Origin of the sequence: Nocardia flavorosea NBRC 108225 (assembly GCF_001613385.1) — a bacterium.
Taxonomy (GTDB): domain Bacteria; phylum Actinomycetota; class Actinomycetes; order Mycobacteriales; family Mycobacteriaceae; genus Nocardia; species Nocardia flavorosea.
In genome coordinates this window covers 402,325-458,003 of the sequence record NZ_BDCG01000004.1, presented here as the reverse complement: position 1 = coordinate 458,003, position 55,679 = coordinate 402,325, and the positions used below count along the sequence as shown (strand labels likewise).

Below are 55,679 nucleotides of genomic sequence, written 5' to 3'. Positions count from 1 at the left end.
AGGCGCCTCGGCATCCGTCCGTCAGACCTACGGGAGAAGAGATGATCAGCGAGGAACAGCGGGAGCTGGTGTCGGCGGTCCGGGGACTGCTGGCCAAACGCGATGCCCGGGCGGGGATTCGCCGGGCCATGGACACCGACCTCGGCTACGACCCGCAACTGTGGGCGCAGCTGTGCGAACAGGTCGGGGTGGCCGCACTGGCAATTCCCGAGGAGTATGGCGGCTTCGGCGCCGGACTCCCCGAATCCTTGCTGGTGGTGGGTGAACTCGGCCGGACCCTCGCCGATGTGCCGATGCTCGGTTCGGCGGTCCTGGGCGCGCAGGCCGTACTGCTGTCCGGCGACGGCGAAGCCTGTGAGCGGCTGCTTCCCGGTATTGCCGAAGGCAGCCGCACCCTCGCCGTCTGCTGGGCCGGCGCCGCGGGCTGGGACGAGTTCGGAGTGGCGGCCGACGGGGAAACCCTGCACGGCACCGCGCACTATGTCCTCGACGGCACCATCGCCGACACCCTGATCGTGATCACGGACAGCGGCCTGTTCGAAGTGGACCCGGCAACCGCCGGGGTCGAGCGCCGGAAGGTGGCGGCCATGGACCCGTCCCGGGCGCTGTCCGAGATCACCTTCACCGGCGCCGCGGCCCGCCGGCTCGGCACCGGTGACCCTGCTCCGATAATCGACCGGCTCCGGCAGATCGCCTGGGCGGCGCTGGCCGCCGAACAGGTCGGGGCGGCCGAATACTGCCTGGAGGCGACGGTGGAATACACCAAGTCGCGGGTGCAGTTCGGCCGGGTCATCGGCAGCTTCCAAGCCCTCAAGCACCGGATGGCCGATATGTACGTCCTGGCCGAATCCGCCAAATCGACCGCCCTGACCGCCGCCATCGCCCTGGCCGAGGACAGCCCATCGGCGGCCGAGGATGTCTGGGTCGCCCGCCGTCAGTGCAGCGAAGCGTTCTCCACGATCGCTGCCGAAACCATCCAGTTGCACGGCGGTATCGCCATTACCTGGGAACACGACGCGCACCTGTACTTCAAACGCGCCCACGGCGACGCCCAACTCTTCGGCACCCCGGAACGGCCGGTGATCCACAGCTGACGTGCCGCGGCCGTTCGCGCATCACCGGATCCGGGCTACGCCCCGGCCGGGTGGGGGCGAGGACCGCGCCGGTGACACCGGGTTCTCGGCAGTGTCCAGCAACTACCGTCAGACCCCCAGGATCGGAACCTCGTATTTGTGGCACCACGGATCCCGCGTGACCAGCGTCAGCCCCTCCGCGATCGCCTGAGCCACCAGCATCCGGTCGAACGGATCGCGGTGGATCAGCGGAAGCCGCCCGGCTGCGATGGCATGGCCGGAGCTGATCTCGAGCGTCACCAGACCGCTGTCGCGAATACGCTCGGGCATATCGAGCGGGCCGCCGAGTTTTCCGGCGGCCTGCTTTATCGAAACCTCCCATATGGAGACGACGCTGACGAATACGTCCGGATCGTGGTCGAGCCGATCTTTCAGTTCGCCCGATAAGCTCGCGTCATCGGTGAGCCACCACAGCACTACATGAGTGTCGAGCAGCAAGCTCATCGGGGCATGCCGAAATCGTCCGCAATCGCGGCGTTGGTCTCGTCGGAGTCCCAGTCCTGCCCGAGGTCGATTCCACGCAACGAACCCCGGGCAGTGCGGTTCACCCGCCGCACCAGGGGAACCACCTTGGCCACCGGATGACCGGCCCGGCTGATCACGATCTCCTCGCCCCGTTCGACGCGTTCCACGATGCGCGACAGGTTCGTCTTCGCCTCGTGGATATTGAACTGCTCTGCTGCGTTGGCGGCCATGCCCAAACCTCCTTAGCTAAGATGTTAGCCCACCTTCTCGGGTGCGGGCAGCGTCGCCGAACCGATCGGTCGGGCGATATTCCGTTGCGTGGGCGGTGGCGCCGTGGCAGTGTGTCGGAACAACAGCGAGTCGTGAGGGAGGTGGAGAGCGTGACGGTCGGTCGGATTGTCGTGCCGCGGCGGACCGTGCCGGTCCGTGCCGCAGCGTTCTCCACCCTGAACCTCCCTCGCTGAACCCGGTCGGGTTCGGCGCCCGACGAAGGATTTCTCCACAATGGTCGACTACGACCTGCTCATCCCCTACGGCTGGACCGAAAGCGTCGCTAAGGAATATCTGCCGTATCTCGATCCCGGTTTCACCCCCGCCCGCATCGTGCGGATGGACCGCGGCGAATGCGATGTGGTCACCCCGGACGGTCCCGCCCGTGCCACCTGCCCACGCGCCGATTCCGAGGTCAGTGGCCTGTGCACCGGCGACTGGGTGGTCCTCGATGCCCGGTCCCATGTCCGGACCCTGCTGCCGCGGCGTTCGGCGCTCGCCCGCTCGTCGGCCTCCGGGCGCTCCGAGCGCCAGGTCCTCGCCGCCAATGTCGACACCGTGCTGATCTGCACGGCCGCCGACGGCGACGTGGACCTGGCACGGATCGAACGCATGCTGGCCCTGGTCTGGGAGGGCGGCGCCCAGCCGGTCGTCGTGCTCACCAAGGCCGATGCGGCGGAAGACGTACCGCTCGACGAGGTCCGCGCGGTAGCGCCGGGCGCGGCGGTCCTGGCCGTCAGCGCGGACACCGGCGCCGGACTCGACGTGCTCACCGCAGTACTGGACGGCACCGTCGCACTGCTGGGGCCGTCCGGCGCCGGGAAGTCCACGCTGGCCAATGCCCTGCTGGGTGCGGAAGTGTTCGCCACGAATCAGGTACGCGGCACCGACAAGAAGGGCCGGCACACCACGGTGCACCGGGAACTGCGCCCGCTTCCGGGCGGCGGCACACTCATCGACACTCCAGGGCTCCGAGGCGTAGGTGTATGGGACGCCGCCGAAGGCATCGGCCGGACCTTCAGCGATATCGAAGAACTGGCCGGCGCATGCCGCTTCGACGACTGCGCACACGACCGCGAACCAGGTTGCGCAGTCCGCGAGGCGGTCGACTCCGGCATCCTCACCCCGCGCCGCCTGCACAGCTACCGCAAACTGGCCCGGGAAAACGCCTGGTTGCAGGCCCGCACCGATAAACGGCTACAGGCCGAACGCGACGAGGCCTGGCGCAGTATCACCAAACAGCAGCGCCGCATGTACCGGGAACGCGGCAAACCGCTGACCCCGGATAATCGGACACGACTACTTCGCGCGGCGGCCACAGAAACCCTCCCTGTGGCCGCCGGTCCAAGTCCGGCAGGAGCATGCAAGACCGGCTTCGAGAATTATGAAGACGCCGATCTGCGTCGATGACGACCCGGGATCGAGCCCACCCGGCCCGGTTCGTCACACCGCGAAACCTTCACCGGTAGCAAAGTTTGCGTGGTCTCAGGCAGTACCGTTTGTGGGCTGTTACCCCGCCCGGGATACTTCAGGTTCCCAACCCGAGCGGATCGGGTGGTCCGGGAGGAGAGGGTGCAGCAGTGAAATGGAAGGCGGTGTATTGCGAAGGATGGGACAGCAGCTCGCAACGCCTGGTGGGGCAACTACATCCTGACGAAGCGCAGCGCCGGGACCGCGTGGACGAGCAGTACTCGGTCGTTCTATCGGTTGGCGACACCCCGCGGATCGTGATCGATATCGCCTGGTCCCAGTACTACCTCGCGCTGTGGACACTCGACGATATGGCCCGGCGGGACACACTGACGGAGTTTCGCCGGCTTGAGCCGAACAGGCTGTTCACCATTGCCGAACATCGTTGGCTGTACCCCGCCGACCAGCGAGAAGGTGAACAAGGCGTCGAGCACAAGAGTTCAGAGTTCTCGGTCGACGGCTGGAGGACCGTTCATCAACGCTGGCCGGATGGCTCCGCCCAGCACAGCTCCGGGCAGGAGGATGTCTTCGGACAGTGGCGGGAGGCTCCAGTATTCGGCGATTGGTCGTGGGCCGTGCCCGAGCACGCCGACTCCTCACCCGTTGTGGTGATCGATGCACCGCAAGCCCACGATCCCACGACGGTACCAGCGCCATGGCGTCCGCCGACCCCGCTACAGCCACCGCCCTATCTCGATTCCCTGATGGCCGAAGGAACCGAATTCGTTCACGAAAACGACCTCTTGACCACAGAATATCGGCGACTGGGCTCGATTTCCCTGCCGTCGGGGCAGGTTGTGGCCTTTGAGCCAGCCTGGTCCGGCAATCGCGCACAACCCTTCACCGCCCAGGCGTTCCCTGGCCGATATCCCGTATTCGCGATCTCGATACTCGATGCTCGACAGACCGATGCCGAACGTAGGCAACAATATCTGGACTATCTGTCAGCTCTCGCCGATCGTTTCGGATCGTCCATCGAGAAGGTCGAAGCGGCGTTGCCCCCCAAGAGCGGGGAAGCATACATACTCCAGATATCGGAGGACGAAGTTACCGACTGGGAGCCGGCTCTCCGTCCGGGCGAGGATATTCGGGTGCTGGGCGACGGCCAGTACTACGGATTCTCTGTCGACGGTGGACAGGGTTGTTTCACCTCGCCCGAAGCCCTGCCGCTACTCGACGAAGCCGCCCAGGACTTCGGGACGTGGTCGACGCAGATGTTGGCCTGTATGTATGCGGAACCCAAGGTGGAGTTCCCGCTCGGGGAAGGGCTGGACCTGGTTCCCTATCACTGTCCGCTCGGTGACGGCAGCTACCCGACCTGGGTCGGACGTAACGAGGGGGGCGCGGTCGTCTGCTTTGTGACAGACATGCTCACCCTGGCCCTGCGGAACCGCTGAAACGACCGGACCTCGGCATCGACGTCGCGGTCTGTATGCGCTGATCACCGGCTGTCGAGGACCGGCCGTAATCCCTTCCATGCGAACAGCGCGGCGAGGAGGCCGAGAGCGCCGCAGATCGGCCAGATGCCGGCGCCGACCGTGGTCCAGGTCAGCACTCCGACCGTAGGCCCGAGTGCCTGCCCCAACCCGAATGTGGTCTGGTGGGCGGCTATGTACCGGGCCCGGACCGCGGGAGGGAATGTGGACGGGTAAGCGAACGTGGTGGGACCAAGGATCATCAGGCCGGCCACGATCACGACGGAAGCGACCACAATCGTGGCACCACCGTACCCGCCCAGCGCATATCCGGTCAGGCCGAGGCCGAGGCCGACGGCGCCGATGACGGCAGCCGTGCCCGGGTCCCAGTCTTTGACGTAGGTGGTGATCTTCAGTTCGAACAGGACCAGCACGGCCGAGCCGATCGTCAGGATCACGCTGTAGAAGGCGGTCGAGTAGCCCTGCGCGGCCATGCTCAGCGGCAGGGTGGAAAAGATCTGCACCCAGATCACCGCGGTGATCAACATCGATATCAGGAACAGCAGGAAATGGCGGTCGCGAAGTATCGCGCGAGCTCCGGAGTGCGGAACCGGCTCGGTCGCCTCCGTGCAGGCGGCCGCCGGCGTGGCGGGCAGCATCCGCGCCGCGATCACGGCGAACAATACGGCGGTGATCGCGTCGAACCAGAACAGCAGATTCCAGTCGACGAGAATGAGGACTCCCGCAATGAGCGGGCTGACCGCCGCCCCGATATTGAAAGCGATCCGCTGCATGGAAAACGCCATGACGCGATGCTCGGCCGGCATGAGCTCACTGAGCATCACCGCGGCCGCGGGTCGGTAGGACGGACCGGCGAACCCGGCCAGAGCGATCACTCCGAGCAGCGGTGGCAACCTGCCGGTGGTGCTTACTACGGGAATCACCGCCAGAATTCCCGCCGACGCGATCATGCCGGTGACAATCGTGGTTCGGGGGCCGAGCCGGTGGGTGAACTCACCCCAGGCCATGGTGCCGGCGACGGCACCCGCGCTGTATACGGTCAGCGCAATGCCGGCCTGACTCAGGGAGTAGCCGTGCTGCGCGAGATACAGCACGAGAAACCCCTGCACGAAGGCACCGAGCTGGTTGACCATCGAACCGGAGAGCAGATACCGAACCGGGGCGGGAGTGCTTCGGAGCGTGGCGAAAACACCGATGCGTTCGGGCGCCTTCGGAGGCGAGCTCATCGAGTTCACCTCGGGCATGTCACTCCTGTGGATGTTGCCACATCGTGGTTCAGCTCGTCGCTGCGGCGACCAATGCCGCGCAGGAGTCCAGGACTTCGCGACCGACAGCAGAGAGCTGCGCGTGGTCGAGAACCACCTGGTGGGTTTCGGCGAACTTCGCGTTCATGAGATCGAAAGTGGCCGTGAGGGTTGGCGGGTCGTAGTGTGCATGCATCCGGTCCAGAACGTGGACGACTCGGCTGAGCACGAATGCGGCATGGTAGATACCCGACATCGGGCGCGGATCGGGACGCAGCGGCGATGTGAAACGATCGGCCGGATCGTTCAGGACGAGCGGGTCGACGATCATCGCCGCATTCAGTGCGATATGGGACGCCTCGTGCACGATGCGTTCGACGAAACACGTCGTTGGATCGGCGATCTCGGTGGGGCTGATGGGTGGGGACAGATGCATGAGGCCGAAACTGCGCGGCGAAGATACGGCACGCAGGGCACCGCCCTCGAAGAGCCGGATTTCGGCAACAAGCTCATGGATCTCGCCATACATGTCCAGGTCCGATATACGGATCAAGTCCAGCGCCTGGTTCACCGTGTCGGCGTACTCGTCGAATCGGTCGGGCGGGAGCGGAAGCATCTCGCCGAACCGGTCACCCGCCTCGCGCGGACCCAGCGGGCTGTAGAGGTATCGCGCCGTTTCGAAATCGCATTCGTCCCATTGCAACGGCGATAATTCGAATCTATCCGCGTACAGCTCGTCGCGATCGCGGTGGATTCGCAGCCTGGACAGGCCGATGGCGACTTGCGTAACGTCCTGATCGCGTACTCCGGAGGAGATCTGCCGGTGCAGGCTGAATATCACCGGCGCGATACGTCGGTCGAAATCGAGCGCATCGGCGGCCGACCGGGCTGCCGCAGACTGCTTGGGAAGTACCGTGGCGGCGGCATCGGTAGCCGCTTGCAGGCTATCCCGCAGTTGCGTATTCACTGTGGTTCGCAGCAGTCGAGCCCGGGCGGGATCCGGCTGGGCGCCGAATATCCCGTACCCGGACTCTACTGCCGCAGCAGTACTGGTCACTACGCGGTGTGATCCTCTGCGACGCCCCAGACGCCGAACTGCGCAGCATTCTGGATCGAATCGAGCGGTGACGTAGGCAGATTGTTGAACGAAGCACCCATGACATCCTCCAAATGGTTGGCCTTTGAACGGAACTCGATCGTCCTACGCGAGGGCGGGAGACGCACGGGGTCCTCATCACGTTTTACCGTTTGTTGAGCAACGGAGTCGGTGGCGGGCGGGCCTCGAGTGCGCATTCACCACCAGGTGATCTCAAGTGTAAGTAAATTCGGTTCTTCGAGGTGTACGGACGAGCGAGAACAGGTCGCTACTCGAAATTCTCTGGTATTTCGAACCCGAAATCGCCACGGCACTATGCATTACGGGAAATACGGTGGCAGCAACCCAGCGGAAGTATTGCGAGGCATTCATGCGGCCGGTTCTCGGAGGTATTGCGGCTGCCGCAATGCGGTCGCGATCTGGCCGATCGGCGCATGCAACCGGACGACGGTGCCGCTCGACGATCCGGTTGCCGCGGTACAGCTTGCCGCGCCCACCTGGCAGCCGTACGGGGAGCATGGTGCCGAGTGCGGTTCGTTACAGGTACCACTGGACTGGGGCGCCACCGACGGCGACCGGATCGCCCTCGCCCACCGTCTGGCCGCGGATCCGGGCCAGCGGATCGGTGCCCTGTTCTTCAATCCGGGTGGACCGGGCAGCTCGGCCGTGTCGGTGGTCCGGAACGGAGCTCCCCGGACCTGTTCCCCGCTGAACTGCTGAGCCGGTTCGACATCATCGGCGCGGATCCGCGCGGCGTCGGCGAAAGCCGCCCGGCGATCAGCTGTCCGGCGCCGCCGCTGGATCCGGAGGTCACCGAATTTCCAAGCGGCAGGACGGGATTCGATGCGCTTGGCGCCCACAACCGAACCGTTGATGCGGCCTGTCGACGCGCTACCGGCCCGTTACTAAGCATGTCGACACCGTCAGTGCGGCACAGGCTCTGGAAGCGGTCCGGCGGGCACTCGATATCGGTGCAATGAATTGACCCGGTTTCTCCTACGGAACGATGCTCGGCGCCACGTATGCACACTTGTATCCCGAGAATCTCCGGGCGATGGTGCGCGATGGACTACTGGATCACGATCTGCCGGCGCGCCGGCTGGCAGCCGATCAGGTCCACAGCTCGGAGGAGGTATTCGGTGGCTTTGCCGAGTGGTGCCGGTACGACACCACCTGCGCACTCCACGATCGTGATGTCCGAGCCGTCTACGGAGGGCTGCTCGATCGAGTGGAACAGCATCCGATCCCGGCCACCGACGACGCCGATGGGTTCACGGCCACCGAGATCGGTATGGGCGCCTATCAATTGGTGGTTTTCCGGGAGAATTGGCCGGACCTGGCACAGGCGATCGAGGCTGCCGATAGGGGTGATGCCGTGGAGTTCGCGAAGTCGCCCTTCACCAGTCCTGCACAGGCGGCGTATCGGGCCATCACCTGTCTCGGCTATCCAACCGACGTCCGGGGTTACCCCGACCTGGACCCCCGGATCGACACCGCCGTGCGCGCCGCGCCGACCACGCGCGGCCATGTGGAGGCATGGGATGTGCAGATCGGCTGTTTCGGCTTGCCGATCCCGGGCACGAACCCACCCGGTCCGACTCCAGTGGAAGGCACGCCGCCCGTCTTGATAGTCGCGGGAGAACACGACCCGCAACCCGTACCGATGGGGTGAGAGCATGGCCCGGCAGATCCCGGAGCACAGTTGGTGAGCTGGGACGGATACTGCGATATCGGCTATACCCCTGATCCACGGATCCAGCGGCAGGAGATCGACTACCTGTCGAATCCACCCGCACCGCGGTAGTACGGCGTCCACGGGTGTGTTCGATATGTCCCCGTCGAACCGACCACCTGGCGAGGGCGCGTCACCGCACCACGTGGTCGAGTCTGCCCAGGGGCGACACAATCCACCGGCTGCGGCAGGGACGGGCTCACCGGATGCGCATGATGCCGGTGATGGTGCCCTGCCACAGTTCGCCGTCGGTCGTTGTCAGACCGGCCATCTGCAAGGTGTCGGCGATGATGGTGGCCGACATCGGTTGTTTCGCGGTCACCGCACCGGTGGCCGGATCGATGACGCCGTAGGCGTAGCCGTCCAGCGGGGTGGTCAGGCCTAGGCCGAGCCGGAGGACGGTGTAGATATTGCCGTCCGCGGCAGACAGTTTCGGCACCGCGGCGCTGCGGACATCGTTTTCCCAGACGGTGTGGCAGCCCTGGTCGTCGATATCGACACGCGTCATTCCCCCGGAGAACGGCGCGATGGCGGGTTCGGCGAGGCCCGCGTCGCCGGGGACCGTCGGGTACGGGTAGCCGTAGGTGCTCGCCACGAACACCGAGCGGCCGATACCGATGGGCGAATTCTCGCTGCCGGGGCCGCCTTCGGTGAGCACCGGCTGGTTGCAGACGAGTTCGCCGGTGCCGGCGCGGTAGATCAGCAGATGGACCTGGTCGTCGGCATTGTCGACGATCGTGAGGTATTCGGTGCCGTCACCGGGCCCGAAGTAGGTGGGTGTCGAGCCGGTGCCCCAGCTGAGCTGGCCCGGTTTCCGGGCCGGGCCGCGATCGTAGGAGGCGCGCCACTTCACTGTCGGCGCGCCGGATCCGCCCGCCGCGAATTCGTACAGGGCATGGGTGGTTGCGACGGCCACGCCGTCGGGTGACGCCGAGATACTGTTGGCCACTCGCTCACCGGCCGGCAACTGATGGGTGGTCACCGCACCGTTGCGCCCGACCTTGCCGACCAGTCCCGCGCCGGTGGCGAACCAGACGTTGCCCGACCAATCCGGGACGAGGCCGGTGACTGCGTCGCCCTCCGGTATCGCCGCGGTCAGGTCGGTGTTCTCGGCTACCGTCAGTCCCCATTTACCCGAGGCGTCGCGATTGTGCGCAATCCGCAGCAGCCGCCGCTCCCCGTCGACCACCACCAAACGGTTCTCGTTGTCGAGGTAGGCGTACACGCCGCCCAGCAGGCTGCCCTTGGTGAGACTCATTTTCGCGGCGGGTGGGCCGATAGGCCCTTTCGCGGGATCGAACAGGTAGACGGTCGGGGCTCGGTCGATGATCGCCGTGCACAGCGCGACGATCATCCCGTCCGACCCTTGCAGAATCGTGGGGCAGGCCGCCGCCATCGGGTCACCGGCGGGCGCCACCCGGTCCGTACCCGGTCCGGCGAGTGGGGTGACGTCCGAGGAGCCGGCGTCACCGTGCATGGTCGCGGTGCCGAGCGGGCCGAGATATGGATTCGCCGGACCCAGTGGACCCCAGCTCGGTGTGGCACTCGACGGCACCGCGGTCAGTGCGAGCGCGGCGGCGAGCACCGGCAGCGCTCGCACGATGGAACGAGCTGTACGCATGGCGGAATATTAATGAAACCCGTTCTAGTTCGGGCGGAATCGAGTCATCTCGTTCCCGCCCGGACAGAAGGGGGCCGACGCACCGGCGGACCGCTACTCGGGGACGTCGAGCACGCCCTCGTCGACGGCCCATTTGATGGTTTTCTGCAACCGTTCGCAGGTGTCCGGGCGCCCCGGACCGCGCCCTTTGGCGCTGATCTCGGCGAAGACCGGGCACTGGGACGCCGGATCGCCGGTCCACTGCACGGAGGTCTGCCGGGAACTGCTCTTCCGAACCAGTACCTCGGTATGGCAGGCCTGACACCGCAGCGGTGTCAGGCCTTCCTCCAGGTATCGTTCCCGGTCCACGACCGTCTGGGCCCGCACCGCGTCCCGCCGCGCGGGCTGGTCGGCGAAGTCGGGTGCTTTCGCCCAGCTGGGCATGTCAGACTCCCGCCTCCGCTTGGTCCGCGGCAGCCTCTTCTTCGCGCTTACGCCGCAGATTCTCCTCGACCTCGGCTTCCCAGGCCTCGTTCGCCTTGGTCGTATCGACCTCGAACTCGAAGCGCTGGGTCATCTTCTCGGTCACATCCGCGGCGTCGACGTAGAACTGCTCGTACCAGCGACGCAGCTGATAGACCGGCCCGTCCTCTTCGCAGAGCAGCGGGTTCTCGACCTTGGACTTGTGCTTCCAGATCTCCACGTCCTGCAGGAAGCCGTCGCCGAAGAAATCGGCCATGGTCATCGCCAGTTTCTGCGCGGTGTCGTCGTCGAGCCCCTTGGGCTTCTCGACGGTCAGACCCCACTGCAGCATGAACGAATCCTGCGAGACCGGGTAGTGGCAGTTGATCAGGTTGACCGTGATCTCGTAGCCACCGTAGCTGTTGACCAGCGGGTTGATCATGTAGGACGGCCCGAAGTACGAGGCCTCCGATTTCAGGAGCTGATCACCGGCGTATTTGGCGCCCATTCCGATGTCGGGACGCCCCTTGGTCTCCAGGAACTGAGTGGCGACATGCCCCTCGAAAACGTTCTTGAAGTAGGTGGGGAAGGCGTAGTGGATATAGAAGAAGTGGGCCATATCCACCACGTTGTCGATGATCTCGCGGCAGTTCGCGCCCTCGATCAGCAACGAGTTCCAGGTCCACTGCGTCCAGCCGCTGTCGAGTTCCTCCTTCGGGTTCCCGTCCGCATCGGTGTAGGGGCCCTCGATGTAGGGGATGGTGACCTCGGGCGGCGGTTCGTTGCCTTCGTGGTCGTGCCAGACGAAGAGCTGGCCGTTACGTTCCAGGGTGGTCCAGCGCCGCGTCCGGGCCAGCGGCGGAACCCGCCGGGCGTAGGGAATGGACGTGCATTTGCCGTTCGCGCCCCACCGCCAGTCGTGGAACGGGCAGGCGATATCGTTGCCCTTGACCTCGCCCATACTCAGATCTCCGCCCATATGGCGGCAGAACGCGTCGAGTACATGCAAGTCGCCGGCGCTGTCGGCCCAGATCACCAGTTTGGTGCCGAATGCTTGCACCGAATGCGGTTTGCCGTCCCGGAAATTCTGCGCCAGGCCCAGGCAATGCCATCCGCGCGCGTACCGGGTGGGGGTCGAACCGACGTCGAGCTCCCGCACCTTCGCACCACCGCTTGCCGGGGTTACTGCCATCGCGATTCCTCCTCCTGCTGTACTAGAACACGTTACAAAACTGGCGCCTGGAACGCCAGCTTATTCGCATGACATCCAGCACAAGTCCCATATCGGCAGCACACCAACACCGGTTCTCGACATGAACAAGAACCTGTTCTAGTCTCAGAGATAAATTCTGCGCTGAGCAGATAACTACCGGTTAGCAAAACAACCAGGCAGGAGCAGGGCCGGAGATGACGCGAGAAGTGACCGAACGGGTCGAAGCGCTATTGCCCACGCTGCGCGCCCGCGCACAGGAAGCCGAAGACCTTCGGCAGATTCCCGACGAATCCATCAAGGACCTGCAGGAAGCCGGTTTCTTCCGGCTGTTGCAGCCCAAGCAGTGGGGCGGACTGGCGGCCGACCCGGTCGTCTTCTACGACACGGTCCGCAAGATCGCCAGCGCCTGCGGTTCCACCGGCTGGGTGGCCGGGATCATCGGCGTGCACAACTGGCATCTGGCCCTCTTCGGCCAGGAAGCCCAGGAAGAGGTGTGGGGCGAGAACACCGATGTGCGGATCTCCTCCTCCTACGCGCCGATGGGTGCGGGCACCGTGGTCGACGGCGGCTACCAGGTCAGCGGGTCCTGGGCCTGGTCGTCGGGCTCGGGCCACGCCGACTGGACCTTCGTCGGCGGGCCGGTGATCAAGAACGGCAAGCCGGTCGATTTCGGCAGCTTCCTGATCCCGCGCTCGGAATACGAGATCGACGATGTCTGGAACGTGGTCGGGCTGCGCGGCACCGGGTCCAACACTCTCGTGGTGAAGGACGTCTTCGTGCCCACGCACCGGTTCCTGAGCTACAAGACCATGAACGACCTGACGTCGCCGGGCCTGGAGCGCAACACCGATCCGGTCTACAAAATGCCGTGGGGCACCATCCACCCCACCACCATCTCCGCGCCGATCGTCGGTATGGCCTACGGCGCCTACGAAGCGCATGTAGAGCACCAGGGCAAGCGTGTCCGCGCGGCCTACGCCGGTGAGAAGGCCAAGGAGGATCCGTTCACCAAAGTGCGGATCGCCGAGGCGTCCAGTGATATCGACGCCGCATGGCGTCAGCTGTCGGGCAATGTCGCCGACGAATACGCGCTGCTGCTCGAAGGTAAGGAAATCCCGTTCGACCTGCGGGTGCGCGCCCGCCGCGACCAGGTCCGCGCGACCGGCCGGGCCATCGCCTCGATCGACAAACTGTTCGAGAGCTCCGGCGCCACCGCACTGGTCAACGGCACCCCGCTGCAGCGGTTCTGGCGCGACGCGCACGCCGGCCGGGTGCACGCCTCCAACGATCCGGAGCGCGCCTACCTCATGTACGGCACCCACGAGTTCGGTCTGCCGGTTTCGGACGGGATGGTGTGATGACCTCGACCGCCGAACTCACCTACGAGTCCACCTCGAAGTCCGCGCAGGTCCGGCCGGATCTGAAACTGCACTATCACGAGGCCGGTGTCGGCAACGGCCCCACCATCGTGCTGCTGCACGGCGGCGGTCCGGGTGCTTCGTCGTGGTCGAACTTCTCCCGCAACATCCCGGTGCTGGCCCGCGATTTCCATGTGATCGCCGTGGACCAGCCCGGATACGGGCAGTCCGACAAGCCCACCGAGCATCCGCAGTACTTCGTGCACAGCGCGTCGGCGCTGAAGGATCTGCTGGATACCCTGGAGATCACCGAACGCGTTCATCTGCTGGGCAATTCGCTCGGCGGCGGCGCGGCGGTACGGTTCGCGCTCGACTACCCCGACCGGGCCGGGAAACTGATCCTGATGGGGCCTGGTGGCCTGAGCACGAACCTGTTCGCGGCCGACCCCACCGAGGGCGTCAAACTGCTCGGCAAGTTCAATATGGAACCGTCCCGGGAAAACCTCGAAGCGTTCCTGCGGATCATGGTGTTCGATCAGTCCCTGGTCACCGACGAACTGATCGAGGAGCGATTCGCCTCGGCGAGCACGCCCGAGGCGCTGGCCGCCACACGCGCCATGGGTAAATCCTTCGCGAGCGCGGATTTCGAGAAGGGCATGCTCTGGCGCGACGCCTACAAGCTGCGTCAACCGGTTCTGCTCATCTGGGGCCGGGAAGACCGGGTGAATCCGCTCGACGGCGCGCTGGTCGCGCTCAAGAACATCCCGCGCGCACAGCTGCATGTCTTCGGCGGCTGCGGGCATTGGGCCCAACTCGAGAAATTCGCCGAATTCAACCGGCTCGCCACCGATTTCCTGCTCGGCGTCAGGGAGAAATGACGATGAGTATCAAGGCACTCGGCTATATGCGGATCGAAGCCACCGATATGGCGGCTTGGCGCGAGTACGGGCTGAAAGTGCTGGGCATGATGGAAGGCTCCGGCGCGAATCCCGATGCGCTCTATCTGCGCATGGACGATTTCGCCGCTCGTCTGGTGATCGTGCCCGGCGACAAGGACCGGTTGCTGGTCTCCGGCTGGGAGGTCACCGACGGGCCCGCGCTGCAGCGGCTCCGGGAAACCCTCGAAAAGGAAGGCATCGCCTACACCGAGGGCACCAAGGAGGAACTGGACGAGCGCCGCGTCGAGGGCATGATCCGGTTCCAGGATCCCTCCGACAACACCCTCGAGGCGTTCTACGGTGCGCAGTACCTCGGCCGCCGGTTCGTCAGCCCCTACGGCCACAAGTTCGTCACCGCGGAGCAGGGCCTCGGACACGTCGTCCTGACCTGCACCGACGATGCGGCCGCACAGGCGTTCTACCAGGATGTCCTCGGTTTCCGGCTGCGCGATTCCATGCGGCTGCCACCGCAGATGGTGGGTCGCCCGGAGGACGGGGATCCGGCGTGGCTCCGGTTCTACGGCTGCAACCCGCGCCATCATGCGCTGGCGTTCCTGCCGCTGCCCAACCCGACCGGCATCGTGCACCTCATGGTCGAGGTGGAGAACTCCGACGATGTCGGTCTCTGCCTGGATCGCGCGCAGCGCAAGAAGGTGAAGATGTCGGCGACCCTGGGCCGGCATATCAACGACAAGATGCTGTCGTTCTATATGAAGACCCCCGGCGGATTCGATATCGAATTCGGCTGTGAAGGACTGGAAGTCGACGATCACAGCTGGATCGCCCGCGAATCCACCGCGGTGAGCCTGTGGGGACACGACTTCTCCGTGGGATTCAAGTGATCTACGGCCGGCCCGGGTGCGATACTCGCCCCGGGCCGGCCGCAATCCGGCGGTCCGCCCGCCGGCAGCTTTCGTGAACCAGCAAGGACGGTATGAACGTGACGGCATCAGCGGATCCGGCGGACGGCGCCCCCGAGGCAGCCGAGCCCACCATCGACCCCCGGCAGTTCCGCAATACCATCGGGCAGTTCTGCACCGGGATCACGGTGATCACCACCTTCACCGACGACAACACCCCGGTCGGATTCGCCTGCCAGTCCTTCGCGTCGCTCTCCCTCGATCCGCCGCTGGTTCTGTTCTGCCCGACCAAAGGCTCTCGTTCCTGGGCCGCGATCGAGGCCAACGGCCGGTTCTGCGCCAACGTCCTGGCCGAGGAACAGCAGCCGGTCTGCGCCCGATTCGGTTCTCGCGAACCGGATAAGTTCGCCGGAACCGATTGGCACACGTCCGAACTCGGTCTCCCCCGGCTCGACAACTCGCTGGCCACCATCGAATGCGCGGTGGACCGCGTGGTGGACGGCGGCGATCACTACGTCGTGATCGGCCGGGTCCTGGCCATGACGGAAACCGCCGCGACGAAGAACGGCCGCCCACTGCTGTTCTACCGCGGCCAGTACACCGCCATCGAACCGGATAAGACCACCCCGGCCCCCTGGCGAGCAGACCTCGACGATTTCCTCACCACCACCACCCTCGACACCTGGCTCTGAAGCCCCGGCTCTCTTTCCGAGTAGACAGCCCTTCACCGGAATACAGCCAGCCACGCGGGTCGGGCAGCGGTGGCGCAACAGTCGCGGCAGCTCGTCGACGTGCGGCTCGACATCGCACGTCCGGTTTCGGGGTCAGACCGGCACGGGAGCGAAGCTCGCCCCGGCCCGCTCGATCACCTCGTCGAGCACCTCACGCGATCGGACGAGGTCGGCGATCATCCGGTTGATCCGATCACGTTCCACTTCCAGCTCGCCGACCAGATCGGGCGTCGCCGATTCGTTCGCGCCGCCGTCGGTATCGCGCAGGCAGGGCAGGATCTGCACGATCTTCTTACTGCACAGGCCGGCCGCAAACAGTTCCTGGATGTGGATCACGCGATCCACCGCTCGTTCCGGGTAGTCGCGATGCCCGCCCGGCGTGCGATCCGCTGTCAGCAGTCGCTGCTCCTCGCCAACCCTGACCTGGTCCGGCGTCTGCGTATCGGCGCACCCCTCAACGAGGTACGCGCGGCACATTTGATGTACGTGGGCGGCCCGGAGGGTTACACCGACTACCCGGCCCGCCGGAAGCCGCGACATAGGTCTCACCGTGGTCGACGAGCGATAGTCAGGGCGCCGGACTACCGGTCCGAGTCGGCGGCGACGACCGGTTGCCGGAGGATCGTGCGCTGTTTCTCCGGCGCGACCCGGCGGAAATCACTGAGATAGATCTCGTGATGATTACCGGTCATTCGCAGTCCGTTGTCCGGGATGAACTCGTGATGCATACGGGCGAGCAAGGCAGCCTCGTCGTCGAAGGAGCCGATATGCAAGGTCTGTACACAAGCCCCCTCGGACAACGACTCCAGCCGCACATCGTCGAGGCGTACCGGACGGTTCTTCGCGCCTGCCTGCTCCACGGCAGCGGTGAACATATCCGCGTCCGTCCAGTCCGGAACCATGATCATCAGCGTCCAATTCCACCGTGACTTGTCCCGCGCCGCCGTGAAGGAATCCATATCGTCGGCCCACCACAGACCCTCCAGCGGCATCACGACGTAATCGCGGCCGAGGTCGCGTTTACTGGCGAACTTCAGCTTGTAGGCCACCGGATAGAGCGCTTCGACCGCTTCGGTGAACACCGGCGAGGTGTTGGGGTCGCCGTGACCGTCGATCATGAGGTACTGCAACCCGGGAACGTCCACGATCCGGAAACGGTCCCGTTTCGCCTGGTAGGCGTCGAGGGTCTTCTTGAAGTCGATCTTCTCGGTCATCGCTCGACCCCGGATCCGGCCCGTGGATAGCGGTCGCTGTCCAGCGGATGCCCCGGCTCGCGGTCGGGTACCAGTTCGTAGTAGGTGACGTCCGGATCCGGGCGCGCGGGTACGGTTTCTGCGGCTTCCGTCACAACACCAAGGTAGCGGTCCTTCAGGCCAGTTCTCGTCCTGAATCGGGCGGCCGAGAACACCACGGGCGTCATGTATCATGTATACATGACCACACGCCAAGTAAGTGTATCGCTTACGCCGACCACCCTGAATCGGCTCGAACGGCTGCGTCACAAGATGCACCGATCCCGGTCCGAGATCATCGCTGAGGCTGTCGAGGAATACGTCAAGCGCCAGGAGTGCCCACCACCACTGCCGACGTTCGATATGGAACCGATGAGCCGTGCGGAGCAGAAGCAAGCCATGGTCGAATCCATGGAGCGGCGAGCCGGCAAGCGATGATCATCGTCGCAGACACGTCGGCCCTCATGGCGGTATTCGCGCGCCGCGACCCCGACCATGAGCGGTGTGCGGAATTCTTCAACGCCGCCGGCCGAGACTTCATCTACTCCCCACTGGTCATGACCGAGCTCGACCACTTGATCCGCGCCCGCACCAAGAACTTCTCCATCGCGCAGGCCGCACTCCGAGCGCTGGTCGACAGAGTGACCAAGTCGTACGACGAGTTTGCTCCCCTCGGCCTGGACGACTTCACCCAAGCCGCAGATATCCGGGACAAGTACGCAGATATGGAACTCGATCTCGCCGACGCCCTCGGCGTAGTTCTCGCCGCGCGGTACGACACAAACCGAATCTTCACCCTGGACGACAGCGACTTCCGTCGCTTATCGCCACTGGACAGGCACAACTACTTCGAGATCTTGCCAACCGACGACTCCCCCTGAAACCACATCCCGAAACCACCCGGGCAGCTATCTACTAACCGCGAATTTCGATCAGTCCGAAGCCCCTGCCGCCCCCTTTTCTGCTCCAACGCCGCCGCGACCGCTTCGTACTCCGCCAGGGCCGCCGTCAGGTCTTCGGCGATCTCGCGTGCAATGATCTCGGGGGCAGGAGGCTTAGCGGTGTCCGCCTAGGACTTGTCGGTCGAGTGGCGGCGAGCGAGCTCATCGAGACGCCGGTGGCGTAGCCCGTACGGTGGCAGACTTTCCGAGAAGCAACTGTCCTACCGGCACGTGAGCAGTGTGGCGCGCATCCAGCCGAGGGTGTGGTGAATACCGGTGTGTAGTGCAGTGGTGGGAAACCAGCCGAGCTGGGCACGCGTGCGGGTGAGGTTCGGCGGGCGAGTCGCGGTGGCGGTTCGGGCGGGGGCGAATTCGACCCAGCCGCGTCCGGCCAGTTCGCATGCGGTACGGCCGAAATCGGCGATCGACGCTGGCGGTCCCGCGATATCTATCGGGCCGGGTATATCGGAGTCGAGGATGGCGGACAGGCATTCGATCGCGTCGGCGATGTAGACGAAAGCGCGGGTGCCGGGGTCGGTGAGGTGGATTGTCTGGTCACGTAGTGCGGCGGCACAGAGGTGGGCGGTGATGCGGCCGTCGCCGGGCCGGAGCTGCGGGCCGTAGACCTCGAAGGGCCGCACGATTGCGGTGTGGGTGTCGCGGTAATTGCGGGTTGCTGTCTCGATGAGCAGGTTCGCGGCCTCGTGTACCGAGGGCGTCTCGGATTCTCCGATGCCGGCCGGTGCGATGCGATGCGGACTGCACCCGGTGACGAGGACGATGCGGGCATGGTGCGCGGCGGCGACATCGAGGGCGGCGAGTGTGCCGGTGACGGCGGCGCGGAGCGTGGCGGCCGATGCGCGGGCGGCCGCGGCCGGGCTGCCGGGGCCGGCGAGATGGGCAATATGGGTGACGGTACCCAGGTCGGCGAATGTACCGATATCGGCGGTGTCGGCGATACGCAATGCGAAGCGCGGACGATCGGTGAGATCGGCGACGGCAGCGATCCGGCCGGTACTGAGATTGTCGATGGCGGTGACCCGGTCGCCGCGATCGAGCAGGGCGCGGCACAGGTGCGAGCCGAGGAAACCCGCGCCGCCGGTGACGACGACATGGTTCATGACCAGGCTTTCTGCCGGTAGGCACGACGGGAGGAATCGGGGACGAGGCAGCCGTGGGCAACGAGCGTGGCGTAGGCGGCGCGTCTGCGGGGACAGTCGTGGGTGCGGTGGCGGCGCATGGCGCTGTGGGCGTCGTCGAGATCGAGCGGCACCCCCGGAAGCTCACAGGTCCAGGCGATGGGCTTGGGGATCGCGCCGATGATCGGCCGGTGCGGGCGATGGGGTCGTTGGTGAAGTCGTTCGAGGGATCGCGATGGATCAGTGGGCCAGGCGCAACCGAGAACGGTGGCCGCGATACTGGACAGGATCACGGTCAGGGCAATCGAGTGCAGGACGTTCCAGATGCTCATAACGCGGCGGCTCCTTTCGCGGCCGGTGGGACGCTGGGTGTCCACACCAGGTGCGGGCATACGGTTTCGAGCTGGTAGCCGAGGTCGCAGAACAGGTGCGGCTGGTTGTCGACGTGGGCGAGGTCGAACGCGATGATCACCTCGGCGCCGAGTTCGGTGGCGCGGGCGCGGATATGGGTCAGCGGGTTCGGTTTTCCCGGCGGCGGCACGACAGTGGAGAGGTAGTGGTACCCGGATTCGCGGGCATACCGCTGGATCTCGCGACCATGACGGGGTGCGTGGTGAGCCGATATCTCCGACCGCACGAACCCGAGAGCGGGTGATCCCGCCCGAGCGGGCGGCCTGTGGACAGGTGTGGACAGCATTGTTCCTCCCGGAACGGGTAATGGAAGAAAGACGAATCGGCATGCGGCAACGAGCCGCGAACCGGCCCCTGGCCGCCAACCACGGTGCGACGGTGCGGGTTCGGAATCGGGCCGGCCGGTCACCAGCTCATCCGAACGGCTGACCCCAGGAGAACACGAGATATACGCTGGTCCAAGCCGAATCGGGTATCTCGAACCACATTGGCGCTCAGCCCCAGAGTGTGATTCGAACCCGATTCGGAATCGATTCGATTTCGGGGTATCAAATGATTCGTTTTCGGTTCGGATGGAGGGACCGGTATGACCAGTGACGAGGGGGCCGACCCATCGACCCTGCCCAGACGGCAGCTGGGTCGATTCCTGCGCGAACACCGCGAGGCGATCGGGCTGAGCCTGGCGAAAGCCGCCGCGCTGGCGGAATTGAGTCAGGCAGCGCTACAACGCATCGAAACCGCGCGCACCAAGAAGATCCGCGCGATCGACGTGCGCGCGCTGTGTGAGCTCTACGAGGTGGCCGGGGACGAGACGCTGCGCGCGCTCGACCTGGCGGAACAGGCGAAGGTGACGTCGTGGTACACGGCGTTTGCCGGGCTCTACAGCGATCCGACGTTCAACATGTACGTCGAACTCGAGACCATCGCACAAAGGATGGTGGTCTATAACGAGATCGTGCCCGGCCTTCTGCAGACCCGGGACTACGCGCGGGCATTGATCCACTCCTTCTACAAGGATCACGACAGCGACGATCTAGACCGCCGACTGGACCTCAGGATCAGGCGACAGACCATACTGACGCGTCGCACCGCACCGGTAGAACTAGACGTTCTCTTGCACGAATCAGCGCTTCATCGTCGGATCGGGTCATCCCAGATAATGGCTACACAGCTGCACCACCTGGCAGAACTGAGCAAACGGCCGAACGTCAGCCTGCGGATACACCCTTTTTCGGGCGGGTGCGCCCATGGCTTGTTACACGGTGCGTTCATGATCCTGGACTTCGGACACGACCCCAAAGGAATCCCGGCAGAACCGCCGTTGGTGTACTTCGAGGGCGCTGGAAAGCCCGACCTGTACCTAGAAAGTCCCGATGATGTCCGCCGCTACACTGAAATCGCTTCGGAAGTTCGACAAGCAGCTCTCGACGAAGCTCGATCACGCGAGCTGCTCAGGCAGGCAGCAAGGAGTTACCCGGCATGAGTTTCGAAACCTCCGAGGTTGGCTGGTTCAAGAGCAGCCACAGCAGCGGTCAGACCGAATGTGTCGAGGCGGCATGGTTGCGGGACGGCAGGATCGGTGTACGCGACTCGAAGAACCCGGCGAGTGGTGAACTGGACTTCGCTCCCGAGGTGTGGGCGGCGTTCACGGCGGGGGTCCGGCAAACAGGTTCTTCCGTCTGACCTGTTTTCACAGGCATTTTGGTGGCGGGACGACACCGCCCCGCCCGCCACAAACCCCGAACTCGACACGCACCTTAGGCCCCCTCGATTAGGACCACCGCGAATACCACGAACCCTGACCAGCACCGGCTGGGGTACGCCGTATCGGTTCGATTGACACCGACCGGCGTGCCGGTAGTGTTGACCGGGCCATTGTCGGATGAGTTCGGGGGATATCGTGGCCGATCCAGATTCGGCAGCACTGCAAGTCGTTCCGGATCATGTTCTGGATGCGGGCAAGTTCGTTCAGCTCACTGCAGACCAACTCGTGAACGCATTGCATTCGCTGGACACCGACATCGACGCTGTACTCGGAGTCTGGAAAGGCCACTCCGCCAACGCTTACCGCGCGGGCTGGGACAAAACCAAACAGGGCGCGGTCGAGGTCCTGGAAGCCCTGTCGACCATCGCTGAGCTACTGGGAGTAACTACAGCGACGTTCGTCGAACAAGACGACAGCAACGCCGGCAGCTACCCGTCGCTGAACCTATAGCCACCCTGGGGAACCCGTCATGCCCGAAGATTCACAGGCCTTCCAGGTCGATCTCGACCAACTCGACAATCTCACCGCCCGCGCCGGAAACTTCGTTGGGTTCCTCAACGACAGCCTCACCAGCCTCCAGCAACGCATGGACGCCCTCCAGCACACCTGGACCGGCGACGCCGCCCGCGCCCAAGCCGACGCCTACCGACAGTGGTCCACCGGCGCCACCGACGTCCGCGAAGGTGTCGACGCCATGCGACAGGCCGCAGTCGATGCCCACACCCGCTACACGACCGCCATCGACACCGTCACGCGCATCCTCGGGAACCGCTGACGGTCGATGAACTTCATCAACGTCGATCCGGCGACCTACTACGAGGCCGCCAAAATCGTCAATCAGGCCGCGTCCGCGTTCTTCACCACCTACGCCCAGCAGTTGAAGGGTCTGGAATCCACGAACGAGATGGCCGGCAGCGCCGGCCCCGGCAAGGACTGGGCCATCTCCTACGACCAGCAGGCCCGCGACACAAACAACCTGGTCACTGCACTGACCATGCTCGCCGACCGCTACACCACAGCCCTCAACCAGATCGGCCACATCTACGCCCTCGGCGACCACGACCCCACCACCGGCACCCCGCCCCCAGCCAAACCACCCAACCCACCATTGGCGTTCTCATCCTGCCCGGTCCCACCCCCCTCCGCCGGCGGACCCGGCAGCGGCCTGGTCGACGACGGCCTCGACCTCGCCAGGAAAATCGGAATCGACCTCCCAGTCCCGGACGGCAACACCGACAAACTCCACACCGCCGCCACCGTCTGGAAAGCCCTCGCCCACGCCCCCGAGATCACCAACTTCCCGGCCGAACTCGAACGCGCCGCGGCACTGTTCCAGACCGTTACCGCTCCCGACGTCGACACGATCGACGACGACCTACGGTCCATGAAAACCGCCGCCGAAGACCTCATCGCGATCTTCACCGACCTCGCCAACGAGTGTGCACACCAAGAAGGCGCGCACGACAAGATGAGGGTCGACCTCCAAGACGTCCTCGGCTGGTTCGCCGAAGAACTCCGCGACTACGCCCTGGTCACCGCCGCCTTCGCCGTCGCCGCATCGTTCCTCAGCTTCGGCGTCGGCGGCGCCGCCGTCACCGCCGTCCGCGCTGGTAAAGCCGTCGACCTCGTCAACGACACCATCGCCAAACTCCGCCACATCGTCACCGTCGCCGGCCTCCGCAAAGCCGTTGCCCTCTCCCGCAACACCACCGACACCCGCACCAAACTCGAACGCATCCACGACGCCATCGAAACCGCCGAAGATACCGTCGAAGCCAGCGCATCCGAACCTGGACTCGCCCAAAAGCTGGCAACAGCACAGGTCTGGAAGAATGGAAACCTTCCGGTAGTCAACGGACCACCAAACGGATACATCGTAAAAAGGGATGCAAACGGGAACATTACGAACTACTCCTACTATGACGAAGATGGAGTCGCGACCAGTCGCGTCGACCTTACCGGTAAGCCACATTTGGATAAGCAGACCGGCCAATACATTCCGGTACCGCACGTCGTGGAGGTGCAGAAAAATGTGAACCCCAAGACTGGCGAGATATTTGCAAGAACGCTAAGCGACACAGTACGCCCTGCGCTACCTCAGGAGATCCCGTGACCGATTCGGACAAAAATGCGTCTGACCTGGAGGCCGCTCTGCTCCGTTCCAGGAGCACTGACGGGATGACCCGAAATCGTGCGATTACCGAACTAGCCGAGTACATCCAGGATGAAAGAGCCGTCGCTCGTCTACACGAGATGTTGGACGATGAGGTCGTCACAATGCAGGTTGATGCAGCCGATGTACTAGCCCGACAAGGCGGTATCGGCGGACTCTTTCTCGTACTGGATGAGATCGGAAGACGACGAGAGGATCCCGATGCAGACTATATGGCGAACCGACTCTACGAATTGGATGCGAGCGGCGAGGTGGAGATACTAGCGACGGTAGAACCAATAAGTAGTCAGCTTTCAGAAAATGGGATCATCGGTTTTCGTCAATTGAAGACATTACGTGGCCAAGGCTAGCCCCGAACACAAAGGGTACCGCCAAGCACACAGACACACCCTGCTTGATTTCGTACGGTTCCGAAAGAATGGTGAGAATGATGATTACGGCATCGGGCAGCTCAATGGAGTTGACTCAACTGGCTCCCTAAAGGTTCATGCGGCACAGGCAACCCACACCTGCATGCTCCGAGTTCATTTCGAATCGGGCTTGTCCGTCGAAGCTATCCCCGATCCAGACCACGAAGCCTGGAATTTGTTCGGCGCGAAGAGATTCCGAGTCGTGTGCATGCCCGGTGGAGAATTGGGGATTTGAACACCCGCTGAATCGTGGAAGTCACGACATTCGACGAATCCAGCAGTCCGGCCCCGGTCAGCTTGTCCACGTTGTAGATCTCGGTGAATCGCCGGCCGTCGTCCGGGGTGCGATAGTTCTGGAACTCCGCGAGGGTCTGATCGGCCAAGTTGTCGCTCTCAACCGAACCTCGGCGGGCAACCCTTCGGCGTACTTCGACGACTGCCACTCCACACCCGACAGCGGCGTGCCCATCGGTTTGGCCTCGATCACACCGACCGCTTTCTTGTCGACGTAGAGCAGATAGTCGGCGCGGCCGTGACCTCGCGCCATCACAACCTCGCGCACCACAACCCCGAGCGCTGCGAAAAGGTTGAGTTCGCGCTTGTCCTGGACGCTCCATCCCGCGGCGGCGAGCTGAGAATCGATCGCCGCTCTGGCACGTTGTTCCGCGGCGAGACGCTGGTCCGCGGGATTGTCGTTCATACCAATCGAAGATATCGGAGGACAATGACATTCGGCGGCACGAATGGGATATCGCCACGTCGGCGCCGAAGTGCGGCGGCACAGCTCAACAGGTGACACCTCCTATTGTTCGCTTCCGCGGTCGCGGCGATCACCAGATCGACGGCCACCGCGCTGCGATGCCGGACGCGTCCGGACAGCAGGTGCTGTACTGCACTGGACCTGGCGTATATGGGGCACGGTCGGCGTGGCGGGTGCCGCCGCGCCGGAAACGATGCCGAGTCAGTCGACCCATGCCGCTACTTTCGCCGGCTATGGCCGTGCAATCGTCGACTCCACACGATGGACTGTTCAAAGCGATCTGCTCCCGCAAAGCCGAGATCGCCGGAATACTGCGTGCCAACCTGCCCGGTACACTCGCTGCCCGGCTGGACTTCGACTGTTTGGAGTTGCAACCGGCCGGTTTCGTCGAGCAGAACCTGCGTGCGTTCTACAGTGATCTGCTGTTCCGAACCCGCCTGTCCGGTCATGACGCCTACGTTTATGTCCTCGTCGAGCACCAGTCGTGCCCGGACCGTTTCATGCCGATGCGGATGCTGCGCTACATACTCATGACCTGGACCCAGCACCTCGACGCGCACCCGAACAGCAAGGCGATACCCGCTGTCATCCCGCTGGTCGTGCATTCCGGGCCCAGAGGTGAGCGATGGAATTATCCGACCGAACTGGGCGAGCTGATCGATCTCGACGACGCGGGTCGGGCTGAACTCGCCGAGTACCTGCCGAGCTTGAAGATCCTGCTCGATGACCTGTCCCAGGTCGATATCGACGCGATCCAAGCACGTGATCTGACCCCGCCGGCGCGGCTGGTGCTGATCCTGCACAAGATCACCGCCAAGAACACGAACCTCGGCCACGTTCTGCAACGCTTTATCGCAGATCTGAACGACTTGACCACGGATGACCTGTGGCGGGTATTCGAGTACATTTTCCTGGAGGGCGATACCGGTCTCGAGGATCTGCAAGCCCTGTTGAATCAGCTCGGTCCGCGAGCCAAGGAGGTAGCTGTGACCACCGCAGAACGACTCCGCGCAGAAGGCCGCGTCCAAGGCCGCGCAGAAGGCCGCGTCGAAGGGGAAGCTCGGGCGCTGCTGACGTTGTTGGCGGCCAAATTCGAGTCGCTGCCTACCGCGGTGGTCGACCGGGTGCGCAGCGCCCGCACCGACGAACTGGAAGCATGGATGCCGCGCGTACTCACCGCCACCACCGTGGACGAGATCTTCACACCGGTCTGAATCAGTTCGGTCCGCGAGCCGAGGAGGTAGCTGTGACCACCGCAGAACGACTCCGCGCTGAAGGCCGCGTCCAAGGCCGCGCCGAGGGGGAGGCACGGGTGCTCCTCAAACTGCTCGCCGCCAAATTCGGGACGCTGCCCACCGAGACGGTCCACCGCATCCGCTCCGCCGACACCGACGAATTGGAAACATGGACACCCCGCGTACTCACCGCCACCAGCCTGGACGAGATCTTCACCCCCGGGTGAGCCAGACCTGGATGCATTGTTCGACGGCCGACGTGTTCACCATGGTCGAAGATATCGACTTCGAACCGGTACGCCAGCGAGATTCGATCCGCAATGTCGACTTATGAGTCCCTGTTGGACGGCAACCAATACCCGATCTAGTCAGTCCGCGGACGGGCGGTAGCCGGCGAACCCGGCGAGGCGGCGCCGTCCATCGCGACTGACTGCTCCCCCGCCGCGCTGCGGCCCGCGCGCCGGCCGGAGAAGATGCAGTCGGAGAGGGACAGCCCGCTGACGTAGGAGTTCACGCAGATCCCGGCGGCAGTCCGGCCGGCCGCGTACAGGCCGGGGATATCACCGCCGTCCGCGCTTTTGACTGCGCCTGTTTCCTCGTCGACGAGCAGCCCGCCGACCGTGAACATCGGGCAGGGGTTCGTCAGGCTCGGTTTGATCGAAACATCCAGTAGCCAGTACGGACCCGCGCCGACCGGGCGGACGTAGTCGGCGGGTTTGCCGACCGGGTCGGGGGCGCCGGTTGCGTAGGCGGTGTTGTGCGCGGCGACCGTTTCCCGCAACCCGGCCGCGTCGATACCCGCGGCGGCGGCGACGGCGTCGAGGGTCTTACCCCGTTTTGCCTTGCGGCGCATGACCTCGAACTGCATCCGCTGGAACCAGGCGGCCTGCGGGCCGATCTGCGAGATCGCCTTGCGCATGAGTTCTTCGTCGGCGAGCAGGAAGCCGATACCGTCGTGCCGGGTGATCAGAGCGTCACCGACCGCGGCGCCGTAGCGGGTTTCGTCGATGACCCGCTGCCCCTTCCCGTCGACCAGCAGCGCGCCGGTGAACGAGCTCGGTGGTAGCAGGAACCGCCAGGCCGAGACGTTGCTCATCCGGTCGGTGGCGGCGCCGGCACTGCGGCCGAGTTCGATACCGCTGCCGTCGTCGCCGGAGCTGCCCAGCGCCAGCCCGTTCTTGTAGGCGGGGGCGTAAGCGTGCAGCATCTCCCGGTTGGCGATGAATCCGCCCGCGGTAAGCACCACACCGCGGCGGGCCAGCACCCGGATGGTGGTGCCATACCGGCGGTCGAGGCGGGCGAGCTGTTTTTCCAGCGCGCGGCGCAGGGGCGGATAGTAGATACCGGGTTTGGCGGCGATCGCGGCCATCCGGATGTAGCGAGTGCGGACCCCGGCGGGCGCGTCGCGCAGAGTACGACATTGCACCCCGACCACGGCGCCGGTGTCGTCGGTGAGCAGGTCGGTGGCCGTGGTAAGGGCTTCGACCCGGACTCCCTTGCGTTCCGCAGAGCGAGCGAGCGGCGCGAACAGCTTCTTCCCCGAGGTACCCCACCCCTTCACCCGGTGCCCGCGCTGGGCCGGAGTGATGTCGTTGAAGGCACCGGAGATCTCGCTGCCGGAGTAATAGAGGTAGTAGTCGTTGTTCGGATACGAGGTCTTGTACGGGCACAGCGATGCCTCGAACGGCACACCGTGCCCGGTCAGCCAGTCGATCATCGCCGGGCTGCCGTCGACGAAGCGGCGCAGGGTCGCGGGCGATACGGCGTCGCCGACCTCACGCTCCAGATAGGCCAGCATCGCCTCGGGGGTGTCCTCGACCTTGCCCGCGCGCTGCACCCAGGTGCCGCCGCCGGCATAGATGATCCCGCCGGACAGTGCGGTCGCTCCCCCGCCGGTGAACCGGTCCAGGACGAGTACCTGGGCTCCGTCCTCGGTCGCTTGCAGCGCTGTCGCCGCTCCGGCCGCTCCGTATCCGACGACCACGACGTCCGCGGTCAGGTCCCATTCCTGCGTCATCCAGCCAACTCCACCGAAAATTGAAACGAGTTTCGCTGCCGTTCACTCGGCAGAATAAGTCTTCTGCCACACAACATAGACCAACAGCGCCATCATTCTATAACGTGTTCTACATGAACGATCGGGAATACGATGTGGTGGTGGTCGGCAGCGGCGCCGCCGGAATGACCGCCGCCCTCACCGCCGCGCACAACGGGCTGAGTGTGGTGCTCCTGGAAAAGGCGCCCTACTACGGTGGGTCCACCGCGCGCTCGGGTGGCGGGGTGTGGATCCCCGGCAACAAGGCCCTGCGCGATACGGGCGGCCCCGACGACCGCGAAGAAGCGCGGCGCTACCTGCACAGCATCATCGGCGACGTGGTGCCCGCCGAACGTATCGACACCTATATCGACCGCGGCGCGGAAGCCCTCGATTTCGTGCTGGCCAACAGCCCGCTGGAGATGGAATGGGTCAAGGGCTACTCCGACTACTACCCCGAAGCGCCCGGTGGCCGGGCCGGTGGCCGATCCTGTGAGCCCAAACCGTTCAACGCCATGATCCTCGGCGACGAACGCTTCAACATCCATCCGCCCTACTCCAAAGCTCCGCTGAACGTCGCCGTCACCCAGGCCGATTTCGTCCGGCTGAACCTGATCCGCCGCCACCCCAAGGGCATGCTGCGGGCACTGCGGGTCGGTGTGCGCACCTATTGGGCCAAGTTCACCCGTAAGCACCTGATGGTCATGGGTCAGGCGATCATCGCCGGTATGCGCAAGGGCCTGATGGACGCGAACGTGCCCCTGCTGCTCGATACCCCGATGAACAAACTGGTGATCGAGGACGGCAAGGTCACCGGCGTCGAGGCCACCCACAAAGGCGAAACCGTCCGCTTCACCGCCCGCTACGGTGTGGTCCTGGGCAGCGGCGGATTCGAGCACAACGCCGAGATGCGCGCCAAGTACCAGCGGGAGCCGATTACCACTGAGTGGACGACCGGCGCCGCCACCAACACCGGAGATGGCATCCTCGCCGGTATGGACGCGGGTGCCGCGATCGGCTTCATGGAGGACGCCTGGTGGGGTCCGACCATCTTCAAGGGTGGTAAGCCGTGGTTCGCGCTGTCCGAACGCAACCTGCCCGGTTCGATCATGATCAACCCGAAGGGTGAGCGGTTCGGCAACGAATCCGCGCCCTACGTGGAGGCCGTACACACCATGTACGGCGGTGAATACGGGCAGGGCGAGGGGCCGGGCGAGAACATCCCCACCTGGCTGGTGTTCGATCAGCGCTACCGCAACCGGTACATGTTCGCCAGCCTCCAGCCGGGCCTGAAGTTCCCGTCGCGCTGGATGGAGAACGACCTGATCGTCAAGGCCGCGACCCTGCAGGAACTGGCCGAGAAGATCGGGGTTCCCGCCGATAAACTCGCCGCCACCGTCGAACGGTTCAACAAGTTCGCCGAATCCGGCAATGACGAGGACTACCACCGCGGCGACAGCCAGTACGACCGGTACTACGGCGACCCGACCGTCAAACCGAACCCGTGCCTCGCTGCCCTGGTGCAGGGGCCGTTCTACGCGGCCAAGATGGTGCCCGGCGATCTCGGCACCAAGGGTGGTCTGGTCGCCGATACCGCGGCCCGCGTACTCCGCGAGGACGGCACCCCGATCGACGGCCTCTACGCCTCCGGCAATGTGTCGACCCCGGTGATGGGCCACACCTACGCCGGCCCCGGCGCGACGATCGGCCCGGCCATCGCCTTCGGCTACCTCGCCGTCCACGACATCATCGACCGTAAGAAGGCCGGGTCCGCCGTGTCACCGGCCGAGGCCTGAGCCGAGGAGAAGTTATGCCCATCGATCCACAGGTAGCGCTCGGCGCGGAACTGCCGAGCAAGGAATTCTCCTGGACCGCCTCCGATATCGCCCTCTACCACCTGGGTATCGGCGCCGGTCACCGCTGGACCGATCCCGCCGAACTGCGCTACCTCGACGATCGGGAGCCGCAGGTCCTGCCCACCTTCGCCACCGTCGCGCACACCCTGCGCGATACCGACCCACCGAAGGTGAAATTCCCGGGCGTCGATATCGACCTCGCCAAGGTGGTGCACGGCGCGCAGGAAATCCAGGTGCACCGGCCGTTGCCCGCCTCGGGTAAAGCGACCCGCACCGGCCGGATCAGCGAGATCTGGGATAAAGGATCCAACGCGGTGATCGTGCAGGAATTCACCGTCACCGGCTCCGACGGCGAAGCCCTGTGGACCGAACGGTCCTCCATCTTCGCCCGCGGCGAAGGCGGTTTCGGCGGCGAGCGCGGCCCCAGCAACAAGGCCGAACTCCCCGACCGGGCCCCGGATTTCGACGTCACCACCGCGACCCTGCCGCAGCAGGCCCTGCTCTACCGCCTCTGCGGCGACCGCAACCCGCTGCACTCCGACCCCGAATTCGCCAAAGGCGCCGGCTTCCCGGCACCGATTCTGCACGGTCTCTGCACGTACGGGATCATCTGCAAAACCGCCACCGATACGGTGCTGGAATCCGCGGCGACACGGGTCACCGGATTCAAGGCGCGGTTCGCCGGGGTCCTGTTCCCCGGTGAGACGCTGCGGTCACGCATCTGGCAGGAGCCGGGCAAGTTGACCATCAGCGCCACCGCCATCGACCGCGAAGACGCACCGGTGCTGGGAGACGTGGTCCTCACCTACGCTCAGTAGGCCCTCTCTCCACTCGTGTGGCCGGCGAAATCACCGAAGATCGCCGGCCACATGTCTTCCCGCTCGACCGTTCGGATGTTTCCGAGCACCGGATATCAGCTGATCGTCCCGGGCGGCGCTATCCATTGCGTCGGTTGGCCGGTCACTTCTGCCACGGTTTCGAAGTCACGGTCGTAATGCAGGAGTGCCAAATTGTTCGATTCTGCAGTCGCCGCGATCGCCAGGTCTGCGACGCCCGCGCTGCGGTGCCCACCGCGCTCGGTCAGCAGTTGCTGTACCTGGTGCGCGCGAACCCAGAGGTTGTCCGGCGTAATCACCCAACCGAACAGTTCACCGATGAGTTCCTTCTTACGCAACCGATCGCCGAGCGACTGCGCCCCGTAGAGCAACTCCAGCTCCACCACATCACAGAATGCGATCACCCCCGCAGTCAGCGATTCGTGCCAGGTCTTACGCAGTGCCGGGTCCCGCAGGACTCGGACCGCAGCAGAAGTGTCGATCAGGTAGCTGATCACCGGCGGTACTCGGTCTTGTCCAGCAGGATGTCGAAGTCACCCCGCTCGGCCATCTCGCCGAGTTCGTTCAGCGCCTTGACTCGCTTGATCCGCTTCGCGACCTCGATCAGTGCGGCGTTGACCGTATCTTTCTTGGTTCCGGTACCCAGAAGCCGCTGGGCTTCGGCAAGCGCTTCGTCATCGACATCGATCAGTAGCTTGGACATCCACACTCCATATATCGGGGATATTCAACTCCAATATACCCAATAGATCCCCCGTATTGCTGCGGCAGACCAAGCCATACCATGGCGCAATGTTCACCGCACTACCCGCAACCGCCGCGTGGTCGCACCGCCATGCGAGGGCGGGCTTCGAGGTCTCCTATTTCGAACCGGTCGAGGGCAGTCACCGGATCGAGGGAGCATCCACAGCGGTCGAGGATGGCCGCACATGGTTCGTCGCCTACGATATCGCGGTGGATTCGGCCTGGCGGACCCGCAAAGCGCGGGTGACCGGCCGGTCCGCAGCCGGCAGGCGCACCGTACTGCTCGAGGCCGACGGCGCCGGACACTGGCAGGTCGACGGTGAACCGGCATCCCACCTGGATGGCTGCCTCGACGTGGATCTGGAGTCCTCCGCGATGACCAACGCATTTCCCGTCCACCGGATGTTGTTGCCGATCGGGGCACGGGCCGCGGCGCCGGCGGCCTATGTACGTGCCACCGATCTGTCAGTCGAACGGCTGGAGCAGGAGTACCTCCGCGCACCCGACCGAGGGACCGGCCGATGCTTCGACTACGCGGCGCCTGCCTTCGGTTTCTCGTGTCGCCTCGTCTACGACGCGTCGGGCCTCGTACTGGACTACCCCGGGATCGCCTCGCGTATGGCCTGATCGGGTCGTCTACATACGAAGCCGCGGCCGTCACCGAACGCGGTGCCACGCTGTATGTGTTGTGCTTCAGCGATAGTGGGCCCGAATCCGGACAGCACCCCGTCCGCCTCGGCGAGTGGTGGCCCCCTTCACACCGGCAGGCATGGCCGAATCGACTTCTCCCCTCTCGGTATTGCTACGGGCAGCCGGTGGCGAGCGGGCCTCCGCGCAGTGCCGAGACGATCAACTCCTGGAACGCACCGTCGCGTGGTTCGTTGCGGTGAATCACGTGCCGGCCCGGGCAGAAATCCTGAACACTCGCGTTGATCGCGCCCGGCAGCGGCTCGCGTTCCGGGCCTTCGTTCTCCGAGAACAGGTGGTAGGCGCTGAGTCCGGGCGGAACCGCGGGTGGTTCGTTGAGTGCCCGCAGAAACGGCGAGCCGGGCGCGATATCCAGGCATCCGGGCCAGAAGAGCGAACAGAGCAAACCGAGCGACTGGCCCGAATTCGGCGTACCGAAATCGACATAGGTACCGACCGATTCGCCACCGCGCAGGAACTTGACGTAGTGCCGGGCGGCGAGCCCACCCATCGAATGCCCGGCGAGGTCGACCCGCGCCGCACCGGTCTCCCGCCGGATCTCGTCCACGGCCCGCGCGACCGCGGCCGCCGATTCGGCGATGGGCGCCGAACCTGTCGGTGCACCCGAGAGGGACGGCACGTCGGGAAGAACCATGGAATACGCCGGATATCCCCATTCGTCCAGCGCTTCGCGCAGCTTCTCCAGGATGCCTCGGTCAGCATCGAATCCGCCGATCACCAGCACGGGATTCGGTGCAGCGGGGCCGGGTTGGGCGAATGCGGCCGGGGTTGCGTTCGCACCGAGGCCGAGGCATACGACCACCAGGCAAATCCGAACAATAAGTGCAACAACGGCTTTCATCGACCTGCTTCCGTGAGCCCACGAACTACCGGAACCGCAACTGCGACGCTGACGATCAAGGATGCTAACGCGACGCCCCGGAAGTCGTGGGAGGCGCGGCGGCAGATCACGAACCGGCGGCACGGCCGCCGACCCAACCGTTTCCGAATAGTTATCGGGCCGGAGCCCGGTCTCGGATTCTTCGGCGACACGACGTGCATATATGCCCGGTTCGGCGCTCGAACGGCGATACTCGCAAGTCGATCTATATCTATTGAGTCGAAGCGCCGCGTTTTCTGCTCGGAGCCCTTGGTGTTGCGCTCGCGTCCACGGCGCCTTTCGGTTCGATAGCTGCCGGGAAGAGCCGTACGCAGGAGGAATCGCTATGAAGAGCGGGAAGCGCGCATGGATCGCAGTCCTGTCGGGAACCCTGATGGTTGCCGGCGCCGCGGCGGGCGCACCATCCGCCTGGACACAGCCGGCGCTATCGCAAGGAGCCGGGGGCGAGATTCTGCGTCGCGAAGTATCGCAAGTGGCCCTTTCGATCCCTGGACTACCGGGCACGACACCCGTGAGGTCGACACGCCTCACCTACGCCAGCAGCGATACCCATGATGCGCCGACCACGGTGGTGGGGACGTATCTGGAGCCGACCGCGCCGTGGCGAGGCCCGGGCGAGCGCCCGTTGGTGGCATATGCGGGCGGTACTCAGGGGCAGAGCCCCGAATGCGCGCCGTCGGCGATGGTGTCGCAGGTGGTCCGGTTCCAGCCGCCGGCCGATGTCGTATTCGAATACGACGTCATGGCGATTCAATACCTGCTCGCCCAGGGCATGGCGGTGATGATGACCGACTACCACGATCTCGCCGCCCCCGGCATCCACAACTTCCTCAATCGCAAGACCCAGGGTTACGCGGTCCTGGATGCCGCCCGCGCCGCGTTGCACCTACCCGGCAGCGGCTTCCATCCCGGCTCGCCGGTCGTACTCTACGGCTACTCGCAGGGCGGGATGGCCGCGGCGGCCGCGGCGGAACTGCAACCGGCCTATGCCCCCGAGTTGAACATCCGTGGCGCCTATGTGGGTGGCCCCCCGGTCGGTCCCGCGGAATATATCGCGCGCAGCGACGGCATGCCCGGCGTCGCGCCGGCCATCGCGTGGATCCTCAACGGGATCGCCGCCGACTACCCCGAAACCCGGCCCGTACTCGACGCCGCCCTGAACGACACCGGTAAGGCGATCCTGAACAATTCGATCGGCAAATGCGGCGGTGGCCTCTCGAACGCCCTCACGCAACCGCAGCACACGTCCCGCTGGACCACCAGTGGACAGCCGATCAATGCGGTGATCGATGGCTCGCCGGAATTGAAGAAGGCATTCGACGAGCAGCGGCTCGGCGGGACGGCTCCGCAGGTGCCGGTGCGTATCTACTCGGCGCGCAACGATGACATGTTCCCGGCCTCTCGTGGTATCGCCGCAAGTTGGTGCGGTGGCGGTACACCGGTTCAGCTGGAAGCGGATGCCGGCCTACCGCCGATATCCGGGTTCCTGAGCACACACGATATGGCGTTCTTCCCGTCGGTGACCACTTCGGTGCCGTGGGTGACCGATCGACTCGCAGGGGTGCCCGCCCCGGTGAACTGCGCGGCACTGCCGTGATCCGGTGAAGACCAGACCTGTTCCGGTGCTCCGTCGTCCCGGTCAGGCGGCGAGACTGTCGCGATCCTGCGGAACCGGCCGGCCGCGGGATCGCGATCCGGAGAGACCCGGACGGCCGGAGGCTCGTGATCCGGAGAGACCCGGACGGCCGGAGGCTCGTGATCCCAAACGTCGCCTGTGGATTCTGAGTACCGTAGCGCCTGGTTGCGCACTTTTGCCGGCGCAACTGGTCGAGCTCACCGGCCTGTCGCTGTTCTGGTGGATCGGCCCCATCGTGGTGTTCGGGGTGATTCCGATCCTGGATGTCGCGGTGGGCTGCGATGGCAGCAGCCCGCGCGACGAGGACTACGAAGCCCTGTCCAACGATCGCTATTACCGCTGGTGCACATTTCTCTTCCTGCCGATCCAGTTCACCGGCCTGGCCATCGCGGGATATATGTGGTCGAGTCCCGAGCTACAACTCGCCGACAAACTGGGGCTTACCGTCACGATGGGACTGGTTTCCGGTATCGGCATCAATGCCGCCCACGAACTCGGCCACCGGGCCGAACACCTCGAACGCCGGCTGGCGCAGATCGCGCTGGCGCAGTCCGGGTACGGCCATTTCTTCGTGGAGCACAATCGCGGCCACCATGTCCGTGTTGCCACCCCCGGCGACCCGGCCAGCGCCCGCTTCGGCGAATCGTTGTGGTCTTTCATCCCGCGTAGCGCCGGTGGCGGTTTCCGTTCGGCGCTGAAGCTGGAGCGGGAACGTCTGTCCCGTAAGGGAAAAGGGTGGTGGTGCCGCGATAATCAGCTACTTCAGGCGTGGTCGATGAGCGCCGTGTTGTTCGGGGCGATGACACTCGTTTTCGGGACCGGCATCATTCCGTTTCTGGTGATGCAAGCCGTGATCGGCATCGGATTGCTCGAAACCGTGAATTATCTCGAGCACTACGGATTGCTGCGAGCCCGCCGGCCCGACGGCCGGTACGAACGATGCTCACCGCGGCACAGCTGGAACAGCGACCGCCTGGTCACCAACATCTTCCTGCTGCACCTGCAACGCCACAGCGACCACCACGCCAACCCCGGCCGTCGCTACCAGACACTACGCAGCTCACAGGAAGCACCACAGCTGCCGTTCGGTTACGCCACCATGGTCCTGCTCGCCGCAGTGCCCCCGCTGTGGCGAGCGGTCATGGATCCCCGGGTCCTCGACCACTACGGCGGCGACATCTCGCTCGTCAACCGAAACCTCGCAGATGATCGGATCACGCCGCCGGTGGCCGGACTCAGCCGGGTGGCGGCGCGTCTTCGCCTGCGCCGGTCCCGGTAACCGGTTTTGCCGGACGGCGGCGGGTGGCGGTGATGCTGTAGGTGAGGATCGAAGACAACAAGATCACCAGGACCGGCGCCACCACAGGCGACCAGGCCAGATCGACGGGTAGCGCGGCCGCGGCGGCCGCGGCGGCGGTCCATACGACGGCGCCGATCACCGATGGCAGTGTTGTCGGGACCACCCCGCGCGGGGCCGTAACGGTCGCGATGTTCAGCAGGTAGGTGGTGGCGACCAGGCCCGCGACGGCCGCCGCGATCAGCCCGGCATCGGACAGGCCCAGGACCCCGATCACCAGCAAAACGGCGCCGACAGCGGCGAGGCGCCACCACCAGCCGATGATCACCAGGATGATCGCAGCGGGGGCCGCCCACGGCTGGATCAACGCGACCAGGAGCACCAGCAGGATTCCGGAGAGATGGGCAAGGAATTTGGTCATCGGCGTACCCGCATCATCCGGCGGTGCCGGGGTAGCAGACGCATGGTCTGATCGAGACGGGTATCGGCGGCCCAGCCGACGATATCTACACCGACCGTGCTCATATCGCGGTACATCGACATCCGCTCGAGCTGCCACATCTTTTCCATGGTGGGATCGAGGTCGCCGGCGAACGGACTACCGCGCAGCACATCCACCGCCACCACCACATGACCTCGTTTACGCAGGTCGATGAGAGCGAGCGCGAACTGGGTGTCCAGCAGTGTGGAGAACGCGACGACTACCGCGCCGAGCGGAACCGCGGCCCACGGCGCAAGGGTGCCGGTGGTGGGGATGTGCTCGTCGCCGACATCGAGGACGGTGTCCACGATGCGGTAGAACTGGCGGCGCCCGATATCGGGACGCAGCCAGCGGGGTGATCGGCCGAGGCAGACCACGGCGGTGCGGTCGCCGGCCTGCAACGTGGATTGCACCACCTGCGCGGCGCCGCGGACCGAGAGTTCGAGGGCGTCGGTGGCCGGCCCGGGTGCCTGCTGGGAGGTGTCCACCAGGACGACGACATCGGCGGAGCGGTTGGTCAGCCGTTCGGTCACATACAACCGGCCGCGGCGGGCGCTCACCGGCCAGTTCACGATGCGGAGCTGGTCGCCGGGGGCATAGGCGCGGATATCGGCGTACTCCACGCCCGGGCCGTGCCGGCGGGTCAGGTGCACGCCGAGACGCTCGGGAAGCTCGGTACGCGGCAACGGCATTCGTTGAGGGTCGGTGACCGGGTAGACGAAGATCTCCCCGGCGGGCAGGGTGACGGTGGCCAGCGCCATCCCGGCGGGGCTCAAAGCCTTCACCCGCACCGAGATCGGATAGCGACCCCACCGCTGCGCCGAAACCGTCAACCGCAACCCGGCAGGCGCCGTCCCGGAATCCGACGATTCGTCGACGGTGACCGTCATACCGTCGGTGACCACCGGTGTGCAGCGCAACAGGGCATATCCCTGGTCGACGAACGCGGCAATGGTGACCGTGACCTGCTCCCCCTCGAAGCACCGCTGAGTGCCGCCGCCGTCCACCTGGATCCGGGTGCGCGATACCTGCCACGGCGCGCCGGCCAGAACTCCGAGCATGGGCGCGGCGAAGACCACGAGCTGCCAGCTGGCCGAGACCACCGCACCGAACAGCGCGACGGCCGAGGCGATGGCGAGCAGATAGGTCAGCGGCGCGGGGCGCCAGCGCAACCTCGCCTCCACGGTGGCGGTGGCGTCACGGTGTCTCATTGCGTGGCAGCGCGCGGAACCGGAAGCCGGCGCAAGAGTTCGCCGATCACATCCTCGCCACGGATCCGGCGCACCCACATTTCCGGTCGCAGGGTGATGCGATGCGCCATGGCGGGTACGGCGAGGGCTTTCACATCTTCCGGGATGACGTAGTCACGGCCGTTCAGCAGCGCACGGGCACGCGCCATCTGCACCAGATCCAGTTCCGACCGCGGACTGGCACCGACCTCCACCTGCGCATGCGCGCGAGTCGCCGAAGCCAGCGCCACCACATAACCCACCACATCCGGGTGCACGGAAACGAATTCGACCGCATGCCGCATTTCCAGCAGCCCCTTCGCGTCCACCACCTGATGCACCCGCGGTTGCACCGCACCGCGTTCCAGCCGGCGCCGGATCATTTCGGTTTCGTCCAGTTCGGAGAGATAACCGATGCGCAGCTGAATAGCGAAACGGTCCAGCTGCGCCTCCGGCAGCGGGTAGGTGCCCTCGTATTCGATGGGGTTGTCGGTGGCGAGAACGACGAACGGCTGTGGCAGCGGGAAGGTTTCGCCGTCGATACTCACCTGTCCTTCGGCCATCGCCTCCAGCAGCGCCGCCTGGGTTTTCGGCGGAGTTCGGTTCACCTCGTCGGCGAGCAGCATATGGGTGAACACCGGACCCCGGCGGAAAGTGAAGCGGCCGGTGGTCATGTCGTAGATGGTGGAGCCGAGCAGATCGGCGGGCAACAGGTCGGGGGTGAACTGCACCCGGGTGAAATCCAGGCCGAGGGCCGCCGCGAACGAGCGGGCGATCAATGTTTTGCCCAGACCGGGCAGGTCCTCGATCAGCACGTGCCCGCCGGACAGGATCGCGATCATGATGAGCTGTAGCTCATCGCGTTTACCGACCACGACCCGGGAGACCTCCCGGAGCACGGCTTCGGTGCGTTGGACAGTCGCGTCCAAGGGCATCGTCATGTCTTTACTCGCAATGCGTCGACCCATCTCACATTCTTTGAAGGCGGCTCAGGATCTCGTCCAGAGCCGCACGACCCGGCGCGGGCGTGTTCTGGTCACGCAACGCCGAATCCGCCGGATCCACCCAGCGCCACAGCTCGGCACCGAACAGATGGATTCCGGCATTTTCCAGCGCCCGCCGGTTCTTGCTGACCCGCAGTCCGGCGGACAATTGGAACTCCTTGGCCAGCAGCGGGCGCAGATGCCGATCCCAGTCGGCGCGGTTTCCGTCGGCGCGATCGACGAGCATTTCGGCGCGGGCATGCCAGTGGCGCAGCATTTCGGCGGGCCCGTTCTCCATCTCGTCGACGAGTTCCTTCTCCTTCTTCTCCGGGCGCAGCAGCACCCAGACGAAACAGCACAGCGCGATCGCCACCGGCACTCCCGCGGCGATCAGCATGAATTCCCGGGCCCGCAGGTAGGCCGCGACTTCGAAAACGGCGACGGCGAGGATCGCGGTCACCACTATCCAGGGACGGGTCATCCGGCCACCGTCCCATCGGGCAGATATACCGCTTGATCAGGCGGTTCATCATCGGCAGTGCCGACTGTCGATGTTCCTTGGAGATCGGACAACACCACGCGCAGCAACTGTTCGGCACGCATCCGCTGCCATTCCAGCATGGCGTGCGGGCTGAACCGCGCCTCCTCGAACAACGCGACCAGCTCGCGGGCGGCGGCATCGTGCAGGGCACCGTGCTCGAAGGCCCGGGCCAGCACTTCCATCGGGGTGTCGGAGGCCAGCGGCGCGGCGGCGCGGGCGTAGGCGAGTCCCCGTTCCATCGCCAGATAGCAGGCGATGATCGCGGTGCGCGGGTCCTGGCCGGGGACGTTCATCGCGGCCAGCCCCATCTCGGCGGCCTTCACCAGGGACAGGGTCTCGGCACGCAACTGCTCGTCGGTGACGCCCGTGGTCTCTTCGGATCCGGGTTTACGCTCCCGGCGCTGGGTGTTCACGGTGACGACCACCAGACCTGTTACCGCCACGGCCACCAAGGTCCCGGCGGCGGCGGTGGCCAGGATGAGCCCGGTACCGGTTAGCACCGGCTCGTCTTCCTCCATACCGGGCGGTACAGCGGGCGAGGCGGGCTGTTCGGAACGCTGCTCCGGTGCCGCCGGAATCTGCTCGCCGGGGCGCTGGAACCCGAGGAAATAGACGGCGAAAACCGTCGCCGCCAGCACGCCGGCGACGGCCAGCACGAACAGCACAATCAGCCCGAAGCGCCCCAGCCGCCAGTTCTGTTCGGATTCGTCGGCGTCCAGGTCGGGCATGGCCAGCGGCAACCGGTGCTGGCTGGCGATGACCCCGGCCAGCAGCACCACGATCGAGACCGTGAGCAGCACGGGCATGAGGACGACCGACAGCACCGCGGAGGCGCCACCGGCGTTTTCCGCCGTATTTTCCGGCATCCCCGGAATATGTCCGCGCAGCGCGACGACAGCGCAGAACAGCAGCGCGAACACCGCCACAATGCGCGCGATCAGCGCCCGCGACCCGGCCAAAACTTCGACTCCACCATGTGTACTGCCAAGAACTGCCACATATTTACATGCCGGACGGCCGGTCCGGGAGTGATTCGAGAATATGAAATGGTGAGTTTTTCATCATTACCAGCCCCTTGCCGGCAAACCTACTGCCCATTGAGCAATCGCCAGTTATATCTTGTTCCCGACTGTGAAAACTCACAAGTCGGCGGGTGCACCGGAAACGGGCCCGCGAAACGGGGAGCCACGACCCTCAACTCGATCGATACGCAATCGAGAGGCCGTGCGCGCCGACCGGCGTCGCACGTCCATCAGGATTGACGAGAACTCGGCCTGGCGAGGCCTCGACGCGCGCGTGGCCACCGGTCACCGGTCGAGCAAATATTCAGGCCGGCCGGGTGCGGTTCTCCTGGAACGATCTATATCGGCCACGGGCCACATGGCCGGCGATTGCCCCGGCCCGCGCCGGACGGCGCCTACGCCGCCGGCTCCGGAGGAACAATCGAACCGGAATAGCGCCTTCGGCCGGAGCCGGCGTGTGCACCGCGATACCGCCCGACTGGGGGCCGAACCCTCGCTCCGGTTCAGCTCAGGGGCGGATCCCGCACCGTTGACCCACCGCCGGTACCGGGCGACCTCGTGTATTCGCTCCGGCCGCCCGGTACCGGTTCAGGCGGCGTGGTCGGCGCTGAGCACCAAACCCGAGGTCGGCACCCCGGTACCGGCGGTGACCAGTACGTTCTCCACATTCTCGACCTGATTCACCGAGGTTCCGCGCAATTGCCGGACCCCTTCGGCGATACCGTTCATCCCGTGGATATACGCCTCACCCAATTGTCCGCCGTGGGTGTTGATCGGTAGCTTTCCACCGATTTCGATCGCCCCGTTCGCGATGAAATCCTTCGCCTCACCGCGGCCGCAGAATCCCAGTTCCTCGAGCTGCATGAGCACAAAAGGAGTGAAGTGGTCGTACAGAATTGCGGTCTGGATATCGTCGGGACGTAAACCGCTCTGTTCCCACAGCTGGTCACCGACGAGCCCCATTTCCGGGAGCCCGGTGAGCGCATCGCGGTAGTAGCTGGTCATCACGTATTGGTCGGCCCCGCTGCCCTGGGCGGCAGCGGTGATCACGGCGGACGGATTGGGCAGGTCGCGGGCCCGTTCCACACTGGTCACCACGATCGCGACCCCGCCGTCGGATTCCTGGCAGCAATCGAGCAGATGCAGCGGTTCGGCAATCCAGCGCGACCTCTGGTGGTCCTCTAGGGTGATCGGCTTGTTGTAGAAGAAGGCGTTCGGATTCACCGCGGCGTGTTTGCGGTCGGCGACGGCGATCTTCCCGAAGTCGGCACTCGTCGCGCCGTAGACGTGCATGTACCGGCGCGCCACCATCGCGACCTGCGCGGCAGGTGTGCCCAGGCCGTGCGGATACGACCACCCGGCGTCGATCCCGGAGGAGGTCGGCGCCGCGGCCAGCGAGGTGGAGAACTGGCCGAAACGCGATACCGAGCGTTCGTTGAATGCCCGGTAGGCCACCACCACATCCGCGACACCGGTGGCCACCGCCATCGCTGCCTGCTGCACGGTGGCGCAGGCCGCGCCGCCGCCGTAGCCGATATGGCTGAAGAACTTCAGCTGTGGAATTCCCGTGGCCCGCGCGACCGCGACCTGAAGGTTCGTATCCATCGTGAAGGTGGTCAGGCCGTCGACATCGGCCGGGGTGAGCCCGGCGTCGGCGAGTGCGGCGGTCACCGCTTCCGCGGCCAGCCGCAGTTCGCTGCGACCGGATTCCTTCGAGAAATCGGTGGCGCCGATACCCGCGATGGCGGCCCGGCCGGACAGTGGATGATCCGAGTTGCTCATTCCGTACCTCCGCCGCAGCGCGCGATATCGATGACGACCTTCGCGACGATGTGGTCGCCGAGGCTGTCCTTGCCGATCACCTCGAGGTTCACCTCGGAGCCCGCGCGCGCGGTCACCTTTCCGGTGAGTGTCAGGGTGTCGTAGGCGTAGAGCGGAACCCCGAGTCGCAGCGATATGGATTTCACCACGGTGCTCGGGCCCGCCCAATCGGTGACGAACCGCTGCACCAGGCCGGTATCGGTGAGGATATTGACGAAGATATCCTTCGAACCGCGCTCGATCGCCTTGTCCCGGTCGTGGTGCACATCCTGGAAGTCCCGGGTGGCCAGGGCCGTGCTGATCACGAACGTCGGGTCGGCGTGGATCGACAGTTCGGGCAGTTCGGTGCCCACCGCGATCGCCGCCGGATCGAATGTTGTGGTCACGGGATCACCTTCCAGAACGGCAGCACCGTATCGTCGTCCAGCTTTTCGAAATCGGCGACAACGGGCAGTCCCACCTCGACTTCGCCGGGTTCGATACCGCGCAGTTCGCCCAGCATCCGCACCCCTTCCTCGAGTTCCACCAGCGCGACCACGAAGGGCAGATCACGGCCGGGGACCTTGGGGGCATGGTGCACGACGAAACTGAACACGGTGCCCTTGCCGGAGGAGACGACGTAGTCGACCGGTTCGGTCTTGTCCTGCCAGATCGCGGGAACAGGTGGGTGGCGCAGCGTGCCGTCGGGCAGCTTCTGGATACGCAACTCGCCGGTTTTCGCGCCTTCCCAGAAGAATTCGGTGTCCTGGGAGACCAGCGGCCGGACGCGATCGGCGGCCGACGGCTTGGGGGGCGCACCGGTACCGGGCGCAAATTTCAGGATGCGGAACAGCATTTCGGTGACGAGTTCGTCGCCGACATACCAGCTGGTGCGGTAGGTGAGGAAGAACCCTTCCCCGAGCCCGGTTTTCTTCGGGCCAACGATGCTGTCCAGCGCGCTGGTGATGTTCACCTCTTCGCCGGGCCGCAGGTAGCGGTGGTAGATCTGCTCGCAGTTGGTGCCGACCACCGAGGTGTAGCCCGCGGAATCCAGCAGGGCGTTGGTGGCCTCCATGGGGTCGTCGGCCGGGCGGCGGCCGCCCAGGCCCAGCATGGTCCACACCTGGGCCATGGCCGGCGGGGCGACGATCCCGTCGAACCCGGCCGCCTTCGCGGCGGCCTCGTCGACGTACACCGGGTTGGTATCGCCCAGGGCCTCCACCCAGTTGTTGATCATCGGCTGGTTCACCGGGTCCCGGCCGAGCCGGGGCGCGCTGGCGCCGGCCGCCATGATCTTCTCCGCGGCCGCGGTGATCTCTTCCGGCGTACTGATATCCGGCAAGGAACTGCTCCTTAGGGATAGAGGGTGGGGCACTGGTTCCGGCCGAACCCGGTCAACGTGGGACCCGGGGCAGTTTCAGGCCCGCGGAGGCGACGAGTTCGCGCATGACCTCGTTGACGCCGCCGCCGAAGGTCACCACCAGGTTCTGTTTGGTGCGCCGGTCCAGCCAGCCCAGCAGTTCCGCGGTGTCCGGATCGGCGGGGTCGCCGAAGCGGCCCACGATCTCTTCTGCCAGCCGACCGGCTTCCTGCAGCGATTCGGTGGAGAAGATCTTGGTCGCCGAAGCATCCGCGATGACCTGCGACTGATCGGTGTCCGGATCTTCCGCGGTGGCCGCCACCTGCCAGTTCAGCAGTTCGTTGAGCCGGGTCATGGCGTGGATGCGGCCCAGCGCACGCTGCGCCTCGGGTTCGTCGAGGATCGACCGCGGCTTCGCCCAATCACGGACCTTGTCGTAGAGCTGTTCGATCTTGCCGGACGGCCCCAGGCTGACCCGCTCGTGATTGAGCTGGGTGGTGATCAGCCGCCAGCCCTTGTTCTCCTCCCCCACCAGCATGCTCGCCGGAACCCGGACATCGTCGAAGTAGGTGGCGTTGGTGTGATGCGCGCCGTCGGCGGTGATGATCGGCGTCCAGGAATAGCCCGGATCAGAGGTATCGGCGATCAGGATGGTGATCCCGCGATGCCGCGATTCCACCGAACCGGTGCGGCAGGCCAGCCAGATGTAATCGGCTTCGTGCGCGCCGGTGGTGAAGATCTTCTGGCCGTTGACCACCCAGTCGCCGGAATCGTTCTTGACCGCACTCGTCCGCAACGCGGCGAGATCGGTGCCCGCTTCCGGTTCGGAGTATCCGATGGCGAAATGGATGTCGCCGGAAAGGATCCCGGGCAGGAACTTCTCTTTCTGCTCCTGCGTGCCGAACTTCTGCAGGGTCGGGCCGACGGTCAGCAGAGTGACCAGCGGCAGCGGGACATCGGCGCGGGAGGCCTCGTTGTAGAAGATCTGTTGTTCGACCGGGCCGTATCCGTGCCCGCCGTACTCCTTCGGCCAGCCGACACCGAGCCAGCCGTCGTGGCCCATCCGGCGGACCACGGCGCGATAGGCGTCGCCGTGCCGGTTCACCAACATTTCGGCGGACTCTTCCGGAGTGACGAGATCGGCGAAATAGGCGCGCAGATCGTCACGAAGTTTGCGTTGTTCGCTGGTCAGATCGATGAACACCCTGCCCCCAATCGTTCGAGCCGCAGTGCGGCGCCGCCCAGCCAGCGGGCGAGGTCCTTGGACTGTGAGTAATAGCGGTGCATGGAGTGGGTGACATCCACTCCGATACCGCCGTGCAGGTGATGACATTTCTGCATGGCGCGCGGCAATTCCGCGGCCACGGTATAGGCCAGCACGTTCAGATCGTCGTCGATCCGCTGCTGCTGTTCGGGGCTCGGAGCATTCTGCCCGAGCGCCCAGTTCGCGGAAACCGCCGCGACGTGCAGGGTACGCGAGACCACGTACAGGTCCGCGATCTGCTGGGCGACGGCCTGGAACTCGGCCAGTGGCCGGTTGAACTGCTGCCGGGTACCCACGTGCGCGGCAGTCAGTTTCACCGCACCGGACAGCAGTCCGTCGGCGACGGCGCCGATGGCGGCGAGTACGACTCGGTGCAGCCGCGGGCCCGCATCGGCGAGCAACCGGTCGGCCGGAATCTCCACTCCGTCCAGTTTCACCGAGAATTCGGGGAGCCCGCCGGAGACCGGGGAGGGCGCCAGCGACAGGCCGGCCGCCTTCGCATCGACGACGGCGACTCCGGATTCCGTGGTGACCAGCAGCCAGCGGGCCTGATCCGCGCACGGCACCGCGACCTTGTATCCGGTGATCCGCACGGTATCGCCGGAGAGCTCCGCCTTGGTGGTGGGCTCGGTGGTCAGCGGCGCACCGGGCTCGCTGATGGCAGCGGTGAGTACCGCGCCCTCGGCGACCGCCGGGAACACCTCCGCCGCCACACTCTCCGGTACCGCACCCAGCAGGGGCAGGACACCGAAACCCAGGGTGGGCAGCGCGGGCGCGGCCACCGCGTCGGTGGCCAGTTCGGTCAGCAGTACCGATACCGCATCGGTACCCATATCGTCGCCGCCGAACCGTTCCGGTAGCGCTACCGACAGCAGTCCGGTCGCGGCCAGTTCGGGCCACAGCGCGCTGTCACGGGCTGCCTGTCGCTCCAGGAGTCCGACGACGACCTCGGCCACCGCCTCCTGAGCTTCGTCTCGGGTGAAGTCCACGTTCTGCTCTCCAGTCGTCGCACGAACTAGCCGGCCGCGTCGCGGGGCAAGCCCAGGATCCGCTCGGCGGCCACGGTCAACAGGATCTGCTCGGTTCCGCCCGCAATCGACAGACAGCGGGTGAGCAGGAATTCCGAGGTGTCCTCGGTCGTTCGCGCACCGGCCGGGCCGGCCACCTGTACCGCGAACTCGGCGACCGCCTGCCGGTGCCGTACGCCCACCAATTTGCGCACACTGCTCTGCGCGCTCGGATCGGCGCCGGCCAGGATCCGCACCGCTGCACGCTGTTCCAGCAGCAGTCCGGCGATCGCGTCGGCGACGAAACCGCCCAGCCGGTCGTTGGTCAGTTCCGAACCGCGCCCGGTGGCCGGCAGTTTGGTGATCAGTTCCTCCAGCGCGGGCCCGATACCGTTGCCGCTCATGGCGACCCGTTCCGCCGACAGCGTGGAGCGGGCGATCTTCCAGCCGTTGCCCAGCGCGCCGACCACACAGTCGTCCGGTACGAACACCTCGTCGAGGAACACTTCGCTGAACCGTGCCTCGCCGGTGATCTGCACCAGCGGCCGGATATCGATCCCGGCACTGCGCATATCGACCAGGAAGTAGCTGATGCCCTTGTGTTTCGGTGCGGCCGGATCGGTGCGGGCCAGGCAGATCGCCCAGTTCGCTTCCTTCGCCAGCGAGGTCCACACCTTCTGGCCGCGCAGGATCCAGCCGCCCTCGGTGCGTTCGGCGCTGGTGCGCAGCGCGGCGAGATCGGAACCGGCGCCGGGTTCGCTGAACAGCTGGCACCAGACCACTTCGCCGCGCAAGGTCGGCCAGGCGAAACGTTCGATCTGCTCGGGTGTTCCGTGCTGCAGCAGGGTCGGGATCGCCCAGCCGCCGATGGTCAGATCGGGGACCGTCAGACCCGCGCGGCGCAGCTCCTCGGAGATCACCAGACCGGTCATCGGGTCGGCGGCGCGACCGTAGGGCTCGGGCCAGTGCGGCATGATCATGCCTGCCTCGGCCAGCGCGGTGCGCTGTTCGCCGGCCGGCAGGGCAGCGATCCGGGCCACTTCGGTGGCGAGTTCGTCGGTGACGGCGCCGGTATCGGTGCCGCCCACGGCGGCCGCATCGGCGAACACGCGATCGGCACCGGTGGTGCGCCGCCGGCCGGCGCGGGTCAGTTCGGTGACCCGGCTACGCCAGTAGGACCCGCCACCGAGCAACTGGCGAAGTGCTACCGCCCGGCGCAGGTACAGGTGCGCGTCGTGCTCCCAGGTGAACCCGATTCCGCCGAGCACCTGAATGCAATCCTTGGCGGTTTCCACCGCGGCGTCGAGGCCGATGGATGCCGCAATCGCGGCGGCGATGGGCAGTTCGGCAGCACCGGTGTCCACCGCGGCGGCGGCATCGGCGGCCACTGCCCGGATGAGTTCGGTCCGGCACAGCATCCAGGCGCAGATATGTTTCACGGCCTGGAACGAGCCGATGCTGCGGCCGAACTGTTCGCGGACCTTCGCATATTCGACGGCGGTGGACAGGCACCAGCCGGTCACTCCCGCGAGTTCGGCCACGGCCAGCGCGACCAGCAGATCTTCGACCGCGTAGGCAGGCGCGAACAGCGCCGCGGCATCCACCCGCACATCGGTGCAGCGCACCCGGGCCAGCGGGCTCGCCAGGTCGAGTGATTCCAGTGGTTCCAGGTGTAGCCCGGTCGTATCCGGCGGCAGCAGGCACCAGCGCCGTCCGTCCGGGGTGTCGACCGGTAGCAGCACCGCAGTACCGGATTCGGCGCCGAGCACCGTTTCCCAGGTTCCGCTGAGCAGGTCCGCGTCACCGGACGGCCGAAGCTGCGGCACGAACGAACCCGCGGCGGGTTCCCCCTCCTCGGCGACGACCGTATCCAGCGCGATCCCGCAGGGCTGATCCTCCGGCAGCGCACCGGCCGTCACGTAGCCGGCCACCGCGGTTGTCAGCACGGGGCCGCCGACCAGGTCGTGCGCCGCCTGTTCGAGGAAAACGGCCAGATCGGTCACCGATCCGCCCGCACCTCCCGCCTCCTCGGCCACCGCTACTTGGAAGATTCCGAGCTCGGTCAGCGTTGGCCAGTACGAACGCCAGAAGCCGGTGGTCCCGGCCCGCATTGTTGCAATCGGTTGCGCCGCTGCGGCCCACCCGTTCATCGACTGTTGAACGGCTTTATGCTCGTCAGTGGTGGCGATGGTCACAGTCCATACCGCCTTTCCGGCGTGACTCCCACACCTAGAACATGTTCTAATATCCACGGCGGGCGGAAGTCAAGACACGATCCCACCGGCCGCGCTCGCGCTCGACCACGTCACGGAAAGGACTCCCCTCCATGGCCAGCCCCTCCCGTTCCCGGCCCAGCGATTCGGACGCGGCCTCGGTCGCGCCCGTCACCACGCTGCGGGAGGACGAACTGAGTTCGGCGGCTCAGCGGGAGCGACGCAAGCGGATTCTGGACGCAACCCTGGCCCTCGCCTCGAAGGGCGGCTACGACGCGGTGCAGATGCGGGCCGTCGCCGAACGCGCCGATGTCGCGGTGGGCACCCTGTACCGGTACTTCCCGTCCAAGGTGCACTTACTGGTCTCGGCTCTGGCCCGGGAATTCGAGCAGTTCGAGGGCAAGCGCAAACCGCTGGCCGGCAAATCGCCGGAGGAGCGGATGCATGTACTGCTCTCCCAGATCACCCGCATGATGCAGCGCGACCCACTGCTCACCGAAGCGATGACCCGTGCGTTCATGTTCGCCGACGCGTCCGCGGCCGCCGAGGTGGACCGGGTCGGCAAGGTGATGGACCGGGTGTTCGCCCGCGCCATGAACGACGGCGACCCCACCGAACGCCAGCTCGCCATCGCCCGTGTCATCAGCGATGTATGGCTGTCGAACCTGGTTGCCTGGCTCACGCGCCGGGCCTCGGCGACCGATGTGTCCGAACGTCTCGAATTGACCGTCGACCTGCTGCTCGGCGACCGCTCCTGACCGGCTGACCTCGCTTTACCCGCAACGGCCGAAACCCCCACCGGGTCGTACCCGCGGCTACCATGATCCGTGTGGGCTTCGCAGGCGACCGCCCGCACTTCCCGCCGAATCGGACGGGCGATGATGACACAGTATTGTCATGCGCGCCCCCTCTTAACGAAAACTCCGATCAATAGGTTGGATGCGTGAGCGCACAGGATCTGCCACTGGAACTCCGCCGAGCGCTGGCGACAGTCGCGCGCGTGCCTCGGCTGCTGGTCGCATCGGACTACGACGGGACTCTCGCGCCCATCGTCTCCGATCCGTCCAAGGCGTACCCGCACGGTGAGTCCGTCCGGGCCTTACGCGCGCTGGCCGGGCTCACCGGCACCACGGCCGCGGTCATCTCCGGCCGCGCCCTACGCGACCTCGCCGCACTGTCCCGGCTGCCGGTGGAAGTGCAGTTGATCGGCAGCCACGGCTCGGAATTCGACGTGGGTTTCGTCCACGCCATCGACAACGACGCCAGGCAGCTGCTGCGCGAAGTGGTCACGGCTCTGAGCAAGATCGCCGCGGAGAACATCGGCGCCTCCGTGGAGGTCAAACCTGCCAGCGTCGCGTTGCATGTGCGCAACGCGGCACCGGAGGTGGGGCGGCGTGCGCTCGACCAGGCCCGGCAGGGGCCGGCGTCCTGGGTCGGTGTCCAGGTGACCGAGGGCAAGGCCGTTATCGAACTCGCGGTCGTCGCCACGGACAAGGGTTCCGCGCTGAGCACCGTGCGGCATCAGGAAAGCGCCTCGGCCGCGGTCTTCTTCGGTGACGACGTCACCGACGAGAAAGCCTTCCGGGTCCTGTCCGGCCCCGATATCGGTATCAAGGTCGGCGACGGCGAATCACTGGCCAAGTACCGCGTGGACAGCACCGAGGCGGTCTCGCACGCACTGGCCTACCTGCTGGAGGAGCGCCGGACCTGGCTGGCGGGTGCCAGCGCGCCGCCGATCGAACGTCTGAGCATGCTCGCCAGCCCGCGCTCGGTGGCACTGCTCACCCCGGACGCGACAGTGACCTGGTTCTGCCATCCCGAACCGGATTCCGCGGCGGTATTCGCGCATCTGCTGGGCGGCCTCGACGCCGGACTTTTCTCGATCACCCCGCAACGACCCGGCCTGCCGCTCTCACAGCGGTACATCGACAGCACCATGACCGTGGAGACCCGCTGGGCGAAACTGTCGGTCGTCGATTACCTCCCCCACGATGTGGACCCCGACCGGACCGACCTCACCCGCGTGATCACCGGCACCACCTCGGCCCAGGTGACCTTCGGCCCCCGGCCCGAATTCGGCCAGGTGCCGGTATCCATCGAGGTGGAACGCGACGGGCTGCGAGTATGGGGCACCAACGACCCGGTGGTACTGCGCTCCCCCGGTGTCGCCTGGGAGATCCACAGCGATGGCGTGCACGATTCGGCGACCGCCGTCGTGGACCCGTCACAAGGCCCGGTCATCCTGGAACTCCGGTGCGGGTCGAGCGATCTCGGCCCTGCCCCGACCAGCGAACCGGAACGCCGCCGGATGGCCGAGCTGTACTGGTCGGAATGGGCGCGGACACTGGATCTGCCGACGCTGAAACCGGACCTGATGAAACGCTCCGCGCTCACCCTGCGCGGCCTGGTACACGCCCCATCCGGCTCCATCCTTGCGGCGGCCACCACCTCGCTGCCCGAGGATATCGGCGGCGTACGCAACTGGGACTACCGCTATTGCTGGTTGCGCGATGCCGCGTTGACCGCGAGCGCACTGGTCTCGCTGGGTTCCCTGGGTGAAGCCGAGCAGTATCTCGACTGGGTACATCGGGTGCTGGAAACCCTGCCGGGCCCCGAGCGGCTGCACCCGCTGTACACCATCTACGGCGAAACGCTGCCCCCGGAAGCCGTGATCGATCAGCTGCCCGGCTACGCCGGATCGCGTCCGGTTCGCGTGGGCAACGCGGCGAATATGCAGGTTCAGCTGGACGTCTTCGGTCCCATCGTGGACTTGATCACCAGCCTCGCCCATGCCCGGGAGAAGCAGGGCATCACCGATCCCCGCAAAGTCCTGCCGGACGCGGATTGGGAACTGGTACACGCGATGGTGTCGGCGGTACAGCGCCGCTGGACCGAACCCGACCACGGTATCTGGGAGATCCGCGGCAACCCACGCCACCACGTGTACTCGAAGGTGATGGGCTGGCTCACGGTGGATCGCGCGCTTACGCTCGCCGAGAAGTTCGACCGTCCGGTCGACGCCGACTGGCTGCCGTTGCGCGAAACCATCGCCGACGAAGTGAAGGTGAAAGGCTGGAACGACGAGGTCCAGTCCTACACGGCAGCCTACGACGGCACCGATCTCGACGCGGCGACGCTGCATATCGGGCTCAGCGGCCTGATCGATCCCGCCGATCCCCGGTTCGCGGCGACGGTTGTCGCCACGGAAGCCGAGCTGCGCAGCGGTTCCACCGTCTACCGGTATCACCACGACGACGGGCTGCCCGGCGGCGAAGGCGGGTTCCACCTCTGCGCTGCCTGGCTGGTGGAGGCCTATCTGCTGATCGGTAAACGGTCCGACGCCGAGGCGTTGTTCGCGCAGCTGGTGGACGTGGCGGGTCCGACGGGCCTGCTCAGCGAGGAGTACGACCCGGTCGCCGAGCGCTCCCTGGGCAACCATCCCCAGGCGTACAGCCATCTGGGCCTGCTCCGCTGCGCGCAGTTGCTGGGCGCCTGAGCGGGTAAGGCGGTGCACCCGGCCCGTAACGGCGGCGCGAACCCGCCGCTATGGGCCGATCAGCCCGCGCCCGGCCTCCGCGGCGGAGCACCACGGGTGGATAGCCGCATGGAAGGCGCCGGACACGGCCGATGGACACTGGACGGTCGGTTCGGAGGTGATAGGACCTCCTGCTAAAGTAAAACGGAAACGATTTCCATTAACCTCTTTGGTAGGTACGCCGTGTCACTGAAATCTGCCCGTAGCGCCTTACTGCTCACTATCGGTGTGGCGACGGCCTCGGCGCTCACTGCCTGCGGTACCACCGGAGACGATTCGGGCAAACCCCAGGTGGTCGCATCTACCAATGTATGGGCAGATATCGCGAGCACGGTGGCCGGGCCGGACGCGGAAGTTTCGGCAATCATCTCCGATCCGGCCGCGGACCCGCATTCCCACGAAACCTCCGCGGCCGAATCCGCCCAGATCAGCGACGCCGATCTGGTGGTGTACAACGGCGGCCACTACGACGAGTTCATGGCCAAGGCAATCGAGGGCCGCGGACAACGCGCCGTCGAGGCCGTCGCGACCCGCGACAGCGCGATCCGCAACGATACGAACGAGCACGTCTGGTACGACATGGAAACCGTCGCGCTGGTAGCCGAGCAGATCGGCACGGCTCTCGGCGAGCTCGATCCGGAGCATGCGCAGGGGTATTCCGACCGGGCCGCGGAGTTCACCGGCCGGCTCGACGCGGTCACCACCCTCACCGACCGGACCGCCGGCGCACACCCGGGCACGCCGGTACTGCAGACCGAGCCGCTGGCGTACTACCTGCTCCAGGACGCCGGTACCGTCGACCGGACTCCGCGTGAGTACCAGGAAGCTATCGAGCAGGAAACCGATCCCGCGCCCGCAGCCGTCGCCGCGACCCGCGATCTGGTCACCGGCCGGCAGATCGACGTACTGATCTACAACGTCCAGACCGAGGACAAGGTCAGCCAGGATCTGCGGGCGGCAGCCGACGCGGCCGGCATCCCGGTGGTCGAAGTCACCGAGACACTGCCCCCGGGCCTCGATTTCGTGGAATGGCAGACTCGCAACGCCGAAGCACTGGCCGACGCCGTCGGCTGACCCCGGTCCCGAGAGCGACGAACGGATGCAACCGATGAGCGAAACCGCGCCGGCACACGGTCGCGGCACACCATCCGGCGCCGAGGCGGCCGCCGCGGAGACGAGCGCGGCAGGCCACGGTGCAGCCACGACCGGTAACGGCTCGCGACCGCGCACCGGCGATACCGGCAGCGGTTCACAGCCACCCACAGCCGATACCGGCGGCAACGGCTCTGGACCTTCCGCAAGCGAGTCCGGCGGCAAAGATTCGGAACCTTCTGTACGCGAAAACGGCAACGGCACGGAGCCGTCCGCGGGCGAACCGCAGCAGTACGATGCGCCCGGCAGGGGACAGGCTACGTCACCGCCCAGCCGCCGAAATTCGGTATCGCCCGAGGGGCAGAGCACGGTATCGCCCTATAGGCAGGGCACCGTTTCACCCGACGGGCGCACTGCCGTACCGGCCGGCGGCCTACGGAGCGAACCGCCGGCCGTCGCACTCGAGTCGGCGACCCTCGGTTTCGGCGACCGCATACTGTGGCGCGAACTGGACCTCAGCGTCGCCCGGGGCGAGTTCATCGCCGTGCTCGGGCCCAACGGTTCCGGTAAGACCTCTCTGCTCCGGGTACTGCTCGGCCAGCTGGGCCTGTCCGCCGGGCGAGCCCGTATCGGCGGTGCCGAACCACGCGCCGGGCATCCCGATATCGGGTACATCCCACAGCAACGCACCATCGACGCCGGTGTGCAGTTACGCGGTACCGATCTCGTCGGTCTCGGGGTGGACGGGCACCGCTGGGGTCTCGGCCTGCGCGGACGCGCCGAACGCCGCCGTAAGGTCGCCGCCGCGATCGCCGATGTCGGTGCCGAGAAATTCGCGCGTGCCCCGCTGGAGAGCATGTCCGGCGGCGAACAGCAGCGGCTGCGGGTCGCGCAGGCGCTGGTCGGCGATCCCGCGGTGCTGCTCTGCGACGAGCCCCTGCTCAGTCTCGATCTGGCCAGCCAGCAACTCGTCTCCGGCCTGATCGACCGGCGGCGGCGCGACCACGGAACCGCCGTGCTGTTCGTCACCCACGAGATCAACCCGATCCTGCCGCTGGTGGACCGGGTGCTCTATCTTGTCGACGGGAAGTTCCGGATCGGCACGCCGGACGAGGTGATGACCTCGGCGGTGCTGTCGGAGCTGTATCAGACCGATGTCGATGTGCTGCGTGTCCGCGGCCGGCTGGTAGTGGTCGGCACCGGCGACACCATGGACGCGCTCGGCACCGCCGGCGCCCACTGCCACGGCGACCCTGGTACTCCGCATATTCCCGACCCGGCAGGCTCCGATTCCGGCCGGCAACCCCGACAGGCACACACCTAGATGGACAAGCTTTCCGACGTGCTGGCCGAGATCTTCGATCTGCAGACCACCGTTCACCTGCTCGGCTACGACTTCGTACAGCAGGCCGTACTCGCCGCGGCACTGCTGGGCCTGCTCGCGGGGGCGATCGGACCGCTGATCATCAGCAGGCAGATGTCGTTTGCGGTGCACGGCACCAGCGAGCTCTCGCTCACCGGCGCCGCCGCCGCACTACTGGTCGGCGCCGGGGTCGGTATCGGTGCGATCGCCGGTTCGGTGATCGCGGCAGTACTTTTCGGAGTTCTCGGCACCCGGGCCCGCGAACGCGATTCGGTGATCGCGGTGGTGCTCTCGTTCGGGCTCGGTCTCTCGGTGCTGTTCCTGTGGCTCGGCCCCGAGCGCGCGGGGTCGAAGTTCTCGTTGCTCACCGGCCAGGTCGTCAGTGTCGGCTTCAGCGGGCTGACCCTGCTGGCCACCTGTACCGCGGCAGTGCTGGCGGTGCTCGCCGTCGTCTACCGGCCACTGCTGTTCGCCAGTACCGACCCCGAGGTCGCGGTGGCCCGCGGGATCCCGGTACGTGCCCTGTCGATCCTGTTCGCGGTGATGCTCGGTATCACCGCGGCCTTCGGCGTGCAGATCGTGGGTGCGCTGCTGGTCCTCGCCCTGCTCATCACACCGGCGGCCGCCGCGGCGCAGCTCACCGCGGGTCCCGTGCGGGCCACGGTGCTCGCGGTGATCTTCGCCGAGGTCTCGGCGGTCGGCGGGATTCTGCTGTCACTGGCACCGGGGGCGCCGGTGTCGACGTTCGTCACTACGATCTCGTTCCTGATCTACCTGGTCTGCCGGGTGATCGGCGCCCGGCAGCGGCAGGTCGCCCGGGTGCGGTGACCCCGGCCGGATCGCTTGCGGGCAGGTGCCTTCAGTCGAGGGCCGGGGGTTTCGTATGCTCGTGCGCACCGCTCCCGGAACGAAGGGCACCACATGATCGACTTCACGATTCCCGCCGACCTGGCCGCCGAACGCGACCGGATCCGCCAGTTCGTCGCCGATAAGATCGTGCCCTACGAGCGCGATCCCCGGCTCACCTCGCACGGCCCCACCGACGAACTGCGCCAGGAACTCGTGGAGCTGGCCCGCGCCGAGGATCTGCTCACCATCCAAGCGCCCACCGCGCTCGGCGGTCGCGGCCTCACCCATGTCGAACAGGCCGTTCTCTACGAAGCGGCCGGATGGTCCACTCTCGGCCCGGTCGCGATGAACTGCGCGGCCCCCGACGAGGGCAATATGTTCCTGCTCTCCAAGATCGCCGATCCGGACCAGACCGAGCGCTACCTGAAACCGGTCATCGACGGCCACCAACGGTCCGTTTTCGCCATGACCGAACCCGGCGGCGCCGGCTCCGACCCGGCCCAGCTGTCCACCATCGCGACCTTCGACGGCGAGAACTTCACCATCGACGGCCGCAAATGGTTGATCACCGGCGCGAACGGCGCGAAAACCTGGATCATCATGGCCGAGCTCACCGAGAACCCGCATCTCCCGGCCGGCCCCACCCTCTTCCTCACCGACGGCGATCAGCCGGGCATCGTCATCGAACGCACCATGAACACCATGGACCGCAACTATGTGGCCGGGCACTGTGTGGTTCGTTTCGAAGGCCTCACGCTGCCGAAATCCGCCCTGCTCGGCGACACGGGACAAGCCCTGCGCTACGCCCAGTTGCGGCTGGCCCCGGCCCGCCTCACCCACTGCATGCGCTGGCTCGGCGCCGCCGAACGGGCCC

59 protein-coding genes and 1 pseudogene (1 of these 60 running past the window's edge) are annotated in these 55,679 nt (G+C 65.8%); 31 read left to right on the top strand and 29 right to left on the bottom strand.

The window, feature by feature from the left end:
• Positions 1-41 precede the first annotated feature (41 nt).
• Entirely contained in the window at positions 42-1,094 is a 1,053-nt protein-coding gene (locus tag NFL01S_RS05960) for an acyl-CoA dehydrogenase family protein (protein WP_062972202.1), read from the top strand.
• Between the two features lie 108 nt (positions 1,095-1,202).
• Here NFL01S_RS05960 and NFL01S_RS05955 read toward each other — a convergent pair whose 3' ends face one another.
• Together NFL01S_RS05955 and NFL01S_RS05950 are read right to left on the bottom strand one after the other, a co-directional pair.
• Positions 1,203-1,577: a type II toxin-antitoxin system VapC family toxin gene (locus NFL01S_RS05955; protein WP_062972200.1), complete on the bottom strand. Its 375-nt coding sequence runs from the start codon at positions 1,575-1,577 to the stop codon at positions 1,203-1,205.
• Positions 1,574-1,828: a type II toxin-antitoxin system Phd/YefM family antitoxin gene (locus NFL01S_RS05950; RefSeq protein WP_062972493.1), complete on the bottom strand. Its 255-nt coding sequence runs from the start codon at positions 1,826-1,828 to the stop codon at positions 1,574-1,576. The genes NFL01S_RS05955 and NFL01S_RS05950 overlap by 4 nt, the downstream gene beginning before the upstream one ends.
• Before the next feature lie 274 nt (positions 1,829-2,102).
• Here NFL01S_RS05950 and rsgA point away from each other — a divergent pair, with 274 nt between their 5' ends.
• Positions 2,103-3,278 (top strand): ribosome small subunit-dependent GTPase A, encoded by a 1,176-nt coding sequence (rsgA, locus tag NFL01S_RS05945; protein WP_084492431.1) that lies wholly within the window; start codon positions 2,103-2,105, stop codon positions 3,276-3,278.
• 170 nt (positions 3,279-3,448) lie between these two features.
• Complete coding sequence (locus tag NFL01S_RS05940; RefSeq protein ID WP_062972198.1) at positions 3,449-4,735, top strand: DUF4241 domain-containing protein; 1,287 nt, start codon at positions 3,449-3,451, stop codon at positions 4,733-4,735.
• Between the two features lie 44 nt (positions 4,736-4,779).
• On the opposite strand, the gene NFL01S_RS05935 is transcribed toward NFL01S_RS05940, so the two are convergent.
• Positions 4,780-6,000 (bottom strand): MFS transporter, encoded by a 1,221-nt coding sequence (locus tag NFL01S_RS05935; protein WP_062972491.1) that lies wholly within the window; start codon positions 5,998-6,000, stop codon positions 4,780-4,782.
• Between the two features lie 49 nt (positions 6,001-6,049).
• Positions 6,050-7,075 (bottom strand): aKG-HExxH-type peptide beta-hydroxylase, encoded by a 1,026-nt coding sequence (locus NFL01S_RS05930; RefSeq protein WP_062972196.1) that lies wholly within the window; start codon positions 7,073-7,075, stop codon positions 6,050-6,052.
• A gap of 489 nt (positions 7,076-7,564) precedes the next feature.
• Between NFL01S_RS05930 and NFL01S_RS36750 the strand changes: the two genes are divergently transcribed.
• A complete protein-coding gene (locus NFL01S_RS36750; RefSeq protein WP_245670546.1) occupies positions 7,565-7,834 on the top strand; it encodes a hypothetical protein in 270 nt (89 codons plus the stop codon).
• A gap of 280 nt (positions 7,835-8,114) precedes the next feature.
• Positions 8,115-8,786: pseudogene (locus NFL01S_RS05920) on the top strand (hypothetical protein); the annotation flags it as partial.
• Between the two features lie 259 nt (positions 8,787-9,045).
• On the opposite strand, the gene NFL01S_RS05915 reads toward NFL01S_RS05920, so the two are convergent.
• The 3 genes from NFL01S_RS05915 to NFL01S_RS05905 all read right to left on the bottom strand — a co-directional run bounded on the left by NFL01S_RS05915 (position 9,046) and on the right by NFL01S_RS05905 (position 12,100).
• The gene (locus NFL01S_RS05915) at positions 9,046-10,467 is read right to left on the bottom strand and encodes an NHL repeat-containing protein (protein WP_062972190.1); all 1,422 of its coding nucleotides are present in this window, start codon (positions 10,465-10,467) and stop codon (positions 9,046-9,048) included.
• A gap of 93 nt (positions 10,468-10,560) precedes the next feature.
• The gene (locus tag NFL01S_RS05910) at positions 10,561-10,890 is read right to left on the bottom strand and encodes a hypothetical protein (RefSeq protein ID WP_062972188.1); all 330 of its coding nucleotides are present in this window, start codon (positions 10,888-10,890) and stop codon (positions 10,561-10,563) included.
• 1 nt (position 10,891) lies between these two features.
• Positions 10,892-12,100 carry a 3-ketosteroid-9-alpha-monooxygenase, oxygenase component gene (locus tag NFL01S_RS05905; RefSeq protein ID WP_062972186.1) on the bottom strand — a complete coding sequence of 403 codons (1,209 nt, stop codon included), beginning with the start codon at positions 12,098-12,100 and terminating at the stop codon, positions 10,892-10,894.
• Positions 12,101-12,315: 215 nt separating this feature from the next.
• On the opposite strand from NFL01S_RS05905, the gene hsaA reads away from it, so the two are divergent.
• From hsaA to hsaB, 4 genes are all read left to right on the top strand, one after another.
• The gene (gene hsaA, locus NFL01S_RS05900; RefSeq protein WP_062972184.1) at positions 12,316-13,479 is read left to right on the top strand and encodes a 3-hydroxy-9,10-secoandrosta-1,3,5(10)-triene-9,17-dione monooxygenase oxygenase subunit; all 1,164 of its coding nucleotides are present in this window, start codon (positions 12,316-12,318) and stop codon (positions 13,477-13,479) included.
• On the top strand, positions 13,479-14,357 hold the full coding sequence (gene hsaD, locus NFL01S_RS05895) for a 4,5:9,10-diseco-3-hydroxy-5,9,17-trioxoandrosta-1(10),2-diene-4-oate hydrolase (protein WP_062972182.1): 879 nt from the start codon (positions 13,479-13,481) through the stop codon (positions 14,355-14,357). The genes hsaA and hsaD overlap by 1 nt, the downstream gene beginning before the upstream one ends.
• Positions 14,358-14,359: 2 nt before the next feature.
• The gene (gene hsaC, locus NFL01S_RS05890; RefSeq protein ID WP_062972180.1) at positions 14,360-15,259 is read left to right on the top strand and encodes an iron-dependent extradiol dioxygenase HsaC; all 900 of its coding nucleotides are present in this window, start codon (positions 14,360-14,362) and stop codon (positions 15,257-15,259) included.
• A 92-nt stretch (positions 15,260-15,351) separates the two neighbouring features.
• Positions 15,352-15,969, top strand: a complete 618-nt coding sequence (gene hsaB, locus NFL01S_RS05885; protein ID WP_062972178.1) for a 3-hydroxy-9,10-secoandrosta-1,3,5(10)-triene-9,17-dione monooxygenase reductase subunit — start codon at positions 15,352-15,354, stop codon at positions 15,967-15,969.
• 132 nt (positions 15,970-16,101) lie between these two features.
• Here the strand turns inward: hsaB and NFL01S_RS05880 are convergent, their stop codons facing one another.
• The 3 genes from NFL01S_RS05880 to NFL01S_RS35210 all read right to left on the bottom strand — a co-directional run bounded on the left by NFL01S_RS05880 (position 16,102) and on the right by NFL01S_RS35210 (position 17,356).
• A complete protein-coding gene (locus NFL01S_RS05880) occupies positions 16,102-16,485 on the bottom strand; it encodes a MerR family transcriptional regulator (protein WP_062972176.1) in 384 nt (127 codons plus the stop codon).
• A gap of 104 nt (positions 16,486-16,589) precedes the next feature.
• Positions 16,590-17,222, bottom strand: coding sequence for a GyrI-like domain-containing protein (locus tag NFL01S_RS05875; RefSeq protein ID WP_062972174.1), 633 nt, complete (start codon positions 17,220-17,222; stop codon positions 16,590-16,592).
• On the bottom strand, positions 17,219-17,356 hold the full coding sequence (locus NFL01S_RS35210) for a hypothetical protein (RefSeq protein ID WP_157116259.1): 138 nt from the start codon (positions 17,354-17,356) through the stop codon (positions 17,219-17,221). The genes NFL01S_RS05875 and NFL01S_RS35210 overlap by 4 nt, the downstream gene beginning before the upstream one ends.
• 85 nt (positions 17,357-17,441) lie before the next feature.
• Between NFL01S_RS35210 and NFL01S_RS34165 the strand changes: the two genes are divergently transcribed.
• Together NFL01S_RS34165 and NFL01S_RS05870 are read left to right on the top strand one after the other, a co-directional pair.
• Positions 17,442-17,678: a CopG family ribbon-helix-helix protein gene (locus tag NFL01S_RS34165; protein WP_168433877.1), complete on the top strand. Its 237-nt coding sequence runs from the start codon at positions 17,442-17,444 to the stop codon at positions 17,676-17,678.
• A complete protein-coding gene (locus NFL01S_RS05870; RefSeq protein WP_062972172.1) occupies positions 17,675-18,121 on the top strand; it encodes a PIN domain-containing protein in 447 nt (148 codons plus the stop codon). Before NFL01S_RS34165 ends, NFL01S_RS05870 begins: the two co-directional genes overlap by 4 nt.
• 281 nt (positions 18,122-18,402) lie before the next feature.
• Here NFL01S_RS05870 and NFL01S_RS05865 read toward each other — a convergent pair whose 3' ends face one another.
• From NFL01S_RS05865 to NFL01S_RS35205, 3 genes are read right to left on the bottom strand one after another with little or no spacing between them, the layout of a single operon-like run.
• The gene (locus NFL01S_RS05865) at positions 18,403-19,302 is read right to left on the bottom strand and encodes an NAD-dependent epimerase/dehydratase family protein (protein WP_062972170.1); all 900 of its coding nucleotides are present in this window, start codon (positions 19,300-19,302) and stop codon (positions 18,403-18,405) included.
• Entirely contained in the window at positions 19,299-19,652 is a 354-nt protein-coding gene (locus NFL01S_RS05860) for a hypothetical protein (protein ID WP_062972168.1), read from the bottom strand. Before NFL01S_RS05860 ends, NFL01S_RS05865 begins: the two co-directional genes overlap by 4 nt.
• Complete coding sequence (locus tag NFL01S_RS35205; RefSeq protein ID WP_157116257.1) at positions 19,649-19,957, bottom strand: hypothetical protein; 309 nt, start codon at positions 19,955-19,957, stop codon at positions 19,649-19,651. Before NFL01S_RS35205 ends, NFL01S_RS05860 begins: the two co-directional genes overlap by 4 nt.
• A 360-nt stretch (positions 19,958-20,317) precedes the next feature.
• Between NFL01S_RS35205 and NFL01S_RS05850 the strand changes: the two genes are divergently transcribed.
• The 7 genes from NFL01S_RS05850 (at position 20,318) to NFL01S_RS37550 (ending at position 24,314) form a co-directional block, all read left to right on the top strand.
• Positions 20,318-21,214 carry a helix-turn-helix domain-containing protein gene (locus NFL01S_RS05850; protein ID WP_062972164.1) on the top strand — a complete coding sequence of 299 codons (897 nt, stop codon included), beginning with the start codon at positions 20,318-20,320 and terminating at the stop codon, positions 21,212-21,214.
• Positions 21,211-21,414, top strand: a complete 204-nt coding sequence (locus NFL01S_RS05845; protein WP_062972162.1) for a DUF397 domain-containing protein — start codon at positions 21,211-21,213, stop codon at positions 21,412-21,414. Before NFL01S_RS05850 ends, NFL01S_RS05845 begins: the two co-directional genes overlap by 4 nt.
• A 199-nt stretch (positions 21,415-21,613) precedes the next feature.
• Positions 21,614-21,946 carry a WXG100 family type VII secretion target gene (locus tag NFL01S_RS05840; protein ID WP_062972159.1) on the top strand — a complete coding sequence of 111 codons (333 nt, stop codon included), beginning with the start codon at positions 21,614-21,616 and terminating at the stop codon, positions 21,944-21,946.
• 19 nt (positions 21,947-21,965) lie between these two features.
• Entirely contained in the window at positions 21,966-22,271 is a 306-nt protein-coding gene (locus NFL01S_RS05835) for a WXG100 family type VII secretion target (protein WP_062972156.1), read from the top strand.
• Between the two features lie 6 nt (positions 22,272-22,277).
• Positions 22,278-23,609: a polymorphic toxin type 24 domain-containing protein gene (locus NFL01S_RS05830; protein WP_062972153.1), complete on the top strand. Its 1,332-nt coding sequence runs from the start codon at positions 22,278-22,280 to the stop codon at positions 23,607-23,609.
• The gene (locus NFL01S_RS35200; protein WP_157116256.1) at positions 23,606-24,019 is read left to right on the top strand and encodes a hypothetical protein; all 414 of its coding nucleotides are present in this window, start codon (positions 23,606-23,608) and stop codon (positions 24,017-24,019) included. The genes NFL01S_RS05830 and NFL01S_RS35200 overlap by 4 nt, the downstream gene beginning before the upstream one ends.
• On the top strand, positions 24,006-24,314 hold the full coding sequence (locus NFL01S_RS37550) for a DUF6188 family protein (RefSeq protein ID WP_371851775.1): 309 nt from the start codon (positions 24,006-24,008) through the stop codon (positions 24,312-24,314). The genes NFL01S_RS35200 and NFL01S_RS37550 overlap by 14 nt, the downstream gene beginning before the upstream one ends.
• 57 nt (positions 24,315-24,371) lie before the next feature.
• Here the strand turns inward: NFL01S_RS37550 and NFL01S_RS05825 are convergent, their stop codons facing one another.
• Positions 24,372-24,779, bottom strand: a complete 408-nt coding sequence (locus NFL01S_RS05825; RefSeq protein ID WP_062972150.1) for a hypothetical protein — start codon at positions 24,777-24,779, stop codon at positions 24,372-24,374.
• Positions 24,780-25,072: 293 nt separating this feature from the next.
• Between NFL01S_RS05825 and NFL01S_RS05820 the strand changes: the two genes are divergently transcribed.
• Together NFL01S_RS05820 and NFL01S_RS05815 are read left to right on the top strand one after the other, a co-directional pair.
• Positions 25,073-26,053, top strand: a complete 981-nt coding sequence (locus NFL01S_RS05820) for an Rpn family recombination-promoting nuclease/putative transposase (protein WP_062972147.1) — start codon at positions 25,073-25,075, stop codon at positions 26,051-26,053.
• 32 nt (positions 26,054-26,085) lie between these two features.
• Positions 26,086-26,301 carry a DUF4351 domain-containing protein gene (locus NFL01S_RS05815; protein WP_062972145.1) on the top strand — a complete coding sequence of 72 codons (216 nt, stop codon included), beginning with the start codon at positions 26,086-26,088 and terminating at the stop codon, positions 26,299-26,301.
• Positions 26,302-26,438: 137 nt separating this feature from the next.
• Here the strand turns inward: NFL01S_RS05815 and NFL01S_RS05810 are convergent, their stop codons facing one another.
• The gene (locus NFL01S_RS05810; RefSeq protein WP_062972143.1) at positions 26,439-28,091 is read right to left on the bottom strand and encodes an FAD-binding protein; all 1,653 of its coding nucleotides are present in this window, start codon (positions 28,089-28,091) and stop codon (positions 26,439-26,441) included.
• Between the two features lie 104 nt (positions 28,092-28,195).
• Between NFL01S_RS05810 and kstD the strand changes: the two genes are divergently transcribed.
• Together kstD and chsH3 are read left to right on the top strand one after the other, a co-directional pair.
• Positions 28,196-29,905, top strand: a complete 1,710-nt coding sequence (gene kstD / locus NFL01S_RS05805; RefSeq protein WP_062972141.1) for a 3-oxosteroid 1-dehydrogenase — start codon at positions 28,196-28,198, stop codon at positions 29,903-29,905.
• 14 nt (positions 29,906-29,919) lie between these two features.
• On the top strand, positions 29,920-30,783 hold the full coding sequence (gene chsH3 / locus NFL01S_RS05800) for an enoyl-CoA hydratase ChsH3 (protein WP_062972139.1): 864 nt from the start codon (positions 29,920-29,922) through the stop codon (positions 30,781-30,783).
• A 95-nt stretch (positions 30,784-30,878) separates the two neighbouring features.
• On the opposite strand, the gene NFL01S_RS05795 is transcribed toward chsH3, so the two are convergent.
• Positions 30,879-31,298, bottom strand: a complete 420-nt coding sequence (locus NFL01S_RS05795) for a PIN domain nuclease (protein WP_062972137.1) — start codon at positions 31,296-31,298, stop codon at positions 30,879-30,881.
• Positions 31,295-31,504, bottom strand: a complete 210-nt coding sequence (locus NFL01S_RS05790; protein WP_062972134.1) for a type II toxin-antitoxin system VapB family antitoxin — start codon at positions 31,502-31,504, stop codon at positions 31,295-31,297. The genes NFL01S_RS05795 and NFL01S_RS05790 overlap by 4 nt, the downstream gene beginning before the upstream one ends.
• An 89-nt stretch (positions 31,505-31,593) precedes the next feature.
• Here NFL01S_RS05790 and NFL01S_RS05785 point away from each other — a divergent pair, with 89 nt between their 5' ends.
• Complete coding sequence (locus NFL01S_RS05785; RefSeq protein WP_062972131.1) at positions 31,594-32,172, top strand: putative glycolipid-binding domain-containing protein; 579 nt, start codon at positions 31,594-31,596, stop codon at positions 32,170-32,172.
• A gap of 175 nt (positions 32,173-32,347) precedes the next feature.
• Here the strand turns inward: NFL01S_RS05785 and NFL01S_RS05780 are convergent, their stop codons facing one another.
• Positions 32,348-33,094 carry a lipase family alpha/beta hydrolase gene (locus NFL01S_RS05780; RefSeq protein ID WP_062972128.1) on the bottom strand — a complete coding sequence of 249 codons (747 nt, stop codon included), beginning with the start codon at positions 33,092-33,094 and terminating at the stop codon, positions 32,348-32,350.
• A gap of 550 nt (positions 33,095-33,644) precedes the next feature.
• On the opposite strand from NFL01S_RS05780, the gene NFL01S_RS05775 reads away from it, so the two are divergent.
• Together NFL01S_RS05775 and NFL01S_RS05770 are read left to right on the top strand one after the other, a co-directional pair.
• Complete coding sequence (locus tag NFL01S_RS05775) at positions 33,645-34,730, top strand: lipase family protein (RefSeq protein ID WP_062972125.1); 1,086 nt, start codon at positions 33,645-33,647, stop codon at positions 34,728-34,730.
• A 181-nt stretch (positions 34,731-34,911) separates the two neighbouring features.
• Complete coding sequence (locus NFL01S_RS05770) at positions 34,912-36,048, top strand: alkane 1-monooxygenase (RefSeq protein WP_063915875.1); 1,137 nt, start codon at positions 34,912-34,914, stop codon at positions 36,046-36,048.
• Here NFL01S_RS05770 and NFL01S_RS05765 read toward each other — a convergent pair.
• The 11 genes from NFL01S_RS05765 to NFL01S_RS05715 all read right to left on the bottom strand — a co-directional run bounded on the left by NFL01S_RS05765 (position 36,005) and on the right by NFL01S_RS05715 (position 47,948).
• Entirely contained in the window at positions 36,005-36,487 is a 483-nt protein-coding gene (locus NFL01S_RS05765) for a hypothetical protein (RefSeq protein ID WP_063915863.1), read from the bottom strand. The genes NFL01S_RS05770 and NFL01S_RS05765 overlap by 44 nt on opposite strands.
• On the bottom strand, positions 36,484-37,758 hold the full coding sequence (locus NFL01S_RS05760; protein WP_062972122.1) for a DUF58 domain-containing protein: 1,275 nt from the start codon (positions 37,756-37,758) through the stop codon (positions 36,484-36,486). Before NFL01S_RS05760 ends, NFL01S_RS05765 begins: the two co-directional genes overlap by 4 nt.
• Complete coding sequence (locus NFL01S_RS05755; protein WP_062972119.1) at positions 37,755-38,717, bottom strand: AAA family ATPase; 963 nt, start codon at positions 38,715-38,717, stop codon at positions 37,755-37,757. Before NFL01S_RS05755 ends, NFL01S_RS05760 begins: the two co-directional genes overlap by 4 nt.
• 28 nt (positions 38,718-38,745) lie before the next feature.
• Positions 38,746-39,240 carry a hypothetical protein gene (locus tag NFL01S_RS05750; protein WP_062972117.1) on the bottom strand — a complete coding sequence of 165 codons (495 nt, stop codon included), beginning with the start codon at positions 39,238-39,240 and terminating at the stop codon, positions 38,746-38,748.
• Positions 39,237-40,259 carry a DUF4129 domain-containing protein gene (locus NFL01S_RS05745; RefSeq protein WP_063915862.1) on the bottom strand — a complete coding sequence of 341 codons (1,023 nt, stop codon included), beginning with the start codon at positions 40,257-40,259 and terminating at the stop codon, positions 39,237-39,239. The genes NFL01S_RS05750 and NFL01S_RS05745 overlap by 4 nt, the downstream gene beginning before the upstream one ends.
• A 651-nt stretch (positions 40,260-40,910) precedes the next feature.
• A complete protein-coding gene (locus NFL01S_RS05740; protein WP_062972115.1) occupies positions 40,911-42,104 on the bottom strand; it encodes a lipid-transfer protein in 1,194 nt (397 codons plus the stop codon).
• Complete coding sequence (locus NFL01S_RS05735; protein ID WP_033243993.1) at positions 42,101-42,529, bottom strand: MaoC family dehydratase; 429 nt, start codon at positions 42,527-42,529, stop codon at positions 42,101-42,103. The genes NFL01S_RS05740 and NFL01S_RS05735 overlap by 4 nt, the downstream gene beginning before the upstream one ends.
• A complete protein-coding gene (locus NFL01S_RS05730) occupies positions 42,526-43,413 on the bottom strand; it encodes a bifunctional MaoC family dehydratase N-terminal/OB-fold nucleic acid binding domain-containing protein (protein WP_062972487.1) in 888 nt (295 codons plus the stop codon). The genes NFL01S_RS05735 and NFL01S_RS05730 overlap by 4 nt, the downstream gene beginning before the upstream one ends.
• A 103-nt stretch (positions 43,414-43,516) precedes the next feature.
• On the bottom strand, positions 43,517-44,686 hold the full coding sequence (locus NFL01S_RS05725; protein WP_062972113.1) for an acyl-CoA dehydrogenase family protein: 1,170 nt from the start codon (positions 44,684-44,686) through the stop codon (positions 43,517-43,519).
• Positions 44,671-45,735 carry an acyl-CoA dehydrogenase family protein gene (locus NFL01S_RS05720; protein ID WP_062972111.1) on the bottom strand — a complete coding sequence of 355 codons (1,065 nt, stop codon included), beginning with the start codon at positions 45,733-45,735 and terminating at the stop codon, positions 44,671-44,673. Before NFL01S_RS05720 ends, NFL01S_RS05725 begins: the two co-directional genes overlap by 16 nt.
• A 26-nt stretch (positions 45,736-45,761) precedes the next feature.
• A complete protein-coding gene (locus tag NFL01S_RS05715) occupies positions 45,762-47,948 on the bottom strand; it encodes an acyl-CoA dehydrogenase family protein (protein WP_062972109.1) in 2,187 nt (728 codons plus the stop codon).
• Positions 47,949-48,079: 131 nt separating this feature from the next.
• Between NFL01S_RS05715 and kstR the strand changes: the two genes are divergently transcribed.
• From kstR to NFL01S_RS05685, 6 genes are all read left to right on the top strand, one after another.
• Positions 48,080-48,724, top strand: a complete 645-nt coding sequence (gene kstR, locus NFL01S_RS05710; RefSeq protein WP_062972106.1) for a cholesterol catabolism transcriptional regulator KstR — start codon at positions 48,080-48,082, stop codon at positions 48,722-48,724.
• Positions 48,725-48,909: 185 nt separating this feature from the next.
• Positions 48,910-51,462: a trehalose-phosphatase gene (gene otsB / locus NFL01S_RS05705; RefSeq protein ID WP_062972099.1), complete on the top strand. Its 2,553-nt coding sequence runs from the start codon at positions 48,910-48,912 to the stop codon at positions 51,460-51,462.
• Between the two features lie 222 nt (positions 51,463-51,684).
• Positions 51,685-52,575, top strand: coding sequence for a metal ABC transporter solute-binding protein, Zn/Mn family (locus tag NFL01S_RS05700; RefSeq protein ID WP_062972096.1), 891 nt, complete (start codon positions 51,685-51,687; stop codon positions 52,573-52,575).
• Between the two features lie 511 nt (positions 52,576-53,086).
• Positions 53,087-53,917, top strand: coding sequence for a metal ABC transporter ATP-binding protein (locus tag NFL01S_RS05695; RefSeq protein ID WP_062972485.1), 831 nt, complete (start codon positions 53,087-53,089; stop codon positions 53,915-53,917).
• Complete coding sequence (locus NFL01S_RS05690) at positions 53,918-54,784, top strand: metal ABC transporter permease (protein WP_062972094.1); 867 nt, start codon at positions 53,918-53,920, stop codon at positions 54,782-54,784.
• 93 nt (positions 54,785-54,877) lie between these two features.
• A protein-coding gene (locus NFL01S_RS05685) for an acyl-CoA dehydrogenase family protein (protein WP_062972093.1) crosses the window boundary here: on the top strand, positions 54,878-55,679 show its 5' portion. Its footprint extends 368 nt past the window's final position; only the first 802 of its 1,170 coding nucleotides appear in the window; its start codon is at positions 54,878-54,880; its stop codon lies off the right edge, out of view.

What these genes read in the sequence shown, in the direction of transcription:
- NFL01S_RS05960 (WP_062972202.1), top strand. Translation starts at nt 42, where the DNA reads ATGATCAGCGAGGAACAGCGGGAGCTGGTGTCGGCGGTCCGGGGACTG.
- NFL01S_RS05955 (WP_062972200.1), bottom strand. Translation starts at nt 1,577, where the DNA reads ATGAGCTTGCTGCTCGACACTCATGTAGTGCTGTGGTGGCTCACCGAT.
- NFL01S_RS05950 (WP_062972493.1), bottom strand. Translation starts at nt 1,828, where the DNA reads ATGGCCGCCAACGCAGCAGAGCAGTTCAATATCCACGAGGCGAAGACG.
- rsgA (WP_084492431.1), top strand. Translation starts at nt 2,103, where the DNA reads ATGGTCGACTACGACCTGCTCATCCCCTACGGCTGGACCGAAAGCGTC.
- NFL01S_RS05935 (WP_062972491.1), bottom strand. Translation starts at nt 6,000, where the DNA reads ATGAGCTCGCCTCCGAAGGCGCCCGAACGCATCGGTGTTTTCGCCACG.
- NFL01S_RS05915 (WP_062972190.1), bottom strand. Translation starts at nt 10,467, where the DNA reads ATGCGTACAGCTCGTTCCATCGTGCGAGCGCTGCCGGTGCTCGCCGCC.
- NFL01S_RS05910 (WP_062972188.1), bottom strand. Translation starts at nt 10,890, where the DNA reads ATGCCCAGCTGGGCGAAAGCACCCGACTTCGCCGACCAGCCCGCGCGG.
- NFL01S_RS05905 (WP_062972186.1), bottom strand. Translation starts at nt 12,100, where the DNA reads ATGGCAGTAACCCCGGCAAGCGGTGGTGCGAAGGTGCGGGAGCTCGAC.
- hsaA (WP_062972184.1), top strand. Translation starts at nt 12,316, where the DNA reads ATGACGCGAGAAGTGACCGAACGGGTCGAAGCGCTATTGCCCACGCTG.
- hsaD (WP_062972182.1), top strand. Translation starts at nt 13,479, where the DNA reads ATGACCTCGACCGCCGAACTCACCTACGAGTCCACCTCGAAGTCCGCG.
- hsaC (WP_062972180.1), top strand. Translation starts at nt 14,360, where the DNA reads ATGAGTATCAAGGCACTCGGCTATATGCGGATCGAAGCCACCGATATG.
- hsaB (WP_062972178.1), top strand. Translation starts at nt 15,352, where the DNA reads ATGAACGTGACGGCATCAGCGGATCCGGCGGACGGCGCCCCCGAGGCA.
- NFL01S_RS05880 (WP_062972176.1), bottom strand. Translation starts at nt 16,485, where the DNA reads ATGTGCCGCGCGTACCTCGTTGAGGGGTGCGCCGATACGCAGACGCCG.
- NFL01S_RS05875 (WP_062972174.1), bottom strand. Translation starts at nt 17,222, where the DNA reads ATGACCGAGAAGATCGACTTCAAGAAGACCCTCGACGCCTACCAGGCG.
- NFL01S_RS34165 (WP_168433877.1), top strand. Translation starts at nt 17,442, where the DNA reads ATGACCACACGCCAAGTAAGTGTATCGCTTACGCCGACCACCCTGAAT.
- NFL01S_RS05870 (WP_062972172.1), top strand. Translation starts at nt 17,675, where the DNA reads ATGATCATCGTCGCAGACACGTCGGCCCTCATGGCGGTATTCGCGCGC.
- NFL01S_RS05865 (WP_062972170.1), bottom strand. Translation starts at nt 19,302, where the DNA reads ATGAACCATGTCGTCGTCACCGGCGGCGCGGGTTTCCTCGGCTCGCAC.
- NFL01S_RS05860 (WP_062972168.1), bottom strand. Translation starts at nt 19,652, where the DNA reads ATGAGCATCTGGAACGTCCTGCACTCGATTGCCCTGACCGTGATCCTG.
- NFL01S_RS05850 (WP_062972164.1), top strand. Translation starts at nt 20,318, where the DNA reads ATGACCAGTGACGAGGGGGCCGACCCATCGACCCTGCCCAGACGGCAG.
- NFL01S_RS05845 (WP_062972162.1), top strand. Translation starts at nt 21,211, where the DNA reads ATGAGTTTCGAAACCTCCGAGGTTGGCTGGTTCAAGAGCAGCCACAGC.
- NFL01S_RS05840 (WP_062972159.1), top strand. Translation starts at nt 21,614, where the DNA reads ATGAGTTCGGGGGATATCGTGGCCGATCCAGATTCGGCAGCACTGCAA.
- NFL01S_RS05835 (WP_062972156.1), top strand. Translation starts at nt 21,966, where the DNA reads ATGCCCGAAGATTCACAGGCCTTCCAGGTCGATCTCGACCAACTCGAC.
- NFL01S_RS05830 (WP_062972153.1), top strand. Translation starts at nt 22,278, where the DNA reads ATGAACTTCATCAACGTCGATCCGGCGACCTACTACGAGGCCGCCAAA.
- NFL01S_RS05825 (WP_062972150.1), bottom strand. Translation starts at nt 24,779, where the DNA reads ATGAACGACAATCCCGCGGACCAGCGTCTCGCCGCGGAACAACGTGCC.
- NFL01S_RS05820 (WP_062972147.1), top strand. Translation starts at nt 25,073, where the DNA reads ATGGCCGTGCAATCGTCGACTCCACACGATGGACTGTTCAAAGCGATC.
- NFL01S_RS05810 (WP_062972143.1), bottom strand. Translation starts at nt 28,091, where the DNA reads ATGACGCAGGAATGGGACCTGACCGCGGACGTCGTGGTCGTCGGATAC.
- chsH3 (WP_062972139.1), top strand. Translation starts at nt 29,920, where the DNA reads ATGCCCATCGATCCACAGGTAGCGCTCGGCGCGGAACTGCCGAGCAAG.
- NFL01S_RS05790 (WP_062972134.1), bottom strand. Translation starts at nt 31,504, where the DNA reads ATGTCCAAGCTACTGATCGATGTCGATGACGAAGCGCTTGCCGAAGCC.
- NFL01S_RS05785 (WP_062972131.1), top strand. Translation starts at nt 31,594, where the DNA reads ATGTTCACCGCACTACCCGCAACCGCCGCGTGGTCGCACCGCCATGCG.
- NFL01S_RS05780 (WP_062972128.1), bottom strand. Translation starts at nt 33,094, where the DNA reads ATGAAAGCCGTTGTTGCACTTATTGTTCGGATTTGCCTGGTGGTCGTA.
- NFL01S_RS05765 (WP_063915863.1), bottom strand. Translation starts at nt 36,487, where the DNA reads ATGACCAAATTCCTTGCCCATCTCTCCGGAATCCTGCTGGTGCTCCTG.
- NFL01S_RS05760 (WP_062972122.1), bottom strand. Translation starts at nt 37,758, where the DNA reads ATGAGACACCGTGACGCCACCGCCACCGTGGAGGCGAGGTTGCGCTGG.
- NFL01S_RS05755 (WP_062972119.1), bottom strand. Translation starts at nt 38,717, where the DNA reads ATGACGATGCCCTTGGACGCGACTGTCCAACGCACCGAAGCCGTGCTC.
- NFL01S_RS05750 (WP_062972117.1), bottom strand. Translation starts at nt 39,240, where the DNA reads ATGACCCGTCCCTGGATAGTGGTGACCGCGATCCTCGCCGTCGCCGTT.
- NFL01S_RS05740 (WP_062972115.1), bottom strand. Translation starts at nt 42,104, where the DNA reads ATGAGCAACTCGGATCATCCACTGTCCGGCCGGGCCGCCATCGCGGGT.
- NFL01S_RS05730 (WP_062972487.1), bottom strand. Translation starts at nt 43,413, where the DNA reads ATGGCGGCCGGCGCCAGCGCGCCCCGGCTCGGCCGGGACCCGGTGAAC.
- kstR (WP_062972106.1), top strand. Translation starts at nt 48,080, where the DNA reads ATGGCCAGCCCCTCCCGTTCCCGGCCCAGCGATTCGGACGCGGCCTCG.
- NFL01S_RS05690 (WP_062972094.1), top strand. Translation starts at nt 53,918, where the DNA reads ATGGACAAGCTTTCCGACGTGCTGGCCGAGATCTTCGATCTGCAGACC.